Source organism: Streptomyces sp. NPDC030995, from assembly GCF_055571215.1.
In genome coordinates, this window is the sequence record NZ_JBVIFS010000007.1 from 175635 (window position 1) to 233305 (window position 57671).

Annotated in this window: 45 protein-coding genes, 2 tRNA genes and 1 riboswitch (2 of these 48 cut by a window edge); of the genes, 27 read left to right on the forward strand and 20 right to left on the reverse strand. The window is 72.3% G+C overall.

The features are described 5' to 3' along the window. On the reverse strand, window positions 1-1066 hold the 5' portion of the coding sequence (gene glmU / locus ACZ45T_RS14410) for a bifunctional UDP-N-acetylglucosamine diphosphorylase/glucosamine-1-phosphate N-acetyltransferase GlmU (protein WP_468440950.1). It extends 380 nt beyond the left edge of the window; the window shows 1066 of its 1446 coding nt (coding positions 1-1066); it begins with the start codon at window positions 1064-1066; its stop codon lies beyond the left edge, outside the window. Between the two features lie 109 nt (window positions 1067-1175). Further along, window positions 1176-1247: transfer RNA gene (locus tag ACZ45T_RS14415), tRNA-Gln, on the reverse strand. Window positions 1248-1410: 163 nt separating this feature from the next. On the opposite strand from ACZ45T_RS14415, the gene ACZ45T_RS14420 reads away from it, so the two are divergent. Continuing rightward, the gene (locus tag ACZ45T_RS14420) at window positions 1411-2697 is read left to right on the forward strand and encodes a sensor histidine kinase (protein ID WP_468440952.1); all 1287 of its coding nucleotides are present in this window, start codon (window positions 1411-1413) and stop codon (window positions 2695-2697) included. 103 nt (window positions 2698-2800) lie between these two features. Here the strand turns inward: ACZ45T_RS14420 and ACZ45T_RS14425 are convergent, their stop codons facing one another. Together ACZ45T_RS14425 and ACZ45T_RS14430 are read right to left on the reverse strand one after the other, a co-directional pair. Beyond that, window positions 2801-3310: an SUKH-3 domain-containing protein gene (locus tag ACZ45T_RS14425; protein ID WP_468440954.1), complete on the reverse strand. Its 510-nt coding sequence runs from the start codon at window positions 3308-3310 to the stop codon at window positions 2801-2803. 2 nt (window positions 3311-3312) lie between these two features. Next, on the reverse strand, window positions 3313-3921 hold the full coding sequence (locus tag ACZ45T_RS14430) for a YwqJ-related putative deaminase (protein WP_468440956.1): 609 nt from the start codon (window positions 3919-3921) through the stop codon (window positions 3313-3315). A 230-nt stretch (window positions 3922-4151) separates the two neighbouring features. Here ACZ45T_RS14430 and ACZ45T_RS14435 point away from each other — a divergent pair, with 230 nt between their 5' ends. From ACZ45T_RS14435 to ACZ45T_RS14445, 3 genes are all read left to right on the forward strand, one after another. Then, the gene (locus ACZ45T_RS14435) at window positions 4152-5147 is read left to right on the forward strand and encodes an SMI1/KNR4 family protein (RefSeq protein WP_468440958.1); all 996 of its coding nucleotides are present in this window, start codon (window positions 4152-4154) and stop codon (window positions 5145-5147) included. A 7-nt stretch (window positions 5148-5154) separates the two neighbouring features. Then, entirely contained in the window at window positions 5155-7725 is a 2571-nt protein-coding gene (locus ACZ45T_RS14440; RefSeq protein WP_468440960.1) for an SUKH-4 family immunity protein, read from the forward strand. Between the two features lie 134 nt (window positions 7726-7859). Then, window positions 7860-8735: a cellulose-binding protein gene (locus tag ACZ45T_RS14445; RefSeq protein ID WP_468440962.1), complete on the forward strand. Its 876-nt coding sequence runs from the start codon at window positions 7860-7862 to the stop codon at window positions 8733-8735. A 167-nt stretch (window positions 8736-8902) separates the two neighbouring features. Here ACZ45T_RS14445 and ACZ45T_RS14450 read toward each other — a convergent pair whose 3' ends face one another. Further along, the gene (locus tag ACZ45T_RS14450) at window positions 8903-9766 is read right to left on the reverse strand and encodes an alpha/beta fold hydrolase (protein WP_468440964.1); all 864 of its coding nucleotides are present in this window, start codon (window positions 9764-9766) and stop codon (window positions 8903-8905) included. 81 nt (window positions 9767-9847) lie between these two features. On the opposite strand from ACZ45T_RS14450, the gene ACZ45T_RS14455 reads away from it, so the two are divergent. Next, window positions 9848-10414 carry a CGNR zinc finger domain-containing protein gene (locus ACZ45T_RS14455; protein WP_468440966.1) on the forward strand — a complete coding sequence of 189 codons (567 nt, stop codon included), beginning with the start codon at window positions 9848-9850 and terminating at the stop codon, window positions 10412-10414. 312 nt (window positions 10415-10726) lie between these two features. Here ACZ45T_RS14455 and ACZ45T_RS14460 read toward each other — a convergent pair whose 3' ends face one another. Both ACZ45T_RS14460 and ACZ45T_RS14465 read right to left on the reverse strand, forming a co-directional pair. After that, window positions 10727-11614, reverse strand: a complete 888-nt coding sequence (locus ACZ45T_RS14460; RefSeq protein ID WP_468440968.1) for a hypothetical protein — start codon at window positions 11612-11614, stop codon at window positions 10727-10729. A gap of 101 nt (window positions 11615-11715) precedes the next feature. Then, complete coding sequence (locus tag ACZ45T_RS14465; RefSeq protein WP_468441137.1) at window positions 11716-13317, reverse strand: MFS transporter; 1602 nt, start codon at window positions 13315-13317, stop codon at window positions 11716-11718. A 333-nt stretch (window positions 13318-13650) separates the two neighbouring features. On the opposite strand from ACZ45T_RS14465, the gene ACZ45T_RS14470 reads away from it, so the two are divergent. Then, window positions 13651-14427: an ABC transporter ATP-binding protein gene (locus tag ACZ45T_RS14470; RefSeq protein ID WP_453496909.1), complete on the forward strand. Its 777-nt coding sequence runs from the start codon at window positions 13651-13653 to the stop codon at window positions 14425-14427. Further along, entirely contained in the window at window positions 14424-17009 is a 2586-nt protein-coding gene (locus ACZ45T_RS14475) for an ABC transporter permease (RefSeq protein ID WP_468440970.1), read from the forward strand. Before ACZ45T_RS14470 ends, ACZ45T_RS14475 begins: the two co-directional genes overlap by 4 nt. A 148-nt stretch (window positions 17010-17157) precedes the next feature. Here ACZ45T_RS14475 and ACZ45T_RS14480 read toward each other — a convergent pair whose 3' ends face one another. Then, window positions 17158-18549 carry a DUF2079 domain-containing protein gene (locus ACZ45T_RS14480; RefSeq protein ID WP_468441139.1) on the reverse strand — a complete coding sequence of 464 codons (1392 nt, stop codon included), beginning with the start codon at window positions 18547-18549 and terminating at the stop codon, window positions 17158-17160. A gap of 252 nt (window positions 18550-18801) precedes the next feature. Here ACZ45T_RS14480 and mfd point away from each other — a divergent pair, with 252 nt between their 5' ends. Further along, window positions 18802-22332 carry a transcription-repair coupling factor gene (gene mfd / locus ACZ45T_RS14485; RefSeq protein ID WP_468440972.1) on the forward strand — a complete coding sequence of 1177 codons (3531 nt, stop codon included), beginning with the start codon at window positions 18802-18804 and terminating at the stop codon, window positions 22330-22332. Window positions 22333-22394: 62 nt separating this feature from the next. Here the strand turns inward: mfd and ACZ45T_RS14490 are convergent, their stop codons facing one another. Beyond that, window positions 22395-22574, reverse strand: coding sequence for an Rv0909 family putative TA system antitoxin (locus ACZ45T_RS14490; protein WP_468440974.1), 180 nt, complete (start codon window positions 22572-22574; stop codon window positions 22395-22397). Between the two features lie 73 nt (window positions 22575-22647). Beyond that, window positions 22648-23361, reverse strand: coding sequence for a hypothetical protein (locus ACZ45T_RS14495; RefSeq protein WP_468440976.1), 714 nt, complete (start codon window positions 23359-23361; stop codon window positions 22648-22650). A gap of 249 nt (window positions 23362-23610) precedes the next feature. Here ACZ45T_RS14495 and ACZ45T_RS14500 point away from each other — a divergent pair, with 249 nt between their 5' ends. The 3 genes from ACZ45T_RS14500 (at window position 23611) to ACZ45T_RS14510 (ending at window position 27985) form a co-directional block, all read left to right on the forward strand. Next, window positions 23611-25716, forward strand: coding sequence for an N-6 DNA methylase (locus tag ACZ45T_RS14500; RefSeq protein WP_468440978.1), 2106 nt, complete (start codon window positions 23611-23613; stop codon window positions 25714-25716). Window positions 25717-25841: 125 nt separating this feature from the next. After that, window positions 25842-26471, forward strand: coding sequence for a hypothetical protein (locus ACZ45T_RS14505; protein WP_468440980.1), 630 nt, complete (start codon window positions 25842-25844; stop codon window positions 26469-26471). Next, on the forward strand, window positions 26468-27985 hold the full coding sequence (locus tag ACZ45T_RS14510) for a protein kinase domain-containing protein (RefSeq protein ID WP_468440982.1): 1518 nt from the start codon (window positions 26468-26470) through the stop codon (window positions 27983-27985). Before ACZ45T_RS14505 ends, ACZ45T_RS14510 begins: the two co-directional genes overlap by 4 nt. Here the strand turns inward: ACZ45T_RS14510 and ACZ45T_RS14515 are convergent. Beyond that, window positions 27973-30321 (reverse strand): YfhO family protein, encoded by a 2349-nt coding sequence (locus tag ACZ45T_RS14515; RefSeq protein ID WP_468440984.1) that lies wholly within the window; start codon window positions 30319-30321, stop codon window positions 27973-27975. The genes ACZ45T_RS14510 and ACZ45T_RS14515 overlap by 13 nt on opposite strands. A 177-nt stretch (window positions 30322-30498) precedes the next feature. Between ACZ45T_RS14515 and ACZ45T_RS14520 the strand changes: the two genes are divergently transcribed. Further along, complete coding sequence (locus ACZ45T_RS14520; protein WP_468440986.1) at window positions 30499-31122, forward strand: SurA N-terminal domain-containing protein; 624 nt, start codon at window positions 30499-30501, stop codon at window positions 31120-31122. Between the two features lie 28 nt (window positions 31123-31150). After that, on the forward strand, window positions 31151-32155 hold the full coding sequence (locus ACZ45T_RS14525; protein ID WP_468440988.1) for a nucleoside triphosphate pyrophosphohydrolase: 1005 nt from the start codon (window positions 31151-31153) through the stop codon (window positions 32153-32155). A gap of 9 nt (window positions 32156-32164) precedes the next feature. On the opposite strand, the gene ACZ45T_RS14530 is transcribed toward ACZ45T_RS14525, so the two are convergent. Beyond that, window positions 32165-33376: a globin domain-containing protein gene (locus tag ACZ45T_RS14530; protein WP_468440990.1), complete on the reverse strand. Its 1212-nt coding sequence runs from the start codon at window positions 33374-33376 to the stop codon at window positions 32165-32167. 122 nt (window positions 33377-33498) lie between these two features. Between ACZ45T_RS14530 and ACZ45T_RS14535 the strand changes: the two genes are divergently transcribed. The 9 genes from ACZ45T_RS14535 to ACZ45T_RS14575 all read left to right on the forward strand — a co-directional run bounded on the left by ACZ45T_RS14535 (window position 33499) and on the right by ACZ45T_RS14575 (window position 44141). Further along, complete coding sequence (locus ACZ45T_RS14535; protein WP_468440992.1) at window positions 33499-34773, forward strand: cytochrome P450 family protein; 1275 nt, start codon at window positions 33499-33501, stop codon at window positions 34771-34773. A gap of 103 nt (window positions 34774-34876) precedes the next feature. Next, a complete protein-coding gene (locus ACZ45T_RS14540; protein WP_468440994.1) occupies window positions 34877-35926 on the forward strand; it encodes a transglycosylase family protein in 1050 nt (349 codons plus the stop codon). 276 nt (window positions 35927-36202) lie between these two features. After that, window positions 36203-36375: riboswitch (cyclic di-AMP (ydaO/yuaA leader) on the forward strand. Window positions 36376-36378: 3 nt separating this feature from the next. Continuing rightward, a complete protein-coding gene (locus tag ACZ45T_RS14545; RefSeq protein WP_468440996.1) occupies window positions 36379-37080 on the forward strand; it encodes a transglycosylase family protein in 702 nt (233 codons plus the stop codon). A gap of 273 nt (window positions 37081-37353) precedes the next feature. Continuing rightward, complete coding sequence (eno, locus tag ACZ45T_RS14550) at window positions 37354-38640, forward strand: phosphopyruvate hydratase (protein ID WP_468440998.1); 1287 nt, start codon at window positions 37354-37356, stop codon at window positions 38638-38640. A 109-nt stretch (window positions 38641-38749) separates the two neighbouring features. Next, a complete protein-coding gene (locus ACZ45T_RS14555; protein ID WP_468441000.1) occupies window positions 38750-39238 on the forward strand; it encodes an FtsB family cell division protein in 489 nt (162 codons plus the stop codon). 56 nt (window positions 39239-39294) lie between these two features. After that, window positions 39295-39831 (forward strand): DUF501 domain-containing protein, encoded by a 537-nt coding sequence (locus tag ACZ45T_RS14560; RefSeq protein WP_468441002.1) that lies wholly within the window; start codon window positions 39295-39297, stop codon window positions 39829-39831. Continuing rightward, the gene (locus ACZ45T_RS14565; RefSeq protein ID WP_468441003.1) at window positions 39828-40769 is read left to right on the forward strand and encodes a Ppx/GppA phosphatase family protein; all 942 of its coding nucleotides are present in this window, start codon (window positions 39828-39830) and stop codon (window positions 40767-40769) included. The genes ACZ45T_RS14560 and ACZ45T_RS14565 overlap by 4 nt, the downstream gene beginning before the upstream one ends. A 402-nt stretch (window positions 40770-41171) precedes the next feature. Then, entirely contained in the window at window positions 41172-42548 is a 1377-nt protein-coding gene (locus ACZ45T_RS14570; protein WP_468441005.1) for an NAD(P)/FAD-dependent oxidoreductase, read from the forward strand. Between the two features lie 210 nt (window positions 42549-42758). Continuing rightward, window positions 42759-44141 (forward strand): class I SAM-dependent methyltransferase, encoded by a 1383-nt coding sequence (locus tag ACZ45T_RS14575; protein WP_468441007.1) that lies wholly within the window; start codon window positions 42759-42761, stop codon window positions 44139-44141. Window positions 44142-44217: 76 nt separating this feature from the next. Here ACZ45T_RS14575 and ACZ45T_RS14580 read toward each other — a convergent pair whose 3' ends face one another. Next, window positions 44218-46767 carry an ABC transporter permease gene (locus tag ACZ45T_RS14580; protein ID WP_468441009.1) on the reverse strand — a complete coding sequence of 850 codons (2550 nt, stop codon included), beginning with the start codon at window positions 46765-46767 and terminating at the stop codon, window positions 44218-44220. Window positions 46768-46829: 62 nt separating this feature from the next. After that, on the reverse strand, window positions 46830-47594 hold the full coding sequence (locus ACZ45T_RS14585) for an ABC transporter ATP-binding protein (protein WP_468441141.1): 765 nt from the start codon (window positions 47592-47594) through the stop codon (window positions 46830-46832). A gap of 405 nt (window positions 47595-47999) precedes the next feature. On the opposite strand from ACZ45T_RS14585, the gene ACZ45T_RS14590 reads away from it, so the two are divergent. After that, window positions 48000-48081, forward strand: a tRNA-Leu gene (locus ACZ45T_RS14590). A gap of 147 nt (window positions 48082-48228) precedes the next feature. Next, a complete protein-coding gene (locus ACZ45T_RS14595; protein WP_468441011.1) occupies window positions 48229-49083 on the forward strand; it encodes a Bax inhibitor-1/YccA family protein in 855 nt (284 codons plus the stop codon). A 120-nt stretch (window positions 49084-49203) separates the two neighbouring features. On the opposite strand, the gene ACZ45T_RS14600 is transcribed toward ACZ45T_RS14595, so the two are convergent. After that, a complete protein-coding gene (locus tag ACZ45T_RS14600; protein ID WP_398564625.1) occupies window positions 49204-49434 on the reverse strand; it encodes a DUF4287 domain-containing protein in 231 nt (76 codons plus the stop codon). Between the two features lie 101 nt (window positions 49435-49535). Here ACZ45T_RS14600 and ACZ45T_RS14605 point away from each other — a divergent pair, with 101 nt between their 5' ends. Further along, window positions 49536-49892, forward strand: a complete 357-nt coding sequence (locus ACZ45T_RS14605) for a hypothetical protein (RefSeq protein WP_468441013.1) — start codon at window positions 49536-49538, stop codon at window positions 49890-49892. A 1-nt stretch (window position 49893) separates the two neighbouring features. Here the strand turns inward: ACZ45T_RS14605 and ACZ45T_RS14610 are convergent, their stop codons facing one another. The 3 genes from ACZ45T_RS14610 to ACZ45T_RS14620 form a co-directional block, all read right to left on the reverse strand. Further along, window positions 49894-50736: a hypothetical protein gene (locus ACZ45T_RS14610; RefSeq protein WP_468441143.1), complete on the reverse strand. Its 843-nt coding sequence runs from the start codon at window positions 50734-50736 to the stop codon at window positions 49894-49896. A 315-nt stretch (window positions 50737-51051) separates the two neighbouring features. Next, entirely contained in the window at window positions 51052-52272 is a 1221-nt protein-coding gene (locus ACZ45T_RS14615) for an acetyl-CoA C-acetyltransferase (RefSeq protein WP_468441015.1), read from the reverse strand. 229 nt (window positions 52273-52501) lie between these two features. Next, on the reverse strand, window positions 52502-53539 hold the full coding sequence (locus ACZ45T_RS14620) for an SGNH/GDSL hydrolase family protein (RefSeq protein WP_468441017.1): 1038 nt from the start codon (window positions 53537-53539) through the stop codon (window positions 52502-52504). Between the two features lie 128 nt (window positions 53540-53667). Between ACZ45T_RS14620 and ACZ45T_RS14625 the strand changes: the two genes are divergently transcribed. Continuing rightward, the gene (locus ACZ45T_RS14625; RefSeq protein ID WP_468441145.1) at window positions 53668-55053 is read left to right on the forward strand and encodes a cystathionine beta-synthase; all 1386 of its coding nucleotides are present in this window, start codon (window positions 53668-53670) and stop codon (window positions 55051-55053) included. A 397-nt stretch (window positions 55054-55450) separates the two neighbouring features. Here ACZ45T_RS14625 and ACZ45T_RS14630 read toward each other — a convergent pair whose 3' ends face one another. After that, window positions 55451-55825, reverse strand: a complete 375-nt coding sequence (locus ACZ45T_RS14630; protein ID WP_468441019.1) for a hypothetical protein — start codon at window positions 55823-55825, stop codon at window positions 55451-55453. Between the two features lie 139 nt (window positions 55826-55964). On the opposite strand from ACZ45T_RS14630, the gene ACZ45T_RS14635 reads away from it, so the two are divergent. Next, a complete protein-coding gene (locus ACZ45T_RS14635; RefSeq protein ID WP_468441021.1) occupies window positions 55965-56807 on the forward strand; it encodes a MurR/RpiR family transcriptional regulator in 843 nt (280 codons plus the stop codon). A 70-nt stretch (window positions 56808-56877) separates the two neighbouring features. On the opposite strand, the gene ACZ45T_RS14640 is transcribed toward ACZ45T_RS14635, so the two are convergent. After that, window positions 56878-57671: the 3' portion of a type III PLP-dependent enzyme domain-containing protein gene (locus tag ACZ45T_RS14640; protein ID WP_468441023.1), read on the reverse strand. 550 nt of this gene lie beyond the right edge of the window; the window shows 794 of its 1344 coding nt (coding positions 551-1344); its start codon lies off the right edge, out of view; the stop codon is at window positions 56878-56880.

Here is a 57671-nt window from a genome sequence, read left to right on the forward strand (position 1 = left end):
CCACGTACGTGCCGGCCTTGGCCTTGGCGCCGAGGTTCGTGCCGGGGCGCAGGTACGCGAAGGGGCCCACGGTCGCGTGGTCGCCCACGACCGCGCTCTCCGCGACCGTGTTGTCCACGCGGGCGCCCGCGCCCACCCGGGTGTCCTTCAGGCGGGTGTTGGGGCCCACCTCGGCCCCTTCGGCGATGTGCGTGGCGCCGAGCAGCTGCGTGCCCGGGTGGATCAGCGAGTCCTGCCCGAAGGTGACGGTCACGTCCACGAAGGTGCTGGCGGGGTCGACGACCGTCACGCCCGCGAGCATGGCCTGTTCCAGCAGGCGGGCGTTCAGCAGGGCGCGGGCCTCGGCGAGCTGGACCCGGTTGTTGATGCCGAGGATCTGGCGGTGGTCGCTGCCGACGGCCGCGCCGACGCGGTGCCCGGCCTCGCGCAGGATGCCGAGGACGTCGGTGAGGTACTCCTCGCCCTGGCTGTTGTCGGTGCGGACCTTGCCGAGGGCGTCGGCGAGCAGGGCGCCGTCGAAGGCGAAGACGCCCGAGTTGATCTCGCGGATGGCGCGCTGGGCCTCGGTGGCGTCCTTGTGCTCGACGATGGCCGTCACGGCGCCCTCGGCGTCCCGCACGATCCGTCCGTAGCCGGTGGAGTCCGGCACCTCGGCGGTGAGCACGGTGACGGCGTTGCCGTCGGCCTCGTGCGTCCGCGCGAGCGCGCGCAGGGTCTCCCCGGTCAGCAGCGGGGTGTCGCCGCAGACGACGATCACGGTGCCGGTGAGCTGGCCGCCGAGCTCTTCGAGGGCCATGCGGACGGCGTGCCCGGTGCCGTTCTGCTCGTACTGGACGGCGGTGCGGACCTCGGCGTCGATGCCGGCCAGGTGCGCGGTGACCTGCTCCCGGGCGTGCCCGACGACCACGACGAGGTGGGCGGGGTCCAGCTCACGGGAGGCGGCGACGACGTGACCGACGAGCGAGCGCCCGCAGATCTCGTGCAGGACCTTGGGAGTGGCCGACTTCATGCGGGTGCCTTCACCCGCTGCGAGTACGACGACGGCTGCCGGGCGGTTGGCGCTCACGGGGATGCCCTTCGGCTTCGGGGGTGGACCCGTGCAGGATACCGGGGGTTGAAGGGGCCGAAACGAGCGCGGGTCCCGACCGTGAAGGTCAGGACCCGAACTTTCGACGCTCCCCCGCCAGGACTCGAACCCGGACATAAGGCACCAAAAGCCTCAGTGCTGCCAATTACACCACAGGGGATAGTAAACGTGGCCTAATCGGACATTTAGGAGTACCGATCAAGCTGGCGGTCCCTACTATGCCGTACCACCTGCCCTCACCGCGACGGTACCCGTCCCCCGCCGTTTCGGTGGCGGGTTAATTTCCCCGGGCCGTCGCGGAGGCCGCCCGTACGCTGGACGGCATGACCAGTACGGGGGAAGTGGAAGGCCGCGCTGGGCCACCCATGTGGTGGGCGCGGCGGCGGGATGCCGTGGTGGACGTGGGCCTCGCCGGGGTGTCCGCCGTCGAATGCGCGTGGGAGGGCGTGTCCTTCGCCGGTGAGGCGGGGGTGCCGACCGCGGTCGGAGTGCTGTTCGGGCTGGTGGTGGGGGCCACGCTCGTCCTGCGGCGGCGCTGGCCGATCGCCGTGGTGCTCGTGGGGATCGCCGTCGCGCCGGCCGCGATGGGGTTCCTCCTCGGGGTGGTGGGGCTGTACACGCTGGCCTCCTCCGAGGTGCCCCGGCGGATCACCGCCACCCTGTCGTCCATGTCGCTGGCCGCGACGTTCGTGGTGATGTACCTGCGGACCCGGGGCGACGTCGAGGCCGACCACACGCTCGTGATCTCGCTCTCCGGGTTCGTGGCGGTGGCGCTGACCGTGCCGCCGGTGCTGTTCGGGCTCTACATGGGGGCCTGGCGCCGGCTCATGGAGAGCCTGCGCGAGCGGGCGGACTCACTGGAGCGGGAGCTGTCGCTGCTGGCGGACCGGGCGGAGGAGCGGGCCGAGTGGGCCCGGACCGAGGAGCGGACCCGGATCGCGCGCGAGATGCACGACGTGGTCGCCCACCGGGTCTCGCTGATGGTGGTGCACGCGGCCGCGCTGGAGGCGGTGGCGGTCAAGGACCCGGCGCGGGCGGCGAAGAACGCCGCGCTCGTGGGGGACATGGGGCGCCAGGCCCTGACCGAGCTGCGGGAGATGCTCGGCGTGCTGAGGGCGGCCCCGAAACCGGCCGTCGTCACCGCCGCCACCGCCGCCGCGGCGGCGGCCCCGGCCCCCGCGCCCCCCGTGACCGTCGCGCTCGTGGGGACCTTCGACGACGGGCCCTCGCTCGGCGAGCTGGAGGCGCTGGTCGGGCAGTCGCGGGCGGCCGGGATGACCGTGGAGATGGTGGTGCAGGGCGAGGGCGAGGCGTACGCGGCGGAGGTCGAGCAGACGGCGTACCGCGTCGTGCAGGAGGCGCTCACCAACTGCCACAAGCACGCTCCGGGCGCGCGGGTCGTGGTGCGGCTCGCCCATCGGGACGGGGAAGTCGCGATGCAGGTGGAAAACGGGCCCTGCGAGGGGCAGGCGGACGGCGTCGGCCTGCCCAGCGGGGGGAACGGGCTGGTCGGGATGCGGGAGCGGGTGCTCGGGCTGGGCGGGGTGTTCGTGTCGGGGCCGACGGACGCGGGTGGGTTCAGGGTGTCCGCGGTGCTTCCGGTTCGGTAGCCGGTGCCGGTGCCGGGTGCGGCGCCGTTGCCGGGGGCGCTGCCCCCGGACCCCCGCGCCTCAAACGCCGGCGGGGCTGGATAGTGCGGCGGGGCCGGGTTCGTCAGCCTGTGGTGAGGCGGGTCGGCTGGAGGCCCGTCAGGAGGAGGGTCAGGGCCTCGTCGACGCTGGAGCCGAGGTACCAGTCCCCGGTGTGGTCGATGCCGTACACGCGGCCCTCGCGGTCGAGCGCGAGGTGGGAGCCCCCGTCGGCCTCGACGCCGAGCGGGCAGAGCTCGGTGGACAGGGCCCGGCCCAGGTCGGCGAAGGTGCGTGCGAGGTGGAGCCCGGTCAGCGGGTCGAGCCGCACCGGGGTGGGGGCGATCTGCCGGCCGGGTCCGGGGGCGGTGACCGTGAGGCCGCCGAACTCGGCCCAGGCCTCCACGGCGGCGGGGAACACGCTGTGCCGGTGTCCGGCCGGAGTGGTGTGGTCCCGCAGTGCGTCGGCCCAGTATTCGGCCTGCTTGATGTCCCAGCGGCCGGGTTCCCAGCCGGCGGTGCGCAGGGCGGAGTCCACGGCGACCGGGAAGCGGGCGGCCGAGGAGCGGTCGTAGGAGGCTGAGGTGGTGGTCATGGCTACTCGGCTGGGGTGAGGTCGACGGGGCGTACGCCGAAGTGGGCGAGGAGGGCTTCGCAGGAGCGGCAGGGGGGTGCGTAGCTGCCGTGGAGGGGGTCGCCGTCCTCGCGGATGCGGCGGGCGGTGATCTTCGCGTGCTTGAGGGAGCGGCGGGCTTCGCTCGGCGAGAGGGGCTTGCGCGAGGCGCGCCGGGAGCGGGCGCCCTCGACGGAGGTCAGGTGGCGGGAGAGCAGGATCGCCTCCGGACATCGGCCGGTGAAACGTTCGCGCTGACCGCTGGTGAGCGTGTCGAGGAAGTCCTGTACGAGGGGGTGGAGCACGGGCGGCTGGTCGGCCTTGCCCGCGGTGCCGGTGAGCGTTTCGCCGCGTACGGACAGGGCGGCCGCGACGGTGGGGAGGATGCCGTCCCGGCGGAAGCGCAGGACGGGCACGGCGGTGCGGCCGTCGCTGCTGCTCCAGCGCAGGCGTGGGTCACCGGCCGGGCCGGACGGTTCGACGGCCGCTCCTGCCGGGCCCGTTGTTCCCGGTGCGCCCGCTGCCGCCGCCGCGCCGGCGGCGGCTCCCGGGGTGGTCTCGCCCGGTTCTGTGCGTGTTGCCGTGTTCTGCATGGTCGTGCTTTCCCTCCCGTGGCGGCGGTACTGACCGCTGTCGCGCACGCCCCCGTGCCGCGGGGACAGCCTGCCAAATGTCATCTGTCATACGTAAGCGGGGTCGAATATTCGTATCAATTCGGATGTTCCTGGCCCTCGGGCGGGTGCAGCGGTCGTGCGCGGGTGACCCTCTTGCCCCAGCGCATAGGCTGTGGCGAACCAGCCAGATCCAGCAGGGGGCTACCGCCATGACGACAGGTCGGCTCGGGCAGCAGGCCGCGCCACCCAACGCCGCTTACTCGGGGCAGGTCGTGCATTTCCCGGACCCGGTCCGGGCCGCTCGGCATCCCCACGGGGTGCGGATGGACGGCAACGGGCATCCGGACTTCTCCGCCTACGCGCGTGCGGCGGTGGAGATCGCCGAACCGCCGGAGGGCTTCGGCGTGGACGAACTGCGGCTGACGGACTACGTGTCCGCGAACGCGGCCATGAAGGCCGCCGGGCACGAGCTGTGGGACACGATCGGTCCGGTGGCGACCCCGCACGGCTGGACCTGGCACCACGTGTCGGGTACACGGCGCATGGAACTGGTCCCCGTCGAGGTGAAGGCGCTGCTGCGGCATCACGCCGGCCTGGCGACGGCTCCGGTGGACCACGAGAAGCGCGGGACCCGGCCGTTGCAGGAGGTGCGCCCGGCGCACCTGGGGCTGCCGAAGTCCGTGGTGTCGGTCTCCGAGGAGCAGGTGCAGGGCGTCGAGGAGGACCTCGGCTACCGGCTGCCGGAGGCGTACCGCTCGTTCCTGAAGGCCGCGGGCGGCTGCGCGCCGGTGGGCGCGGGGCTGGACGTGGACCTCGGTCTGCTGGTTGACCAGCCGTTCTTCACGGTGCGTGAGGAGGCGGCGGTCAATGACCTCGTGTACGTCAACAAGTGTCTGCGCGACCACCTGACGAAGGACTACCTGTGCGTGGCCTTCGTACAGGGCGGGCTGCTCGCGCTGAAGGTCAAGGGCGAGGGCATCGGATCGGTGTGGTTCTCCCCGTACGACGACGCACGCGACCGCGACGGCTGGTCGGTGCAGGAGCGCGTGGAGCGGCTTTTGCTGCCGTGCGGCGGTGATTTCGATGCCTTCCTGGAGCGGCTGGCGGGTAATCCGCCGGAGCTGGAGACGGTGGCCGGTCTGATGGTGGACGGCGGATTCGCACGCTCGGTTCCCGTGGCGCGTTCCGGTTCGGATGAGGGGTGACGGCGCGGTGGTGACGTTTGCGCAGGCGCAGGAGCGCGCCGAGGAGTGGATCAACGGGGACGTGCCCGCGTACCAGCACCGGGAGGTGCGCGTACGGGAGTTCGGGCTCGGGTTCGTGGTGTGGGCGGAGGACCGCGCGGCCGGTCCGGTGTCCGGGGGCGGCCGGCAGCGGCTGGTCATCGCGCGGGACAGCGGGGAGGTCACGCTGTGGCCCGGGCTGCCGGTGGGCGAGGTGATCCGCCGGTACGAGGAGGAGTACGGGGCCGTGGCTGCGGCAGCGGCTTCGGAGGCCTCGGTTCCGCCGCCGCGGATCGACTCGGAGCAGACCTCGTTCATGCTGAGGGCGCCCGAGTGGCTCCAGGAGGCGGCGGACCGGGCGGGGATTCCGCCGGCCCCGGCTCCGGCTCCGGCTTCGGCTCGTGTGGAGCCGCCCGTCGACGCCGCGCCGGCCCCGGCCCCGGCGCCCGCTCCGGCTCCCTTCGACGCCGTGCCGCTGCGGCGTGGCGGCGAGATCCCGTACGAGCCGACGGCCAACGACGGGGTTCCGGCCGCACCCGCGCCCGCGGCCGCGCCGGCACCCGCCGCGGTACCGACCGGGTCCACGCCGTGGGCGGGGACCGATGTGAACTCCGGTGCGGACGACGCGTCCGTGCCGCTGCCCGCGACCGTGTTCGCGCCGCCGCTGTCCGGGTCGGACCTGGACGACGCGCCGTCGCCCGGGGTGGCCTCGGAGGCGAAGACAGCGCTGATTCCGGGCGGCAGCCAGCTGCCGAGGACCGCGATCGTGCCCGCGCTGGGACAGACGCCGGGCGACATCGCCGACGCGCCGACGAGCAAGGCCCAGATCTCCCGGCCGGGTGGTTCCGCCAGTGGCTCGAGGACCCCGGGTCCGGCGCAGCCGTCGACGCCTCCGGGCCCGCCCGGCGCACCCGGTGCTCCCGGCGTGCCCGGCCGTGGGCTCGACCACGCCGCGACGATGCTGGCCGGTCCGGCCGTGACCGGTCAGCCTCCGGCGCCTCCGGGTCCGCCCGGAGCTCCGGGTGCCGGTGCGCCCCAGCCTCCCGGTCCGCCCGGTCCTCCGGGTCCGCCCGGTGCCCCCGGTTCCCTCGGCCGTGGGCTCGACCACGCCGCGACGATGCTGGCGGGTCCGGCCGTGACGGGGCAGCCTCCGGCGCCTCCGGGTCCGCCCGGAGCTCCGGGTGCCGGTGCGCCCCAGCCTCCGGGTCCGCCCGGTCCTCCGGGTCCGCCCGGTGCCCCCGGCTCGCTCGGCCGTGGGCTCGACCACGCCGCGACGATGCTGGCCGGTCCGGCCGTGACGGGGCAGCCTCCCACGCCTCCCGGCCCGCCCGGTGCCCCTGGCGCCCCCGGTGGCGGGGCCCATCACGCCGCGACCATGCTCGCGGGTCCCGGCGTACCGCAGCCCCCCGGTCCGCCGGGGGCTCCCGGTGCTCCCGGCGTGCCCGGCGGCGGGCTCGACCATGCCGCGACGATGCTGGCCGGCCCCGCCATGGGGCAGCCGCCCGCGCCCCCCGGCCCGCCGCCGGGCGCCCCCGTCGGACCCGCGGCGCAGCAGCCCCCCGCGCCCGCGGCCCCGACCGGCGCGCCCACCGTGGGCCCCGGCTACCAGGCCGTGCTCCGCTACCGCGGCTCCGACGGCTCCGAGCAGCAGCTCATCCGCCGCTCGGCGCCCGGCACCCCGCACCCGGAGTGGCAGATCCTGCACGAGCTGCGCGCGATGAACGTGCCGCCGCAGCAGGTGCTGGAGCTGCACACCGAGCTGGAGTCCTGTGAGCTGCCCGGCGGTTACTGCGCCCGGATGATCCGGGAGACCTGGCCTCAGGTGCGGATCACCAGCGTGGCCCCGTACGGCAAGGACCACGCGGGCCGTCAGCAGGGCATGCGGCACCTGCTCACCCATCAGGGTGAGCTGCACCAGGTGGCGGACGGTCCGGCGCGCCCCGCGCCGGTACGGGCGCCCCTGCCGCAGGTCCCGCTCCAGCCGGCGATCCCGCTGGACGCGATCGCGCAGGAGCTGACGGCGGCGTTCGGCCCGCAGGGCGTGTTCCGCTTCGACCAGCGCGCGGTGTCCCGTCAGGGTGTGCCGGAGATCGTCGCGCAGACGCTGATGTGGTCGGGCCTGCCCGTCGATTTCGGGCCGTTCTTCTGGGCGCAGGCGGTGCCGGGCCAACCGGTGCCGACGCTGGCCGAGATGGCCGCGCAGCGACAGGTGCAGCCCGCCTCGGACGCGGGCTCGTACCTGGTCGTCGGCAGCGACTTCGGCAAGGCGCTCTGCGTGCAGTACGGGACCGCGCACATCGTGGCGGTCCCGGTGGAGGGCGGCCCGGGCGGCGCCCCGGTACCGCCGCAGTTCGTGAATTCGAGCCTGCCGCAGTTCGTACGGTCCCTCGCGATGCTGGGTCACATGTGGCGGCTGCGCCAGCATCTGACGCCGGAGCAGGCGGGCCGCTGGACCGTCGACTTCCAGGCGAATCTGGCGGGGCTCGACAGCGCGGCGCTGGCCTCGCCGGAGAGCTGGTGGTCGGTGCTGCTGGAGCAGATGTGGGACGGACTGCTCTGACGTCGGCCTGATCGGATGATCGGTTCAATGGCCGGGTCGGGACCCTCGAACGGGGTCCCGGCCCGGCCATTCGGGCTTCTGGGAGCAAATGACGCATCCTTGACAGGAATCCCCGCGAGAGAGGCGCTTCCCGGATGAGTGCACCCATTGCGACTGTGCGCGGTCGCGGCTACCGCATGGAAGAGGTCGACCGGTACCTCGCCCGGCTGTCCGGGAGCCGTGACGAGGCCTGGGAACGGGTGGCACGGCTGACGGTCCTGGCCAAGCAGATGTCGGCGGAGGCGGAGCGCCTGCGCGAGGTGGTGGCCGGGCTCGCCCCGCAGACGTACGACGAACTGGGCGCGCGGGCCCGCCGGATCCTGCTGCTGGCGGAGGAAGAGGCGGACGCCGTACGGCTGGACGCACGGGCGGACGCCTCCGAGACGCTGGGCGCGGCCGAGGCGCGGGCCGACCGGGCGGCGGAGCTGGCACGGGGCGACGCGGAGGCGGTGCGGGAGCAGACGGAGGTCCGGGCCCGGCAGGGGCTGCTGCGGGCCCAGCAGGAGGCCGACGACGTACGGGCGCAGGCGCGGGAGGACGCGGCGGCCTGGCGCGCGGAGGGCATGGCCGCGGTGACGGAGGCGCGGCGGCGGGCGGACGCGCTGCTCGCGGAGCGCGAGCAGGAACAGGTGGAGCGCTGGGACGCGGCGGAGCGGGGCCTGGCGGCGCGGGAGGCCGAGCTCGCGGCGCGGCACGCGGAGCTGGAGCGGTACGCCGAGTCCCGCCTGGCGGAGGCCCGCCGGGACTTCGCCGAGGCGGAGGAGTCGGCCCGGCACGGCCAGGAGGACGCGGAGGCGCGGGCGGCGGAGCTCTTGGCGGCGGCGCGGGTGCAGGAGGAGCGGGTGGGCCGGGAAACGGACCGCATCCTGCGGGAACACGCGGAGGCCCAGGAGGAAATGCGGGCCCACATGAACCACGTCCGCTCCAGCCTGTCCGCCCTGACGGGCCGATCCGCCCCCGCGGAGGGCTGACCGGCGCGTCCATGCCTGGGGCTCCGCCCCAGACCCCGCGCCTCAAACGCCGGCGAGGCTGGGTATTTCAGCCCTCCGGCGATTGAGGAGCGGGTCCGGGCAGAGCCCGGGAAACGGAGAAAGGGCGGGGCGGGGAGAGGCTCCGCGCAGCGGCGGCCGGCCACCCGTCAGTGGAGCCGGGTGAGGAAGTCCTCGATCAGCGGGGTGATTTCCGGGAGGTGGGTCTCCAGGGCGAAGTGGCCCGCGCCCTCGAAGACGTGGACGTCGGCGTCCGGGGCGTCCCGGAGGTAGGCCTTCGCGCCCGCCGGCGTGAAGAAGGGGTCGCCCGCGCCCCAGACGACCAGCACCGGCAGCCCCGCCGCCCGCAGCCACGCCTGCCAGGCGGGGTAGTGCGCGAAGTTCGAGGCGTAGTCGAAGGCGAGGTCGGCTTGGGCGTCGGCACGCCCCGGCAGCCCGAGGTAGTGGACGTCCAGCGTCCAGTTGTCCGGGGAGATCAGTGCGGGGTCCGCGACCCCGGTCTCGTACTGGAAGCGGGTGCCCTCCACCGTGAACAGGCCCCGGATCCGCTCCTCGTTGCCCGGCACCTCGCGCCGCAGCCCGGCGAACTCGCGGGCCGCCTCCGACAGGCCTTCCTCGTACGCGTTGCCGTTCTGGACGATCAGGCCGGTCACCCGCTCCGGGCGCCGCGCCGCGAGCCGCAGCCCGACCGGGGCGCCGAAGTCGAAGACGTACAGGGCGAAGCGGTCCAGCCCGAGGGCGTCGGTGAAGCCCTCCACGATGTCCGCGAGCCGGTCGAAGGTGTACGTGAACCCGGCCGGGGCCTCGGTGCGGCCGAAGCCGGGGTAGTCGGGGGCGATGAGGCGGTACGGGGTGTCGCCGAGGGCGTCCATCAGGCGGGCGAACTGGTGCGAGGCGGTGGGGAAGCCGTGCAGGAGGAGCAGTACGGGTCCGTCGGCGGGGCCGCTCTCGCGGTAGGCGACGCGGACTCCGTCGACGTCAACGGTGCGGTGCTGGTGCCGGACAACAGTCATCACATGCCTCCTGGGGCCTTGGTTCCATTAGTCTTGCCGATGATCACTAATGGGTCAAGTGCTTGCGGTAGCATTAGCTGCGTGACAGTGACCTTCCCGCTCACCGGGGAACCCCTCGCCCTGGACCTCCTCAACACCCGCTCCGCCGCGGGCGACCTCGTCGCCGACCCGGCGGGCCTCGCGGACTGGCTGGCCGAGCAGGCCGGACGGCTGACCCCGGTCGAGGCGGTGGGCACGGCCGAGGTGGCCGCCGTGAGGGCCGTACGGGAGGCCGCGCGGCCGGCGCTGGACGCCGCCCGGCGCGGGGAGCGGCCCCCGGCCGATGCGCTGCGCGCGCTGAACGAGGTGCTATCCGCGGCGCCGGCCCATCGCGAGCTGGCCTGGAGTACGGAGGCAGGCCTCACGGCCGCCCCGCACCGGACCGCCGCCCCCGCCGCGCGGCTCGCGGCCGAACTGGCCGAGGCGGTCGCGGAGCTGCTGACGGACCCCCGGGTGACGTCGGTCCGTTCCTGCGAGGCGCAGGACTGCGTCCTGCTCTTCCTCCCGGCGCACCCGCGCCGCCGCTGGTGCGTGGCGGCCGCTTGCGGCAACCGGGCGCGGGTCGCCCGTTACTACGCCCGGCACAAGGGCGAGACCGCTCCGCGGTAACGGGGCCGGTTGCCGGTGCCCTCCCGGGCCGGGTTGGGTTGGGCTTGCCGGGCTCTGCCCGGACCCGCGCCTCAAACGCCGGCGGGGCTGGATTTTGGCTGGTGCCGTCCGTCGGCGCGCGGGGGGCCGGTTGCGCCGGGGCCGGGCGCGCGCCGGGGCGTCTCCTCGGGCGCCGAACGTGGCGAGGGGTCGGGGAGTGCGGCGGCGGTGTGTTCGGCGCCCTGCGGGGACGCCCCGGCACACACCCGACCCCGTCACAACCGGCGGGGCCATTTCAGCCTCGCCGGCGTTTGAGGCGCGGGGGTTCGGACCCTAGCCGACCGGCCCCTGCTGCGCCGGCACGGCAGGCGGCGGCGTCGCCGGGGTCGCGTAGCGGTACGGGTCGCTGCGCAGGCCGCGGGCCGTGACCGTCACCGTGAACGGGGCCTTCGCGCCCGCCGGGAGGGGGGCCTTCAGCGTGCCCGTCGCGGGGTCGAAGGAGGTCTCGGCGGCCGTGCCGTCCACGGTGACCTGCGGCTGGGCGTGCGTCGCGGGCCCCGCCGGGTCGGGGGCGAAGCCGCCGCCCTCGACGGTCAGCAGGCCGTCGGAGACGGAGACGTTCGTGATCAGCGGGTTGGCCCGGACGGCCATCTTGTTCACCAGGTACGCCCCCGCCGGGGCGCCCGTCAGGGCCCAGATCTCGGCGGGCAGGTGGGGGAGTCCGGCGCCGACGTCCGAGAGGAAGAACAGGACGACGTAGAGCATCGTGACCGCGCTGAGCGCGACGTACTGGAGGTCGACCAGGTCGGTCCGTCCGCTGTCGTTCGCGATCAGCTCCCGCAGCGGCCGCCGTCCCGAATCCGTCGGCTTCGGGGCCGGCTTGGCCATGCTGCCCTTCTCCACGCGCATGCCGACGACCGTCTTCGCCGCGATCAGGGCCACGTAGGGGCCTCCGAGCAGCGGCAGGTACACCGTCGTCAGCGTGGACAGCGGGCCGTCGGAGCCCTGGAAGTACCGGACCCCGCCGCCCGCGGTGAGCCCGTAGGCGAGGATCGCGAGCAGCAGCCAGACCAGGATCACCGTCCAGGCGAGGGCCAGGGCCGTCGAGGTGGAGAGCCGGCCGTCGCGGCCGGTGATGAAGCCCGGGCTGCGGTACAGCCGCAGGCAGATCGGGCCGGCCAGGGCGGCCAGTAACGCCAGTGCGAAGAGTGCGGATGCCATGTCGTCGTCCCCCCGGAAACGGTCCTGTCACGAGGGTTACCCACTGGCCCGGGCCATGACAAGTCGGGGCCGGGGCGGGCTTGTTACCTGTGCCAGGCCTGTTACTCGTCCCCCGGTTCCGGCAGGACCGGGAACCGCCGCGGCGCCACCAGCAGCAGGACCAGCAGTGCGGCCACGGCGGCGGCCGTCGCGCCGAGGAAGATGTGGTCCACGGCGGCGGCCACGGCCCCGCGCAGGTGGTCGGCGGCGGCCCGGGGGAGCAGCTCCGGCCGGTCGAGCGCCTTCGCCACGTCGTCCAGGTCGTCCGGGAGCCCGGGCACCGGGGCGCCCGCCAGCCGGGCGGCGATGGTGGCGTTGGCCACGGCCGCGAGCAGGGCGGCCCCCACGCTCTGGCCGACCTGGCGGCAGAACAGCACCGAGGCCGTCGTGGTCCCCCGCTCGGCCCAGCCCACGGTGGACTGCACCCCGACGATCAGCGGGAGCTGGAAGAGGCCGAGGGCGCCGCCCAGCAGCAGCATGATCAGCGCGGGCTGCCACGGCCGGGCCGGATGGGGGAGCAGCGTGAAGGAGAAGAGGATCACCGCGGCCAGCGCGATCCCGACGACCGCGGTGTTGCGGAAGCCGATGCGCCGGTAGACGTGCTGGCTGAACGCGGCGGAGACGGGCCAGCTCAGGGTCATCACGGACATGACCAGCCCGGCGCCGACGGGCCCGAGGCCGAGCACGGACTGGGCGTACGTCGGCATGAACACCACGGGCGCGACCATCAGCAGGCCGAGCGCCGCCATGGCCAGGTTGACGGCGGCGATGGTGCGCCGGCGCCACACCCAGCCGGGCAGGATCGGTTCCCGGGCCCGGCGTTCCACCCGGACCACGACCGCGGCCAGCACCGCACTCGCGCCCAGCAGCCCGAGCGAGGGCGCGGACAGCCAGGGCCAGGCGACCCCGCCCTGGACGAGCGCGAACAGCAGCACTCCGCCGCAGGCGAAGGTGCCCAGCGCCCCCGCCCAGTCGACCGGGCCCCGGCGCCCGGGGGACCGTACGGGCTCGGTCAGGTGGCGGGCGATCATCCACAGGGCGAGGGCGGCCAGCGGCAGGTTGAGCAGGAAGATCCAGCGCCAGTGCGCGTACGAGGCGAGCAGCCCGCCGAGCGCGGGGCCGGCCACGGCCGAGGTGGCCCAGACGGTGGACATCCGGGCCTGGATCTTCGGGCGTTCCTTGAGCGGGTACAGGTCGGCGGCCAGGGTCTGGACCGTGCCCTGGAGGGCACCGCCGCCCAGGCCCTGGACGATCCGGAAGGCGATGAGGGCGGCCATGTTCCAGGCGAGCGCGCATAGTACCGAGCCGACGAGGAAGAGGCCGATGCCGAAGAGCAGGACGGGCTTGCGGCCGAAGGTGTCGCACAGCTTCCCGTAGACGGGGAGGGTGACGGTGACGGCCAGCATGTAGCCGGAGAAGAGCCAGGAGAACACGGAGAAGCCGCCGAGGTCGCCCACGATCTGCGGGACGGCGGTGGCGACGATGGTGCTGTCGAGCGCGACGAGCGCCATCGCGAGCATGAGCGAGGCGACGACGGCCCGGGTCGGGGTCGCACCGGCCGCTTCGGATTTGGCCGGAACCGGGCCGCCGGGTGGGATCCGCGTCCCGGTGGGTATGCCGTCCGGGCCTCCGGACTCCGTGCCCGCCCCTGAGTCCACCGAGATTCCTTCCCCCTGCACGTAACCGCGGGGAACACCTTCTCACCGGTGCCGCATCTCGCGGTATCCCCCAGGTCTCATCCCCCGAAGGGTGGAGAACCCCTAGGGGTCTCTCCGCACAACGGGCCAGGGGCTGTTCCTCCCGGCGGAGGATGAAGAAGAGTCCGGTGCGTCTTTAACTGGTTCATATGAGCGGGGGAGCTCGGGGGTGGGGATAACCCCCGGACGGATACGGCGATGGGCACCAGCGCGCCGGACCCCTCTTCCGCCGGAGACTTCGCTGAGACGCCGCGGGCAATCGCACGCAACCGAACGAGGGGAAACACCGTGACAACGGCTATGACCGAAACCAGGCACGGGGGTACTGGAGGGCATGCAGCCGTCGCGGCCCGGGCGCGGAAGGTCGTCAAGGCCTACGGCTCCGGTGAGACGCGCGTCGTGGCCCTCGACGACGTGGACGTGGACATCATGCGCGGCCAGTTCACCGCGATCATGGGCCCCTCGGGCTCCGGCAAGTCCACGCTGATGCACTGCCTCGCCGGTCTCGACACGGTGACCAGCGGCCAGATCCACCTGGACGACACCGAGATCACGGGGCTGAAGGACAAGAAGCTCACGCAGCTGCGCCGCGACCGGATCGGCTTCATCTTCCAGGCGTTCAACCTGCTGCCCACGCTGAACGCCCTGGAGAACATCACGCTCCCCATGGACATCGCGGGCCGCAAGCCCGACGCCGAGTGGCTGAACCGGGTCGTGGAGACCGTCGGCCTCGCCGGCCGCCTCAAGCACCGCCCGACCGAGCTCTCCGGCGGTCAGCAGCAGCGCGTGGCGGTCGCCCGCGCCCTCGCCGCCCGCCCGCAGATCATCTTCGGCGACGAGCCGACCGGAAACCTGGACTCCCGGGCGGGTGCGGAGGTACTGGGCTTCCTGCGCCGCTCGGTGGACGAGCTCGGCCAGACCATCGTCATGGTCACCCACGACCCGGTCGCCGCCTCCTACGCGGACCGCGTCATCTTCCTGGCCGACGGACGGATCGTCGACGAGATGTACGGGCCCTCCGCCGACCAGGTCCTCGACCGCATGAAGGACTTCGACGCGCGCGGGCGGACCTCATGAGCAACATGGTCCTGAAGACCTCGCGGCGCAACTTCGTCGCGCACAAGGGGCGGATGGCGCTCTCCGCCGTCGCCGTCATGCTCTCCGTCGCCTTCGTCTGCGGCACGCTGGTGTTCACCGACACCATGAACACCACCTTCGAGAAGCTGTTCGGCGTCACCAGCGCCGATGTGACCGTCAGCCCGAAGTCGGCGAAGTCCGCGGAGGAGAACCCGGAGCGCGGCAAGCCCGAGATGCTGGCCGGCTCGGTCGTCGAGGAGGTGAAGAAGGCCGAGGGCGTCAAGAACGCCGAGGGCGCCGTCATGTCGCTGTCCGTCACGGTCGTCAACTCCAAGAACGAGAACATGGGCTCGACCACCGGTGCCCCGACCATCGCGGGCAACTGGAACGACAACGAGCTCAAGTCGATGAAGATCACCGAGGGCAACGCGCCGCGCGGCCCCACCGAGGTGATGGTCGACGCCGACACCGCGGCCAAGCACCACCTGAAGATCGGTGACGAGCTGCGCACCATCGCCATCACCGGCGACATCCGCGCCAAGATCACCGGTATCACTGCCTTCACCGTGACCAACCCGGGTGCGGCCATCGTCTACTTCGACACCGCCACCGCGCAGCAGGCGCTGCTCGGTTCCCCCGGCTCCTTCACGCACATCAACGTCACCGCCAAGGACGGGGTGAGCGACGAGCAGCTCAAGCAGCGCATCGCGACCGCCGTCGGCGCGGACACGTACAAGCTCCAGACCGCCAAGGAAGCCGCGGACGCCAACCGCAAGGAGGTCGGCTCCTTCCTCAACGTCATGAAGTACGTGATGCTCGGCTTCGCCGGGATCGCCTTCCTCGTCGGCATCTTCCTGATCTTCAACACCTTCTCGATGCTGGTCGCCCAGCGCACCCGCGAGATCGGCCTGATGCGCGCCATCGGCGCCGACAGCGGACAGGTCCTCAAGTCCGTGGTCGTCGAGGCCTTCCTCCTCGGCGTCGTCGGCGCGGCCCTGGGCGTCGGCGCGGGCGTGGGCCTGGCCGTCGGCCTGATGAAGCTCATGGGCCAGCTGGGCATGCACCTGTCCACCGACGATCTGACCGTCGCCTGGACCACCCCGGTCATCGGCGTGTTCCTCGGCGTCGTCGTCACCGTCGTCGCCGCCTTCATCCCGGCCCGCCGGGCCGGCAAGGTCTCCCCGATGGCCGCCCTGCGCGAGTCCGGCACCCCGGGCGACAAGAAGGCCGGCGTGATCCGTGCCGTCCTCGGCCTGGTCCTCACCGGCATCGGCGGGGCGGGGCTCTTCCTGGCCGCGGCCGCCGACAAGGCCGCGCCCGGATCGGCCTGGCTGGGCCTGGGCATCGTCTTCACCCTCATCGGCTTCATCGTGATCGGCCCGCTGCTCGCCGCGGGCGTGGTGCGGGTGCTCTCCGGCGTGGTGCTGCGGCCCTTCGGGTCGGTGGGCCGGCTCGCCGAGCGCAACGCCCTGCGCAACCCGCGCCGCACCGGCGCAACCGCCGCCGCCCTGATGATCGGCCTCGCGCTGGTCGCCTGCCTGTCGGTGGTCGGATCCTCGATGGTGGCCTCCGCCACCGAGGAGCTCGACAGGTCGGTCGGCGCTGACTACATGGTCGGCTCCCAGACCGGGCAGCCGGTCATGCCGCAGGCCGAGCAGGCACTGAGGTCCGTCCCGGGCCTCGACCACGTCACCGCCTACCGGTTGGTGGAGGCGAAGCTCACCGCCCCCGACGGTTCCGCGGAGACGGAGGAACTCGGCGCCACCGAAGCGACGTACGCCAAGGACGTCCGCCGCAAGATGGTCGCCGGCGAGCACGCGGCGGCGTACGGCAAGGACTCCATGTCGGTCGGCTCGGAGTACGCCACCAAGCACGGCATCAAGCTCGGTGACGAGATGACGGTCGCCTTCACCGAAGGCAAGACCGTCAAGCTCAAGGTCGCGGCGATCACCAGCGACGAGGGCAACCTCGACAAGGGCATGAAGTTCGTCAGCACCGAGGTCGCCCGGGCGAACCTGCCGGCCGACCGGATGCCGCTTCCCTTCATGCTGCTGGCCAGCGCGAAGGACGGAGAGTCCGACGCCGCTGCGTACAAGGCGGTCAAGGCGTCGCTGGCGGAGTACCCGCAGTACGACGTGCGCAACCGGGCCGACTACAAGAAGACCCTGAAGGACCAGGTCGGCCAGCTGCTGAACATGGTCTACGGGCTCCTCGGCCTCGCCATCATCGTCGCGGTCCTGGGCGTCGTGAACACCCTCGCCCTGTCGGTGGTCGAGCGGACCCGCGAGATCGGCCTGATGCGCGCCATCGGCCTCTCCCGCCGCCAGCTGCGCCGCATGATCCGCCTGGAGTCGGTGGTCATCGCCCTCTTCGGCGCCCTGCTCGGCCTCGGGCTGGGCATGGGCTGGGGGGCCACCGCGCAGCAGTTGCTCGCGCTCCAGGGCCTGAAGGTGCTGGAGATCCCGTGGCCGACGATCCTCGGGGTGTTCTTCGCCTCGGCCTTCGTGGGCCTGTTCGCCGCACTGGTCCCGGCCTTCCGGGCAGGGCGGATGAACGTTCTGAACGCGATCGCGAGCGAGTAGGAACGCCGCGGTCGTTCGGGGGAGGGCGCCGGTCCGGGACCTTGGGTTCCGGGCCGGCGCCGCCGTTTCTCCCCGCCGACCGCTGCTCGGTCCCGCGCTCGGTCTCGGGCTCGGTCCCGCGCTCCGTCCGGCCGTTGCGTCCCGCCGCTCAGCTCCGCTGCATCAGGACGATTCCGGCGGCTTCGCCCACGAGGGTGTACCGCTCGCCGGGGTGCAGCTGGTGGGCGTAGTCGGTCGGGTCCTCGCCCGCCCACTTGGAGGAGTTGTCCAGGGTGATCCAGTCGGGGACCACGCCCTTGCTGCCCCCGATCCACAGCACGCGGCAGCGGGAGGTCAGCCGGGTCAGCGGGGTGGTGTCGGCCTCCACGGTGGCCCCGTCGGGGATCCGGTCGAGGAGCCGCTCGATGGCCGTGACCCGGGCGGGCTTCTCGTACGTACGCGCCTCCGCGAGTTTGGCGGTCGGCATGCTCGTCGCGCTGAGGGCGAGGGCGGAGGCGAGCACGGCCGTGGGCAGCTGGAGGGCGTACGCGCGCAGCCAGGGCCGCTCGCCGCGCCGGACGGTGTCGATGGCGTCGACGAGGGCGAGGGCCACCACCGGCATGAGTACGGCGCTGTAGTGCCAGTCGGTGGACCAGTAGTGGTCGTCCCCCGACAGGAACCGCCAGCCGAGGGTGGGGGCGGCGACCAGCAGCAGCGGCGAGCGCAGCGCGAGCAGCCCGGAGGTGGGGATGAGCACCCAGCCCAGGGTGGCGAGCTTGGTGCCGATGCCGGCGAGCGGACCCGCGCCGTCGATCTTGTCCCAGTAGCCGTAGCCCGCCGCGGCGAAGGCCGGTATGAAGACGGTGAACACGAGCACGGCGAAGACGGCGGCCAGGGCGGCGACGACGAGCGCGGTCCGGGCGCCCCGCCGGTCGGTGGTCCGGGCCCGCCAGGCCACCACCACGGCCAGGGCGGCGAGCGTGAAGCCGAGGTCCTCCTTGACGAAGACCAGCGGCAGCCCCCACAGCAGGGCGGCCCGCCAGCGCCGTGCGAGCACGGCCTCCAGGGAGAAGGCCAGCAGGGGCATCGCGAAGGCGATCTCGTGGAAGTCGAACTCCACGGCCCGCTGGATGCCCCAGGACAGCCCGTACGCGACCCCGATGGCGATCCCGCGGGCCCGGCCGAGGAGTCGCCCGGCCGCCCGGGTGACGGGGACGGCGGAGAGCGCGAACAGCGCGGCCTGTACGACCAGCAGGGTGACGGGGCCCGGGAAGACCCGGTAGACGGGGGCGGCGAGCGCGATGATCGGGCTGAAGTGGTCCCCGAGGATGTTGGCCCCGGGCCCCTTCAGATCGGCGACGGGCTCCCGCAGGTGCGCGTAGGCGCGGATCGCCTGCTCGAAGATCCCCAGGTCCCAGGAGGCCCAGTCCATCCGGCGGAAGCGCGTGACGGACAGCGCGAGGTACACCAGGAACAGCCCGGCGGCCACCACCCACGGTCCGGCCCACCGGCCCGTCCCCGGCTTCGCCGGAGCCTGCGGCACCTGCGCCGCACGGGCCATCGCATCGCTCGTCACGGACTCGTGCTCCCTAGGGCCGGTCGGGGGTGAACGCCTGCGGAAGCGACGCGGCGAGTTCAGACGCTCATTACGTGAACATCTTGACATCCCCGCCGTCCCGGCTCCCGTCACTCCCGTGGGCGACCGGAATCCCTCGCGCGACGGGGACGGCGTCGTCATAAGGTGGGAACCCCCGGCCCGTACGACGTGTCGGGTCCTTCGCGTTGCCCCCTCACCGGACGGAAAGCCTCCTTCATGAGCCTGCACGGACTGCTCGACGCCGTCACCCGGGACCCCGCCCTCGCCGAGGCGGTCACCGCGGCCGGGGACGGCAACCGCATGCATGTGGACCTGGTCGGCCCCGCCGCCGCGCGGCCCTTCGCGATCGCCGCGCTGGCCCGGCAGACCGGACGGACCGTGCTCGCGGTCACCGCCACCGGGCGCGAGGCCGAGGACCTGGCCGCTGCGCTGCGCTCCCTGCTGCCGCCCGACGAGGTGGTGGACTACCCGTCCTGGGAGACGCTCCCGCACGAACGGCTCAGCCCGCGCAGCGACACGATGGGCCGCCGGCTCGCCGTCCTGCGCCGGCTCGTGCACCCCAGCAAGGACGACCCGGCGGCGGGGCCGGTGAGCGTGATCGTCGCGCCCATCCGGTCCGTGCTCCAGCCGCAGGTCAAGGGACTCGGGGAGCTGGCCCCGGTCAGCCTGCGCCAGGGCGGGAGCGCCGACCTCGGGGAGATCACCGAGGCTCTGGCGGCGGCCGCGTACGCGCGCGTCGAGCTCGTCGAGAAGCGCGGCGAGTTCGCCGTGCGCGGCGGCATCCTCGACGTGTTCCCGCCCACCGAGGAACACCCGCTGCGCATCGAGTTCTGGGGCGACGAGGTCGAGGAGATCCGTTACTTCAAGGTCGCCGACCAGCGGTCGCTGGAGGTCGCCGAGCACGGGCTGTGGGCCCCGCCCTGCCGCGAGCTGCTGCTCACCGAGGAGGTACGGGAGCGGGCCGCGGCCCTCGCCGAGGCGCACCCGGAGCTCGGCGAGCTGCTGAACAAGATCGCCGAGGGGATCGCCGTAGAGGGCATGGAGTCCCTCGCTCCGGTCCTCGTCGACGACATGGAGCTGCTGGTCGACGTCCTGCCGGCCGGGGCGATGGCCGTCGTCTGCGATCCGGAGCGGGTACGGACCCGGGCCGCCGACCTGGTGGCCACCTCCCAGGAGTTCCTCATGGCCTCCTGGGCGGCCACCGCGGGCGGCGGCGTGGCCCCCATCGACGTCGGCGCGGCCTCGCTGCGCGGGATCGCGGACGTTCGCGACCGGGCCCGCGAGCTGAACATGATGTGGTGGTCGGTCTCCCCCTTCGCCGCCGATGAAGTGACGGGAGGGGACACCCTCAAGCTCGGCATGCACGCCCCCGAGGCCTACCGCGGCGACACCGCCCGGGCGCTGGCCGACACCAAGGGCTGGATCGCCGACGGCTGGCACACCGTCTACCTCACCGAGGGCCACGGCCCGGCCGCCCGTACCGTCGAGGTGCTCGGCGGCGAGGGCATCCCGGCCCGGCTGGAGCCGGAGCTGCGCGCCCTGGAGCCGAGCCTGGTCCACGTCGCCTGCGGCTCCATCGACAACGGCTTCGTCGACCCGGCGCTGAAGATCGCCGTCCTGACCGAGACGGACCTCACCGGGCAGCGCACCGCCACCAAGGACCTGGGCCGGATGCCGACCCGGCGCCGCAAGACCATCGACCCGCTGACCCTGGAGGCCGGGGACTACATCGTCCACGAGCAGCACGGCGTGGGCCGGTACGTCGAGATGGTCCAGCGGACGGTGCAGGGCGCCACCCGTGAATACCTCCTCGTCGAGTACGCGCCGGCCAAGCGCGGGCAGCCCGGCGACCGGCTCTACATCCCCACCGACCAGCTGGAGCAGGTCACCAAGTACGTCGGCGGCGAGGCCCCGACCCTGCACCGGCTCGGCGGCGCCGACTGGACGAAGACCAAGGCGCGCGCGAAGAAGGCGGTCAAGGAGATCGCCGCCGACCTGATCAAGCTGTACAGCGCGCGCATGGCCGCCCCCGGCCACACCTTCGGTCCGGACACCCCCTGGCAGCGCGAGCTGGAGGACGCCTTCCCGTACGCGGAGACGCCCGACCAGCTCACCACCATCGCCGAGGTCAAGGAGGACATGGAGAAGTCGGTCCCGATGGACCGGCTCGTCTGCGGCGACGTCGGCTACGGCAAGACCGAGATCGCCGTGCGCGCCGCCTTCAAGGCGGTCCAGGACGGCAAGCAGGTGGCCGTCCTCGTGCCGACGACCCTCCTCGTGCAGCAGCACTTCGGCACCTTCTCCGAGCGCTACAGCCAGTTCCCGGTCAACGTGAAGGCGCTGTCCCGCTTCCAGAGCGACACCGAGTCCAAGGCCACCCTGGAGGGCCTGAAGGAGGGCTCCGTGGACGTGGTCATCGGTACCCACCGGCTCTTCTCGCAGGAGACCAGGTTCAAGGACCTGGGCCTGGTCATCGTCGACGAGGAGCAGCGGTTCGGCGTGGAGCACAAGGAGCAGCTGAAGAAGCTCCGTGCCAACGTCGACGTGCTGACCATGTCCGCGACCCCGATCCCGCGCACCCTGGAGATGGCGGTGACCGGCATCCGCGAGATGTCGACGATCACCACCCCGCCGGAGGAGCGCCACCCGGTGCTGACCTTCGTCGGCCCGTACGAGGAGAAGCAGATCGGCGCGGCCATCCGCCGTGAACTCCTGCGCGAGGGCCAGTGCTTCTACATCCACAACCGGGTCGAGTCCATCGACCGGGCGGCCGCCAAGCTGCGCGAGATCGTGCCCGAGGCGCGGATCGCGACGGCGCACGGCCAGATGTCGGAGCAGGCCCTGGAACAGGTCGTCGTCGACTTCTGGGAGAAGAAGTTCGACGTGCTCGTCTCGACCACGATCGTCGAGTCCGGCATCGACATCTCCAACGCCAACACCCTGATCGTGGAGCGCGGCGACAACTTCGGCCTGTCCCAGCTGCACCAGCTGCGCGGCCGCGTGGGCCGGGGCCGCGAGCGCGGGTACGCGTACTTCCTCTACCCGCCGGAGAAGCCGCTGACCGAGACCGCGCACGAGCGGCTCGCGACGATCGCCCAGCACACCGAGATGGGCGCCGGCATGTACGTGGCCATGAAGGACCTGGAGATCCGCGGCGCGGGCAACCTGCTCGGCGGCGAGCAGTCCGGACATATCGCGGGCGTCGGCTTCGACCTCTACATCCGCATGGTCGGCGAGGCCGTGGCCGACTACCGGGCCGCGGTCGAGGGCGGGGTGGAGGAGGAGCCGCCGCTGGAGGTCAAGATCGAGCTGCCGGTCGACGCGCACGTCCCGCACGACTACGCGCCCGGCGAGCGGCTGCGCCTCCAGGCGTACCGCTCCATCGCGTCGGCCAACTCCGAGGCGGACATCAAGGCCGTACGGGAGGAGCTCACCGACCGCTACGGCAAGCTGCCGGAGCCGGTGGAGAACCTGCTGCTGGTGGCCGGGCTGCGGATGCTCGCCCGGGCCTGCGGCGTCGGCGACATCACCCTCCAGGGCAACAACATCCGCTTCGGGCCGGTGGAGTTGCGCGAGTCGCAGGAGCTGCGGCTCAAGCGGCTCTACCCGGGAGCGGTGCTGAAGCCCGCCACCGGGCAGGTGCTGATCCCGCGCCCGAAGGCGGGCAAGATCGGCGGCAAGCCGGTGGTCGGCCGCGAACTGCTGGCCTGGACCGGGGAGTTCCTCACCACGATCCTGGGGTCCTAAGCGGCCTCGGGCCGCTGAGACGGACGTGGAGGCCGGGCCTGTGCGGGCCCGGCCTCCACCGGCTACTTGTTCGGATCGTCGTCGACGCCCAGCTTCTCTTCCATGGTCTGCTGGCCCTTGTTGACCTGGTCGGTGTGCTTGTCGCCGGTCCGCGCGTTGGCCTCTTGCTCAAGCTTGTCGGACATTTCCTTGGCCTTCGCCTTGGCCTTGTCCGGGTCCTTGAACCTGTCGAAGATCCCCATGTCGCGGGCTCCTTCCGTATCCCCGTTGAGACGCTACGCGGGTTTCGGGTGATTCGCCCGCTGGGGGGTGTTTTCAGCCCAGCTTGTCTGCGTCGATGACGTCCTTGCCGGTCGGGGCGTCGGCCTGCACCGGCTTGTTGATGCCGCTGAACGTGACCTCCGCGGGCTCCTTGCCGGTGTTGCTGGCCTTGAGCAGGTACGGCTCGCCCTTGGTGGCCACCAGCAGGGTCTCGGTGCCGTCGGTGGTCTTCGTGGTCAGGGTGAGGGCCTCCTGGCCGTCGACCGTGGTGACCTCGCCCTTCTTCGCGCCCTTGCTCTCGTCGAACTCCTTGAGCAGCTCGTCCAGGTCGCACAGCGCGGACAGCTCCTTCGAGTCCGCGTCGTCGCTCTTCGACTTGAGCCAGTGGCCGGCCAGCTGCTTGACGGCCGCGTCCGCCTGCTCCTTGGGCAGGTCCTTCATCTGGGAGCGGTAGAAGGGCTCGTCGGCCTTGATGAACACGAACTGGGCGTTGCGGATCAGCTCGAAGGAGCCGTCCTCGCCGGAGATCGTGCCCTTGCAGTCGCCGGACTTGCTGACGGCCATGTTCAGCTGCATGGGCTTGCCGTCGTCCCAGACCTTGCCGCTGACGGTGAGGGAGTCGGCGCCGCGCAGGGCGGTCACGGACTTGTCGGCCACCTGGGAGCCGCTCAGGTCGGGAAACGGGCCGGAGGCGGCGCAGGCGGCGAGCCCGAGGGTGGCGGCGCAGGCGAGGGCGGTGGTGGCGGTCAGGCGGTGAAGGGTGCGCATGGGGACTCTTTCGGGCAGGAAAGGGGAGCGGGGGGAAGAGTGGAGCGGGGGAAGAGTAAGGGGAGCGGTCAGCTAAGCGGAATCCAGGGGTCCGGTTGGGTCAGCCGGACTTCTTCCAGTCCGCGCAGTGCTATTTGACGCGCCGATCACAGCAGATTTCTGTGAACCGAGTCAACATGGTTCGCAGATAATTTTGAGTTCACGCTGTGAAGCGGTCTCTTTCGCGCGCTCCGGGGTAAGCTCCGCGGCATGTCAGAGGAGAACGCCGTGGACAACGGCGGGGAGAACGCCGCAGAGGTCACCGCGGCCGAGGTCGCCCGCCTGGCCGGGGTCGGCCGCGCAGCCGTGAGCAACTGGCGGCGCCGCCACGCCGACTTCCCCAAACCCGTCGGCGGCACCGAGACCAGCCCCTCCTTCTCCCTGGCCGAGGTGGAGCACTGGCTGCGCGCCCAGGGCAAGCTCGCCGAGGTCCCGCTGCGCGAGCGCGTCTGGCAGCAGATCACCGCCCACCCCGGCGGAGCCGTCACCGCACTGGTCAAGGCCGGCAGCGCGCTGCTCGTCGTACAGGACCGGCCCGCCGACTGGCTGGAGGTGACCGCCGCCCCCGACGAGCGCATGGCCACCCTGCTGCGCCCCGTCCTCGACCGGGCGCTCGGCGCGCGCCTCGGGCCCGGCCACGCCCTCACCGAGGTCCCGCTGCGCCCGGCCACCATGCCGCTGCTGCGCGCCGCCGCCGAACTCGCCGCCGAACTCGGCGCCCGCGAGGCCTTCGAGTTCCTCCTCGGCCGCCACCTCGACGCCAACCCCCGCCAGTACACGCTCACCCCGGACGGCCTCGCCGAGCTCATGGCCGCGCTGATCGGACCCGCGGACCCGGCCGGGGCCCCCGGTGCAAGCACCGGCTCCACCGGAGCGGCCGGCGCCGCGCCCCTCAAGGTGCTCGACCCCGCCTGCGGCACCGGCACCCTGCTGCGGGCCGTCCCCGGAGCCACCGCCCTGCACGCGCAGGACTCCTCGCCCGAGCTCGCCGCCCTCGCCGCGCTGCGCCTCGCCCTGCACGGGCCCGCCGTGGTCCGCGCGGCCGCCGCCGACAGCCTGCGCGCCGACGCCTTCGCGCAGGACGCCGTCGACGCCGTGCTCTGCCACCCGCCGTTCAACGAACGCAACTGGGGCCACGAGGAACTGGCCTACGACCCGCGCTGGGAGTACGGCTTCCCGGCCCGTACCGAGTCCGAACTCGCCTGGGTCCAGCACGCCCTGGCCCACCTCCGCGAGGGCGGCACCGCCGTCCTGCTCATGCCCCCCGCCGTCGCCGCCCGCCGCTCCGGCCGCCGCATCCGCGCCGACCTGCTGCGCCGCGGCGCACTGCGGGCCGTCGTCGCGCTCCCGGCCGGCGCGGCGCCCCCGTACGGGATCCCCCTGCACCTGTGGGTGCTGTGCAGGCCCGCCCCGCACGCCGCGCCCCCGGCCGGACTCCTCCTCGTCGACACCGCGGCCCTCGCCGCCGACGGCCGACTCCGGGCCGCCTGGCCCGCCGTGCACAGCACGGTGGAGGACGCCTGGACCGCGTACGACCGCACCGGGACGGCGCCGGAGGTCCCGGGCGTCAGCCGCGTCGTGCCCGTCATCGAACTGCTCGACGACGACGTCGACCTCACCCCCGCCCGCCACCTGCCGCCGCCGGCCGCGGGCGGCGGACCGGCCGAACTGACCGCCGTACGGGAGCGCCTCGGCGAGACCCTCGGCCGGGCCGCGCGCCTCACCCCGCCGCCCGCCGCCCCGGCCGCCCCGGCCGCGGCCCGGCTCCCGCTGACCACCATCGGCGAACTCGTCCGCGCCGGAGCCCTGGAGCTGCACACCGGCACCGGCAGCGGGACCGGCACGGCCCCCGTCCTCACCGAGCAGGACGTGTACGCCGGGACCGGACCCTCCGGCGCCCTGGCGGCCACCGCCGACGAGCCCGTGCTCACCGCACCCGGCGACGTCCTCGTCCCCCTGGTCGGCGGCGCCGCCATCGCCCGGGTCGTCGACGGGGCCACCGCGGGCGCCGTACCCGGCCGCGGCCTCGCACTGCTGCGCCCCGACCCGGCCGCCCTCGACCCCTGGTTCCTGGCCGGATTCCTGCGCGGCACCGCCAACAACCGCCGCGCCAGCAGCCACGCCTCCACCGCCACCCGCCTCGACGTGCGCAGGCTCCGGCTGCCCCGGCTGCCCCTGGCGCAGCAGCAGCGCTACGGCGCCCGCTTCCGCGCGCTCGCCGAGTTCGAGGACGCGCTGCGGCTCGCGGGACGGCTCGGCGAGCAACTCGTACAAGGCTTCTACGACGGCCTGTCCGACGGCACGGTCACGCCATAGGGGGTGACGTGTGAACCGTCGTGCGGCGACCCTGCAACGGTTGCGCGCATCCCCTCACCGACGGCCGGAAACGCTGTATACCCTCAGTCCCGAAACCTCTTCCGCACGGCCTGTCAGGAGCAGCGATGCACGGCCCCGGCCTCCCGCCGCAGCACGGTCCCCGGCCCTCCTCGGGGGGCGTGGTGGTACTGCGCGTGCTGTTCACGCTGCTGCCCCTCCTGAGCTGCGGCTTCTTCGCCTGGGGCTCGATGCTGCGGCTCGCGCTGCTCACCCGCAAGACCCGCGACTGGGCGCTGATGGGCATCAGTTGCGTCCTCGCCGTCTTCTGGTTCGTGATGTTCGGCCTCGACCCGACGCCCGAGGTCACCGGCTGGCAGAGCAACGTCGGGGGCTTCGGCACGCTCATCACCGGCTTCGCGGTCTGCGTGTACTTCCTCGTCTGCGACATCCGCCACCACGAGCGGGCCGCGGCGGCCGCCGCGGCGCACTGGTACCCCGTGCAGCCCGCGCCGTACGCCCCGCCGCCGCAGGGCGCGCCCGCCTACGGGTACCCGCCCGCCCAGATGCCCGCCCCCACCCCGGTCCCGGCCCCCGCCCCGCCGCAGGTGCCACCGCAGACCACCCCGGCCCCGCGCATCGGGCAGGTCCGTGCCGAGCTCGACGAGCTCAGTGAACTGCTGCGCAAGCAGACCCCGCCGCCCGGCGGCCCCCGCCAGGACCCGAACCGGACCGCGATCCAGGACCCGAACCAGTGACCGACCGGCTCATCGGCGACCGCTACCAGCTCGCCACCATCCTGGGCCAGGGCGGCATGGGCCAGGTCTGGACGGCGTACGACCGGCGCCTGGACCGGCGGGTCGCCGTCAAGCTGCTGCGCCCCGACAAGGTGGCCGGCCCCGGCACGGTCGCCGAGGAGCTGCGCCGCCGCTTCGTGCGCGAGTGCCGGGTCACCGCACAGGTGGACCATCCCGGCCTGGTCACCGTGCACGACGCGGGCAGCGACGGCGACGAGCTCTTCCTCGTCATGGGATACGTCGAGGGCGCCGACCTCGCCGACCACCTCGCCGAACACGATCCCTACCCCTGGCCGTGGGCGGTCGCCGTCGTCGCGCAGCTGTGCTCGGTCCTGTCGGCCGTGCACGCGGTGCCGATCGTCCACCGCGACCTGAAGCCGCGCAACGTGATGGTGCGGCCCGACGGCACCGTCCTGGTCCTGGACCTCGGCGTGGCCTCGGTGATGGACACCGACACCACCCGCCTCACCAGCACCGGCTCGCCCATCGGCAGCCCCGCGTACATGGCGCCCGAGCAGGCCATGGGCGGCGCGGTGGGCCCGTACACCGACCTCTACGCACTCGGCGTGCTGCTCTACGAACTCCTCAGCGGCAACGTCCCCTTCGCCGGATCCACCGCGCTGGGCGTGCTGCACCGCCACCTGTACGAGCCCCCGCTCCCGGTCCGCCCGCTGCGCCCGGAGGTCCCGCCGGAGCTGGAGGCGCTCCTGCTGCGCCTCCTCGCCAAGGACCCGCAGGACCGGCCCGCCTCCGCGCAGGAGGTCTACGAGGCGCTCGCCCCGCTGCTGCCCGCCAGCGGCAGCGCCGCCCCGGCCGGCCCGCTCGACCCGACCCGGCCCTTCCTGCGCCCCCAGGCGCCCTGGCCGGACCGGGCCACCACCGTCGTCCCGCCGCGGCCGGCCGCCCCGCCGACGCCGGCCCCGCCGAAGCCGGACATCCCCGGGGCCGTGGACGAGGCCCGCAAGCTCCTGGACCAGGGGCGGCTCACCCAGGCCGTGGACATCCTCGGCGGCATCCTCCCGGCGGCGGCCGCCGAGCACGGGGAGCACTCCCCGGTGGTCCGCTCCCTGCGCAAGCAGTACGCGGCCACGCTGATGGACGACGGCCAGTACCGCCGCGCCCTGCCGGAACTGCGCCGCCTCGCCGACGAGTTCCCGGCCGGCGACGCCCAGGCGCTGCGCTTCCGCTACGACGCCGCCCAGTGCCTGGAGCAACTGGGCGAACCGGCCGCCGCCCTGGCGGAGTACCGCTCGCTGCTCCCGCTCTTCGAGAACCACTACGCCAACCCGGACCCGGGCCTGCCCCTGGAGGTCCGCCGCCGGATCGCGCACTTGCAGCTCTCCCTCGGCGACCGCCAGTCGGCCCACGAGACCCTGGCCCGGCTGCTGTTCGACGCGGAACGCCTGCACGGCCCGGCGCACCCCTTCCCCGCCGAGATACGCCGGACCCTGCACTGGCTCGGTCAGGTGCGCTGACGCCGCCTCCTCCCGAAGGCCAGGCCGAGCAGCACGGCCAGGGCCACGCCCGCCACCGCCGTGCCCGGGATCAGGCCCGGCGGGCGGAACGAGCAGTCGAGCGTGGTGGTGAGGCCGTCCAGGGGGAGGGCGACCAGGCCCAGGTGGGCCGCGGCCGGGCGGCCGTTGCAGGTCCAGCCCGCGATGGCCGGGACGGAGAGGACCGCCGTGCCCGTGGCGCCCTGCGGCAGGACGGCCCGGATCTCCGAGGAGCCGACGCTCAGGGAGGTCGCCGCCGTGGCGCGCAGCGAGGCGACCGCCGCGTCGAGCCGGACGCGGTCCAGGCACGACAGGGTCCACCGCGGGGGCGGGGCCGCGTCGAAGACCAGGGCCGAGGAGGTCCCGCGGGAGACGCCCATCGGCTGGAGGGCCGCCCGGTTGCGGGGGGCGCTGCCGTTCAGGCGGAAGGCGGGGCCGTCCGCGAGGCGGGCCGTCGCGTTGTACTCCGGGGCCCACAGGTAGGCCTCGGTGCCCGCGCGGCACACCCCGGGCGCGAGCGGGTCCTCGTACACCCGGGCGCCCAGCAGCAGTTCCTGGTTGGCGAAGGGGGACTCGCCGTAGGAGCCGGGTGCGCCGGGTGGGCGGGTCGTCACCAGCGGCGGGACCTGCGCGCGGCGGACCGTGCCGTCCGGCTGGAGGCGCGCGCCGACCGCGAAGAGGGCGTCCGTCACCGGGTTGTCGATGCTCTGGACGTTGCGTCCGCGCGAGGTCCAGCCGGCCCCGAGCGCGACCATCGTGTGCGTGAACACCTCCGGGGTGTGGCTGCTGTAGTACGAGCCGCCCTCCCCGCCCAGCAGCAGCGGGTCGTTGCCCGACAGGGCGGGCCGGCTCGGGTCGGTGCGGTACGCCGGCCAGCCCCCGGCCGCCGCCAGGGCCCCGGCGCGCGCGGTGTGGGCCCGCCCCCAGGACGGGTAGTCGTCGAGGCCGGCCAGCTTGCCCTTGTGGCCGTAGGCCGTCGTCGCGGCCGCCTGCGCCACCAGGACCAGCGCCAGCAGCCCGGCCGCCGGGAGCGCGAGCCGGCGGTGGCGCAGCGCCCACCAGGCCGCGGCCGCCAGGGCGAGCCCGCCCGCGAAGAGCACGTAACTCCAGTTCGTGGCCAGGGTGCTGCCGCGCGACCACAGCACGGCGGCCGTCAGCAGGCCCGCTCCGGCCGCCAGCGCCGGTGGGCGGGGCGGGCCCGCCGCCAGCCCGGTCCAGGCGGCGATCACGGCGATCCCGGCGAGCACGAAGGTCTGCCGGTACGGGCTTCCGTTCGGGGTGGCGAAGAGGTGCCAGGCCAGGTGGGTGGGCGCCCACTGGAGCGAGAGGGCCACGGCGACCGTCAGCCCGGTCCACCACAGCCGGGCGCGCGGCGGCGCCGCCCGGTGGAAGGGCAGCGCGGCCACCAGCAGCAGGGTGCCGGTGCCGACGAAGACGGCGGGGGAGGAGAAGGAGTACGTCCCCGGCAGCAGCCGCGCGAAGAGGTCCGCCCAGGTCACCGGCCGGAACTCCTTGACCCACCCCGGGTAGGCCCGCCCCGAGCTGAGGAAGAGGGGAGCGAGCACCGGGGCCGCGAGGGCGATCCCCAGCAGGGTGGTCCCTGCCGCCCGCGCGATCACCGCCAGCCGGGGTCGCACGCCCTCCCGGGTCAGCACCACCCGTACCACCAGCACCAGGGCGGCGCCGAGCGTCGCCATGTAGCCGGTGTAGAAGTTCGCCGTCCAGCAGGCGGCCACGACCAGCGGGGCGAGCACCGGCCGCCGCCCGCGCAGGGCCCATTCACCGGTCAGGCACAGCAGGGGGAAGGCGATGAGCCCGTCCAGCCACATCGGGTTGTAGGAGGCCTCGATCACCGACCAGCCGCACAGCGCGTACGAGGCCCCGAGCAGCCCCGCCGCCCACCACGGGCCGCGGCGCTGCGTGCGCAGCAGCCAGGCCATCGCCGCCGCCGCGGCCGCCATCTTGAGCACGGTGACCACGTACACCGCGAGGTCTATGTCCGCGCGCGGGAAGAGTCCGACGAGCACCGAGAACGGGCTGGTCAGATAGGTGCCCAGATCGGGCAGGAAGCTCGTGCCGTACCCGGACTGCCAGTTGAACAGCAGCCCGCCCTCCGCGCGGCCGTGCAGGAGGTCCCACAGGTGCGCGTGGAAGGGTACGAACTGATTGCCGAGGTCGTTGATGCTGCGGTGGCGCGATCCGTAGGGGAAGACGCGGGCGGCGGCGTCCCCGGCGCACACGGCCACCGCCGTGAGCAGGGCGGCGAGCGCCGAGCCGAACAGGCTCGGGCGTCGCGGCGAGCAGTGCGGTGTCGACATGGTGGGCCGACCTTGGCAGTGCCGGGAGGCCGAAGAATGGCCGCAGGGTTAACACGCACCCCAACACCCCCGGAATCGTTGGGCGAAGTAGTGGCTCGGATCACCGTGACCTCATACCATCGATCACCGCACGGCCCTTGTGCACCGACGCACAATCTCCCGGCCCTGGAGGCTCCTTTGCACCGTCGCACTGCGCTCTCCGTCTCCACCGCCCTGCTCCTGGCGGCGCCCCTGCTGTCCGCCTGCTCGGGCGAAACCCGCCCCGGCACCGCGGCCGTCGTCGGCGGCGAACGGATCACCACGTCCGCGCTCCAGGCCCAGGTGAAGGACGTCCGCGCCGCACAGAACCGGTCCGGGCAGAGCGCCGCCGAACTCATCGCGAGCACCCCCAACCTGGAGCGGCAGAAGCTCGACGCGATGCTCCAGAGCCGGATCATCGACAAGATGGCCCGCACCGCCGGGCTCACCGTCACCGAGAAGGACATCGAGGACGAGCGCAAGGCGTACGTCGACGAGAACGGCGGACAGGCACAGTTCGAGGCGCTGCTCCTGCAGAAGGGCGCCATGGCCCCCGGCCAGGTCGACCGCTTCCTCAGGGACCGGGTGCTCCTCACCAGGCTGGCCGGCAAGTACGGCAACGGGAAGCTCGAGGAGCCCGCCCGGGCCGCCGTCACGGCACTGCACATCGAGGTCAACCCGCGCTACGGCGCCTGGGACGCCAAGCAGATCAAGCTCGGCGTCGGGGAGACCACCTGGATCACCCAGCGGACCCGTCCCGAGCAGGCCCCCGCCGGAGCCTGACACCGCCGACCGGAGGTAGGTTCGGAGGGTGACCGACCACTCCGAGCCCACCGCCGCCGAGCCCACCGGCCGTATCGTCCTGCTGACCACCAGCCACCGGGTCGCCCCCGGCGTGCTGTCCTGGCCGGCGTGGCAGACCCTGCACGCCGCGGACCGGGTGCTGTGCGCCGACCCCGGCCACCCGCAGCTGCCCTACCTGCGGGAGGCGGGCATCGAGGTCGAGCACGAGGCCCCGGACGCGCACGCGCTGGTCGAGGCCTGCGCGGGCGGCCGCACCGTCGTGGTGCTCCCCGGCGGCGAGGGCGACCAGCGGCTCACCGACGGGCTGGCCCGGCTGGCCGGCTCGGGCCGCATCTCCATGCCCGACCTGGAACTGCTGCCCGGCTCGTACGACCTGCCGGGCGCGCGCCTGATCGATCTGGTCCAGGTGATGGACCGGGTCCGGCGCGAGTGCCCGTGGACCTCCCGGCAGACCCACCGGGGGCTGGCCAAGTACGCGATCGAGGAGGCGTACGAGCTCGTCGAGGCCATCGAGGACGGGGACCGGGAGGAGCTGCGCGAGGAGCTCGGTGACGTGCTGCTCCAGGTGGTCTTCCACGCGCGGATCGCGCAGGAGGGCACCGCAGACGGCGAGGACCCCGACGAGGCCTTCTCCATCGACGACGTGGCCGGGGCCCTGGTGGAGAAGCTGATCCACCGGCACCCGCACGTCTTCGGCGACGCGAAGGCGGAGACCCCGGAGGACGTGCACGCGCACTGGCAGCGCACCAAGGCGGTCGAGAAGCAGCGGGAGTCGGTCACCGACGGGATTCCCGTGGGCCAGCCGGGTCTCGCGCTCGCGGCCAAACTCGCGGGCCGGGTCCGTGCGGGCGGCCTGGCCGTGGAACTGCCCCGCGGCGAGGGCGTCGGGTACGAGCTGCTGGAGCTGGCGGCGCGCGCCGAGGCGGCGGGGATCGACCCCGAGACCGCGCTGCGCGCGGCGGCCCGCGTCTACCGGGACGCGATCCGGGCGGCCGAGGGCGTCGGCGACTGACGACACCTCTCAGGAGGGCCTCGGCGCCCGGCCCGAGGGGTTGTGCCAGTGCGGCGACGGACGGTTCAGGAACCACTCGCCGAAGCCCAGCGGGCGGCTGCCGGGCCCGTGGCCCGTGAAGCCGACGGACACCGAGTCGTGGAAGAGGCGGCCGGGGCGGGCGCCCAGCTCCTCCAGGAGGTACGCGGTCTCGTCGATGAACTGCGGCGGTCCGCTGAGGTAGACGTCCTGCTCCGGCCACATGCCGCGGTGGCCGAGCGCGGTCGCGAGCCGGCCGGTGGCCTGGTTGCGGTGCTGCCCGGGGGCGGGCGTGATGTAGGTGACGCCGAGCCAGGGGCACGCGGCGGCGTACGTGTCGATGAGCGGGCGGTCGTAGAGGTGCGCGCCGTCCCGGGCCACCAGGAAGAGCCGTACGTCCTGATCAGGAGGATGCTCCACGAGTTCCTCCAGCAGGGCGCGGATCGGCGCCCAGCCGGTGCCGGCGGCGATGAAGCTGACCGGGCGGTCCTCGCGGCGGAGGGTCAGCTGTCCGCCGGCCGCGCTCAGCCGCAGCATGTCCCCCGGCCCCGCCTCGCGCACGAGGGAGGTGCTGAGCCGCCCCCGGTCGATCCGGCTGACGTGCAGGTCGAGGGTGCCGTCGGCGCGGGGGGCGTTGCCGATGGAGTACGTACGCCAGGTGGTCGGGACCCGCTCGCTGCTCACGCTCGTGTACTGGCCCGGGAGATAGGGGAAGGGGGCGAGCGGCCTCAGCGTCAGGACGGCGATGTCCTGCCCGTACTGGAGGTGGCGTACGACCTCCGCGTCCCACCACGGCGGGTCCTCGGATGAGGCGGCGCCGCCCATCATGGCGTCGGCGATCACCTGGTAGGCCTCGGCCCAGGCCTTCTCCACGCGCGGGGTCCAGGCCTCGCCGGAGGTCTCGGCGAGTGCGGCGAGCAGGCTGGAGCCCACGGCCGCGTAGTGCTCGGGGCCGGCCAGGAACTTGCGGTGGTCGCGCCCCAGGTCGCGTAGATAGGGGACGACGGTCTCGTCGTCGAAGTGGGCGATCACGTGCGTGAGCGCGGCGAAGAGCCGGTCCCGCTGTCGCTCCATGTCCTCGTGTGAGGCGGGGAACAGGTCACGGATCCCGGGGTTGTGCCAGAAGAGGTGGGAGTAGAAGAACTTGACCGCGTGCTCGGCCCGTCTCTCCACCACCGCGAAACTGCTCTTCAAGATCCTCACATCCACAAAATCGAAAGTAGGAATGTCTGACAAGGTGAGGTCAAGTGATGGCCGATCTGCGGACAGCCGCGACGAACCGGGCCATATGGGGTGCCGGCTCGGCGCCGGGATACGGTCATCGGGTGCATGAGCAGATCCCCGCAAACCCAGCCGACACCCCTGCCACCGAGGGCCCGACCCTCTTCGACTGGGAGTTCGCAACCGACCCGTACCCGGCCTACGCATGGCTGCGCGAGCACTCCCCGGTGCACCGCACCAAGCTCCCCAGCGGGGTCGAGGCCTGGCTGGTCACCCGCTACGCCGACGCCCGCCAGGCCCTGGCCGACCAGCGGCTCAGCAAGAATCCGGCGCACCACGCGGAGCCCGCGCACGCCAAGGGCAAGACCGGGATCCCGGGGGAGCGCAAGGCGGAGCTGATGACGCATCTGCTCAACATCGACCCGCCGGACCACACCCGGCTGCGGAGGCTGGTGTCGAAGGCGTTCACCCCGCGCCGGGTCGCCGAGTTCACCCCGCGGGTGCAGGCGCTCACCGATCACCTCATCGAGCAGTTCGTCGAGAAGGGAGAGGCGGACCTCATCCACGAGTTCGCCTTCCCGCTCCCCATCTACGCCATCTGCGAGATGCTCGGCGTACCGCGCGAGGACCAGGACGACTTCCGCGACTGGGCGGGGATGATGATCCGCCACGGCGGTGGCCCGCGCGGCGGAGTCGCCCGTTCCGTGAAGCAGATGCGCACCTATCTCGGGGAGCTCATCCACCGCAAGCGGGACGATCTGGGCAATGACCTCATCTCCGACCTGATCCGGGCGAGCGACCACGGCGACCACCTGACGGAGGCGGAGGCCACGGCGATGGCTTTCATCCTCTTGTTCGCAGGTTTTGAAACCACGGTTAATTTGATTGGGAATGGACTGCATGCCCTTTTCGTGAACCCGGATCAGCGCGAGCGCCTCCAGCTCTCCCTCGCCGCGGGCGAGAGTGGACTGCTGGCCACCGGTGTCGAGGAGCTGCTCCGCTACGACGGCCCCGTGGAACTGGCGACCTGGCGGTTCGCCACCGAGCCGCTGACCCTCGGCGGCCGGGAGATCGCGGTCGGAGATCCGGTCCTGGTCGTCCTCGCGGCCGCCGACCGGGACCCCGCACGGTTCGCCGATCCGAACACCCTGGACCTCTCCAGGACCGACAACCAGCACCTCGGATACGGGCACGGCATCCACTACTGCCTGGGCGCCCCGCTCGCACGACTTGAAGGGCAGACCGCGCTCGCGACTTTGCTGACGCGTCTGCCAGATCTGGAACTGGCTGTTCCGCCTGAAGACCTGCGCTGGCGCGGCGGACTGATCATGCGTGGCCTGCGCACTCTTCCCGTCCGCTTCACACCTCGGAACGTTTGATAGCCGCCTGACCAGAAGTCAGTTCACGGCCGGAGTTGTGACAATCGTTCGAAGGCCGCTAGGTTCTGCCGTTACCCCGCCGTTATGCGAAAGGTGCACCTTCATGCGTTCCGGGAACGGCCGCCACAGACGACCCCGCCAGGTCCCCGCGCTGGTAGTCACAGCCGGAGTCACTGGCTCCGCGCTGGCCCTGCCGCTGCTAGCGGCCACCAGTGCCACCGCCGCCGACACGTCCACGTGGGACAAGGTCGCCGAATGCGAGAGCGGTGGCTCCTGGAGTGCCAACTTCGGCAGCGGCGCCTACGGCGGGCTCCAGTTCACCCAGGAGGAGTGGCAGAGCGCCGGCGGGCTCGACTTCGCCGAGCGGGCCGACCTCGCGAGCCGCTCCCAGCAGATCGCCGTGGCCGAGCGGGTGCTCGCCTCGCAGGGGCCGCAGGCGTGGCCGCTGTGCGCGACCTCCGCCGGGCTGGACCGGCAGGGTCCCGCCGCGGCGGTGGACCCCGGTCTGCCCGGTGCCTCCGGGACGATCGCGCCCTCCCCGTCCCGCCCGGACGACACCGTGCCCTCCCGCGCGGGCGAGCGGCCGGCCATCGACTTCGGGGCCCCGACCGCGTCGGGCCCGGTGATCCCGAGCCCGTCCGGCTCTCCCTCGTACCTGATTCCCGACGCGCCGTCCGTCGGACTGCCCGTCATGCCCGTGCCGGACGCCCCGTCGGCGCCGGTCGTCCCGGGCGACTCGACCACGCCCCCGGCGACCCCCGGAGGCCCGACGGCCCCGGCTGACCCGACGGCTCCGGCCGACCCGACGGCCCCGACCGTCCCGGCGGACCCGAGCGCGCCCGCGACCCCCGGCCGGCCCGCGGTGGACCCGACGGCTCCGGCGGCTCCGGCGGCCCCGGCGACTCCGGGCGCCACCCCCGCCGAGGGCAATGGCAAGCACCGCGGTGAGCCCGCCCCCGAGGCTCCCGCACCTTCTGACGCGCCGTCGGAGCCCACGTACACGGTGAAGGCGGGCGACAGCCTGGCCGCCATCGCGGATGCCAAGGGGGTCAAGGGCGGCTGGAACGAGCTCTACCAGGCCAATGAGCAGGTCATCGGCAATGACGCCAACCTGATCAAGCCCGGTCAGAACCTGGATCTAACCGTGCAATAAGGACACTTCGGCGGCCCGGAAAGGGATGGTTGTCGGTTTTCGGCAAGTGAGACATGCGTCTCTTCCGGTCAACTGGCGTGTCCCACCTCGGGGCTTCCGCAAACCCCGGCCTCACCTGCGCAAACACCCCGGCGGGGAGCGCAAGTAGGGGCCCTCTCTCCCCGATGTTCCTCGTTGAACATCGGGGAGAGACCTGTCTACCTTCTGAATCGCTCGCCACCGCGAGCTCCTTCGACCGCATCGCCGAATCCTGCCGGCGGACGGGGGGAACAGTCGTCGCGTCAAGCGCCGAAGGCAGGAGCGGGGGAACCAAGGTAGGTGCCGGGAGCGGCCGTTGAGAGACGGTCACGCCACCGGCTTGGGGTTAAGAGGTGCGACTGGGTCGCATCGCCGGGCACTCATCAGCCCGAACCCGACAGCTCACCTCGTAGGCGTCGGTGAGGAGAAACCTCATGCTGCTTTCCGGCAAGGGCAAGCACCGTCGCGGTACTGCTATTGAGCGGACTGCCCGCCTCGTAACGCTCGCCGGTGTCGCCGGTGTGGCCGTGGCCGCTCCGCTGATGGCCGCGGGCACCGCCTCCGCCGCGACCGCCTCCGAGTGGGACAAGGTCGCGCAGTGCGAGTCCGGTGGCAACTGGGCCATCAACACGGGCAACGGCTACTACGGCGGCCTGCAGTTCTCGTCCTCCACGTGGGCCGCGTACGGCGGCAAGTCGTACGCCGCGCAGGCCAACCAGGCCTCGAAGTCCCAGCAGATAGCCATCGCCGAGAAGGTCCTCAAGGGCCAGGGCAAGGGCGCCTGGCCGCACTGCGGCGTGGGCCTGTCGAACTCCTCGTACACCGGCGGCGGGTCCACCGAGACCCCGAAGAACACCAAGCCGAAGGCCGACACGAAGAAGACCGAGCAGAAGGCCGCGCCGAAGAAGGACACCAAGCGCGCCGAGACCCCGACCACCCGCTCCGAGCGCGCCGAGGCTCCGGCCGCGCCGAAGACCGGCAACGGCTCGTACGAGGTCAAGTCCGGTGACACCCTGGGCACCATCGCCGAGGCCAACGGCGTCCAGGGCGGCTGGGAGAAGCTGTTCGAGCTGAACAAGGACATCGTCTCGGACGCCGACCTGATCTACCCGGGTCAGAAGCTGAAGCTCAGCTGAACACTGCGGCAATAGCCGCAGGAGTCTGAACGACACAGACCGTTCCCACCGCCCGGCGCGTCTCCCCCCACGCGCCGGGCGGTGGCGTTCGCGCCGGCGCCACCGCGCGGATACCGGAGTCCTATGTCCCGGAAGAGGGGTATTCGGTCCCTTTTTCGTCCCAGGACCCGGGCGGTCGGCAGGTCGAGTCCCCGGATCCGGTTAGGCTCTAGTCGGCAAGGCCATCCCACGGCCTGACGCCACCGCACACCCAGCGTCACATCCCAGAAGGAGATGCTCGTGCCGTCCATCGACGTCGTCGTAGCCCGGGAAATCCTGGACTCCCGAGGCAACCCCACGGTCGAGGTCGAGGTGGGCCTCGACGATGGCAGCACCGGCCGTGCTGCAGTTCCGTCCGGCGCCTCCACCGGTGCCTTCGAGGCCATCGAGCTCCGTGACGGTGACCCCAACCGTTACTTCGGCAAGGGCGTGGAGAAGGCCGTCCTCGCCGTCATCGAGCAGATCGGCCCGGAGCTCGTCGGCTACGACGCCACCGAGCAGCGCCTGATCGACCAGGCCATGTTCGACCTGGACGCCACCGACAACAAGGGCTCGCTCGGCGCCAACGCCATCCTCGGCGTCTCCCTCGCCGTCGCGCACGCCGCGTCCGAGGCCTCGGACCTTCCGCTCTTCCGCTACCTCGGCGGTCCGAACGCGCACCTGCTGCCCGTTCCGATGATGAACATCCTCAACGGTGGGTCGCACGCCGACTCCAACGTGGACATCCAGGAGTTCATGATCGCCCCGATCGGCGCGGAGTCCTTCTCCGAGGCGCTGCGTTGGGGTGCCGAGGTCTACCACACCCTCAAGAAGGTCCTGCACACCAAGGGCCTCTCCACCGGTCTCGGTGACGAGGGCGGCTTCGCCCCGAACCTGGACTCCAACCGCGCCGCGCTCGACCTCATCGTCGAGGCCATCAAGCAGGCCGGCTACACCCCGGGCAAGGACATCGCGCTCGCGCTCGATGTCGCCGCGTCCGAGTTCTACAAGGACGGCAAGTACGAGTTCGAGGGCAACTCCCGCTCGGCCGCCGAGATGACCGACTACTACGCGGAGCTCGTCTCCGCGTACCCGCTCGTCTCCATCGAGGACCCGCTGTACGAGGACGACTGGGACGGCTGGAAGACCCTCACCGACCGTCTGGGCGCCAAGGTCCAGATCGTCGGCGACGACCTCTTCGTCACCAACCCGGAGCGTCTGGCCCGCGGCATCGAGGAGGGCTCCGCGAACGCCCTGCTCGTGAAGGTGAACCAGATCGGTTCGCTGACCGAGACCCTCGACGCCGTCGAGATGGCCCAGCGCAACGGCTTCAAGTGCATGATGTCGCACCGCTCCGGTGAGACCGAGGACGTCACCATCGCCGACCTCGCCGTCGCCGTGAACTGCGGTCAGATCAAGACCGGCGCCCCGGCCCGCTCGGACCGTGTCGCCAAGTACAACCAGCTGCTGCGCATCGAGGAGATCCTCGACGACGCCGCGGTGTACGCGGGCCGCTCCGCCTTCCCGCGCTTCAAGGGCTGATCACGGGCTGATGCCCGCGACGGGCCCCGGCCTCCGTACGTCCCCGCACTCGGTCCCGTACCGTGTGCGGGGACGTATTGCGTAGTGCGTACATAGGGGAGGCGGATCAATGGCCGGGAACCGGGATCGGTTCTCCACCTTCTCCACCGCGACCAGGCTCAAGCAGCTCGGCGAGCGGACCGCCGCCCACGTCTACCGCTCGCAGTCCCGCCGCCAGGTCCGCCGCAGCCGGCTCACCGGCCGCGCCGCGCTCCTGGTGCTCGTCCTCTGTACGCTGGTCGTCGCCCTCGCGTATCCGATGCGCCAGTACGTCTCCCAGCGCTCGGAGATCGCGGAGCAGCAGCGGTCCGCCGCCGCCGCGCGGGACCGCCTGGAGCGGCTGCGCGACGAGAAGGCCCGCTGGCAGGACGACGCGTACGCGGAGCAGCAGGCGCGCAAGCACCTGCACTTCCTGCGCCCGGGGGAGGTCGGCTACATCATGAGCGACCCCGGGTCCCAGCCGCCCGAACCGCACCGGACCGGCCAGGCCGGGTCCGACCGGCCCTGGTACTCGAACGTCTGGGACGGCGTCGACAAGGCCGACCGCCCGGGCGAGTGACCACCCGCACACCACCGCAGCACCCATCCACGAGAACGAAGAGACTTCCTCCAGGCATGCAGACGCCCCCGCCCCAGACCGACCGGACCGAGCCGACCGACGCGGACATCGAAGCGTTCCAGCAGCAGCTCGGCCGCCCGCCGCGCGGGCTGCGCGCCATCGCGCACCGCTGCCCCTGTGGACAGCCGGACGTGGTGGAGACCGCGCCGCGGCTCCCCGACGGCACCCCCTTCCCGACGCTGTACTACCTGACGTGCCCGCGCGCGGCCTCCGCGATCGGCACGCTGGAGGCCAACGGCGTGATGAAGGAGATGCAGGCCCGGCTCGCCGAGGACCCGGAGCTCGCCGCCGCCTACCGGGCCGCGCACGAGGACTACATCCAGCGCCGCGACGCCATCGAGGTGCTCCAGGGCTTCCCGAGCGCCGGCGGGATGCCGGACCGCGTGAAGTGCCTGCACGTGCTGGTCGGCCACTCCCTGGCCGCGGGCCCGGGCGTGAACCCGTTCGGCGACGAGGCCCTGGCGATGCTGCCGGAGTGGTGGGCCAAGGGCGCCTGCGTCACCCCGTGCGCGGACAAGAAGGACTCCGAGTGACCCGGGTCGCGGCCATCGACTGCGGTACGAACTCCATCCGGCTGCTGGTCGCGGACTGCGACCCGCAGACCGGTGACCTCGCCGAGCTGGACCGCCGGATGGTCATCGTCCGGCTCGGCCAGGGCGTGGACAGGACGGGGCGCCTCGCCCCGGAGGCGCTGGAGCGCACCTTCGCCGCCTGCCGCGAGTACGCCGAGGTCATCAAGGAGCACGGCGCGGAGAAGATCCGCTTCGTGGCCACCTCCGCCTCCCGGGACGCCGAGAACCGCGAGGACTTCGTCCGGGGCGTCATGGACATCCTGGGCGTCGAGCCCGAGGTGATCTCCGGCGAGCAGGAGGCGGAGTTCTCCTTCACCGGCGCCACCAAGGAGCTGACCGCCCACGAGCACCTGGAGCGGCCGTTCCTGGTGGTGGACATCGGCGGCGGCTCGACGGAGTTCGTGGTCGGCGAGGAACACGTACGGGCCGCGCGCTCCGTGAACGTGGGCTGCGTCCGGATGACCGAGCGCCACCTGGTGGTGGACGGGGTCGTCACCGACCCGCCGACCCGGGCGCAGATCGACGCCATACGGGCCGACATCGAGGCGGCCCTGGACCTGGCGGCCGAGACCGTCCCGCTGGGCGAGGCGCGCACCCTGGTGGGTCTGGCCGGCTCGGTGACCACGGTCGCCGGGATCGCGCTCGGCCTGCCGGAGTACCTCTCGTCGCAGATCCACCACTCCCGGATCTCCTACGAGCAGGTCCGCGAGATCAGCGAGCGGATGCTGGCCGCGACGCACGCCGAGCGCGCGGCGATCCCCGTGATGCACCCGGGCCGGGTGGACGTGATCGGCGCCGGCGCGCTGGTCCTGCTCGCGATCATGGAGCGCATCGGAGCATCCGAGGTCGTCGTCTCGGAGCACGACATCCTGGACGGAATCGCCTGGTCCATCGCCTGAACGGCGGTCGGACGGGGGTCCGACAGGGGTCCTGAGGGGTCGTTCGGCCCGTGATCCACATGAAGTTCGTGAAGTTCTTCACAAGGAAAAGGGGTCTGCTGGGTCAACGGAAGGGGTCTTTCAGCCCCTTCAGAGGCCCGCAGGCCCCTTTCTCCATGCATTCGTGCGATCGACGGACGCCACGGGTTTCGTATCAGAGGTATGGACGAACCCCAGTGGTCCAGTCCGGTTGAAGGCCTGGAGGCCAGTTCAGGACGGGTGAGCAACGATTCCCGTTACACCTTGGTTCCCGTTGCGCGCCATGACGTCCATCACGTGGGCGGCGGAGTGTAGCAGAGGGTCCTCCACTCCTTGTGAAGGGGCTCACGAGCGACACCCCTTTGGGTGCTGGATACTCGTTCCATGAGCACCACGGAGCGTCCCAGGATCCTCGTTGTAGGAGGTGGGTACGTAGGCCTGTACGCAGCCAAGCGCATCATGAAGAAGATGCGTTACGGCGAGGCGACTGTCACGGTCGTCGACCCGCGCTCGTACATGACCTACCAGCCCTTCCTCCCCGAAGTGGCCGCAGGCAGCATCTCGCCTCGGCACGTCGTCGTACCGCTGCGACGCGTGCTGCCCAAGGCTGAGGTTCTCACCGGCCGGGTCACCAGCATCGACCAGGACCGCAAGGTCGCCGTCGTCACGCCGCTGGTCGGCGAGGCGTACGAGCTGCCCTTCGACTACCTGGTGATCGCGCTCGGCGCCGTCTCCCGCACCTTCCCGATCCCCGGCCTCGCCGAACAGGGCATCGGTATGAAGGGCGTCGAAGAGGGCATCGGCCTGCGCAACCACGTCCTCGAGCAGCTCGACAAGGCCGAGTCCACGACGGACGAGGACGTCCGCCGCAAGGCCCTCACCTTCGTCTTCGTCGGCGGCGGCTTCGCCGGCGCGGAGACCATCGGCGAGGTCGAGGACATGGCCCGCGACGCCGCGAAGTACTACACCACCATCAAGCGCGAGGACATGCGCTTCATCCTGGTGGACGCGGCCGACAAGATCCTTCCCGAGGTCGGGCCCAAGCTCGGTACCTGGGGCAAGGAGCACCTCGAGTCCCGCGGCATCGAGATCTACCTCAACACCTCCATGGACTCCTGCGTGGACGGCCACGTGGTGCTGAAGAACGGCCTCGAGGTCGACTCCAACACCATCGTCTGGACCGCCGGCGTCAAGCCGAACCCGGTGCTGGCCCGCTACGGCCTGCCGCTCGGCCCGCGCGGCCACGTCGACGCCGAGCCGACCCTCCAGGTCAAGGGCACGGACTACATCTGGACCGCCGGCGACAACGCCCAGGTTCCGGACCTCGCCGCCCGCAAGGCCGGCGTGGAGAACGCCTGGTGCCCGCCGAACGCCCAGCACGCGCTGCGCCAGGCCAAGGTCCTCGGCGACAACGTCATCTCGGGCATGCGCGGCTTCCCGCAGACCGAGTACTCGCACTCCAACAAGGGTGCGGTGGCGGGCCTCGGCCTCCACAAGGGCGTGGCGATGATCGTCATGGGCAAGATGAAGATCAAGCTCAAGGGCCGGCTCGCCTGGTACATGCACCGTGGCTACCACGGCATGGCCATGCCGACCTGGAACCGCAAGATCCGCGTCTTCGCCGACTGGACCCTCGGCATGTTCCTCAAGCGCGAGGTCGTCTCCCTCGCCGCGCTGGAGACCCCGCGCGAGGAGTTCTACGAGGCCGCCAAGCCGGCGCCGGCTCCGGCCGCACCGGCCCAGAAGGCCAAGGCCTCCTGACCCGGGCCTGACAGCGACACCCTGCACGACCCCGAAGGGGCCGCCCGCCATCCGTGGTGCGGGCGGCCCCTTCGGCGTACCCGGGGCCCGGGCTGGGTAAAGGGATGGGGGTGTCCGGGGATCAGGGCCGGATCAGCCCCGGCGCCAGGCGGGCCGGGCCCGGCCCTGATCCCCGGACACCCCCATGGGTCGGAGATGTGGAGGTGCGCCATGACCGACGCCGCGCCGCGGCTGGCCGCTGTTGCCGAGACATTGCTGGGTGCCCCGCTGCCGGTGCGCGTCCGGGCCTGGGACGGCAGCGAGGCGGGCCCGTCCACCGGGCCCGTGCTCGTGATCCACGACCGCCGCGCCGTGCGCCGGATGCTGTGGAAGCCCGGCGAACTGGGCCTGGCCCGCGCGTGGGTGGCGGGCGAGCTGACCGTGGAGGGCGACCTGTTCGCCCTGCTGGGCCAGGTGGCGGGCCCGCTGTGGGAGCGGCCCCCGCAGACCGGACCGCTGCCGCCGGCCGCGCGGCCCGGGGCGTTCGCGGCCCTGGAGGGCCTCGCGCGCCGGGCGAAGCGGGCCCGGCCCACCGCCGTACCGGAGGCGGCCCGGCTGCTGCGCGACCCCGGCCACCGGGCCGCCGTACGCGAGCTGATCGCGCTGGGCGGCCCGCTGCCGCCGCCCCCGCCCCCCGCCGAGGAGGCGGTCCGGCGCGGCGGGCCACGGCACAGCAAGGGGCGCGACCGGCAGGCCATCAGCCACCACTACGACGTCGGCAACGAGTTCTACGGGCACGTGCTCGGCCCCTCGATGGTGTACTCCTGCGCCTACTGGAGCCCCGGAGCCACCCTGGAGGAGGCCCAGCGGGACAAGCTCGACCTGGTCTGCCGCAAGCTCGGCCTCAAGCCCGGTGACCGCCTCCTCGACGTCGGCTGCGGCTGGGGCTCCATGGCGCTGCACGCGGCCCGCGAGTACGGCGTCCGGGTCACCGGCATCACGCTCTCGCGCGAGCAGGCCGCCTACGCCCGCAAGCGCGTCGCGGAGGAGGGACTGGCCGACCTCGTCGAGATCCGGATCCAGGACTACCGGGACGTCAGGGACGGGCCGTACGACGCCCTTTCCTCCATCGGGATGGCCGAACACGTCGGAGCGGACCGCTACCGGGACTACGCCCGCACCCTGCACGCCCTGCTGCGCCCCGGCGGCCGGCTGCTCAACCACCAGATCGCCCGCCCGCCGGAGCCCGACGAAGAGGGGTACCGGATCGACGAGTTCATCGACGCCTACGTCTTCCCCGACGGGGAGCTCTCCCCGCTCGGCACCACCGTCGGCGAGTTGGAGCGGGCCGGCTTCGAAGTGCGCGACGTGGAGGCGCTGCGCGAGCACTACGCGCTGACCCTGCGGGCCTGGGTGGCGCGGCTGGAGGAGCACTGGGAGGAGGCCGTACGCCTCACCTCGCCCGGGCGGGCCCGGGTCTGGCGGCTCTACATGGCGGCCTCCGCGCTCGGCTTCGAGCGGGGCAGGCTCGGGGTCAACCAGGTGCTCGCGGTGAAGTCGGGGGCGGACGGCGACTCGGGGCTGCCGCTGCGGCTGCGGACCTGGGGCGCGTAGCTTTCCGTAGCCCTCGTACGAACGGCGAAGGGCCCCGGGGCGGTTGCCCCGGGGCCCTTCACCTGTCCCTGCGTTCCTACTCGGTCTTGATGGCCGTCAGCATGTTCAGGCGGGCGGCGCTGCGGGCCGGCCACATGGCGGCCAGGACGCCGACCACGGCGGCCAGCAGGAGGAAGATGCCGATCCGGTCGTACGGGATGACCAGGGCGTAGCCCGGGACCGACTTGCTGAAGGTGGTGCCGACGGCCCAGGCGAGGAAGACGCCGACGCCGATGCCGAGGATCGCGCCGAAGAGCGAGATGACCACGGCCTCCAGGCGGATCATGTTCTTGACCCGGCTGCGGTCGAGACCGATCGCCCGCAGCATGCCGATCTCCTGCTTGCGCTCGAAGACGGACATCGCGAGGGTGTTGACCACGCCGAGCACCGAGATGATCAGGGCCATGCCGAGCAGGCCGTACATGATGTTCAGCGCCAGGTTGACGATGCCGCCCATCTCGTTGCGCATGTCCTGCTGGGTGGCGATGCCGATCGCCGGGTTGTTGCCGAGCGCGTCCAGGACGGCCTTCTCACTGGCCTTGGACTCGCCGCCGGTGGCGTTGACGTACACCTCGGGGATGTAGGGGTCGTCGGAGTGCGCGCTGAGGACCTTGTCGTCGAGGACGTACGGGGAGAGCAGGCCGTCCAGCTCCTTGTAGACCGCGCCGACCTTGAGCGAGGCCTTCTGGCCGTCGTCGTACATGACCTCGAGCGTCGAGCCGACCGTGAGCTTGGCCTTCGCCGCGGTCTTGTCCGCGACGGCGACCTCGCCCTTGCCCAGGCTGCTCAGCGAACCGCTGACGACGTCGATGTTGAGCATCTCGCCGATGGCGGCCGGGTTGACGCCCGATGCCGCGTGGAAGTCGCCGCCGATCTGCAGCGAGCCGGCGGTCTGCGGGGAGACCGCCTTGATGCCGGGGGCCTTCGCCAGGGTCTCGGCGACCGACTTGTCCAGGCTGCCGATGCCGCCGTTCATGGAGACCTTGTAGTCGGCCTTGATCTTGTCCGTGCTCATCCGGTCCACGGCCTTGCCCATGGTGATGCCGATGACCGAGAGCGCGGTGACCAGGGTCAGGCCGATGGCCAGCGAGGCGGCGGTGACGGCCGTGCGGCGCGGGTTGCGCAGGGCGTTCTGCGCGGCCAGCTTGCCGGGCACCCCGAAGACCTTCTGCAGCGGCGGCCGCAGGGCCGAGATGACCGGCCGCGACAGCAGCGGCAGCAGCACGATCAGGCCGATGAGCATGAAGAACGCTCCGCCGCCGATGACCATCCGGCCGTCGCCGCCCATGGACACGCCGAGCATGACCAGGCCGATGCCGATCAGGCCGAGGACGCTGCCGAAGACGTTGCGCAGGACGAGCGACTTCGCGGTGGCCGGCAGGTGGGCGCTGCCCATGGCCGCGACCGGGGCGATCCGGCCGGTGCGCCAGGCGGGCAGCAGCGCGGCGAGCACGGTGACGAGGACGCCGATGACCAGGGCCGCGATGATCGTGCCCGGGGCGATCACCAGGTCGCCGGCCGGGATCTTGGCGCCGAGGGAGTCCATCAGGGAGCGCATGCCGACCGCGAGGCCGACACCGGTGGCGAGGCCGATCGCGGCGGAGACGAGGCCGACGACCAGGGCCTCGGCGAGCACCGAGCGCATGACCTGGCCGCGGTTGGCACCGACGGCGCGCAGCAGGGCCAGCTCCTTGGTGCGCTGGGTGACCAGCATGGTGAAGGTGTTGTAGATCAGGAAGACGCCGACGAAGAGCGCGATGAAGGCGAACATCAGCAGCATGGTGTTCATGCCGCTCATCCCCTTCTCGATCTCCTTGGCCTGCTCCTTGGCCAGTGCGGCGCCGGTCTGGGCCTTGGTGTTCTTGGTGTCGAGCAGCGGCTTGACCTCGGAGAGCAGCTGGTCGGCGGTGGTGCCGGCCTGCGCGCTGACGGAGAGCTCCTGGTAGAAGCCGGGCTTCAGGTACAGCTGCTGCGCGACGGCGGTGTCGAACAGCACCAGGCTGCCGCCCGCGTTGACCGAGCCGTCCTCGGTGGTGAAGACGCCGGTGAGGGCGTACTCCTTGACCGGGCCGTTGGTGGCGACGCGGACCTTGTCGCCGACCTTGTACGCGCCCTTGGAAGCGGTCTCCTTGTCGAGGGCGATCTGGTCGTCCTTCGCCGGGCCGGTGCCGTCGGTGAAGGTGTAGCGCGGGTCCTTGCCGTCCTTGACGGGGGCGTAGTTGGAGCCCCGGTTGGCCCAGCCCTGGCCGATCAGCTTGCCGTTCTCGTCGCCGACGCCGGCGAAGCCGGCGACCCGGCCGCTCACGGCGTCGACGCCCTTGATGGCCTTGACCTTGTCGAGGGTCTGCTGGCTGATGCCGGGCTCGCCCTGCTTCTGGCCGTCGTCGTCGCGGGTCTGGCCGTACGAGGTGACGGAGACGGCGACGCCTTCGTAGCTCTTCGCGGACTGGCTGCTGAGGGACTTGCCGAGGGTGTCGGTGAAGACGAGGGTGCCGGAGACGAAGGCGACGCCGAGGACGACGGCGAGCACCGTCATCAGCAGTCGGGCCTTGTGCGCGAGGACGTTGCGCAGGGCGGTACGGAACATGGGGGTCTCAGTCCTGGGGGGCTGGCTGGAGGTCGGGGGAACGTGGCGGGGGAGACCCCGGGTCAGCTGGTGCGGCCCTTGGCGTCGAAGTCCTTCATCCGGTCGAGCACGCCGTCGGCGGTGGGGCTGAGCATCTCGTCGACGATGCGGCCGTCGGCGAGGAAGATGACGCGGTCCGCGTAGGAGGCGGCGACGGGGTCGTGGGTGACCATGACGACGGTCTGGCCGAGCTCGCGGACCGAGTTGCGCAGGAAGCCGAGGACTTCGGCGCCGGAGCGGGAGTCGAGGTTGCCGGTGGGCTCGTCGCCGAAGATGATCTCGGGCCGGGAGGCCAGGGCGCGGGCGACGGCCACGCGCTGCTGCTGGCCGCCGGAGAGCTGGGTGGGCCGGTGGGAGAGGCGCTCGGAGAGGCCGACCATGCCGATCACGTTGTCCAGCCACTGCTTGTCGGGCTTGCGGCCGGCGATGTCCATGGGGAGCGTGATGTTCTCCAGGGCCGTCAGGGTCGGCAGCAGGTTGAAGGCCTGGAAGATGAAGCCGATCTTGTCCCGGCGCAGCTGGGTGAGCTGCTTGTCCTTCAGGGTGCCCAGCTCGGTCTCGCCGATGCGCACGGAGCCGGCGGAGAAGGTGTCCAGGCCCGCGACGCAGTGCATCAGCGTGGACTTTCCGGAGCCCGAGGGGCCCATGATCGCGGTGAACTGCCCCTGGGCGAAGTCCACGGAGACGTTGTCGAGGGCGACCACCTGGGTCTCGCCCTGGCCGTACACCTTGGAGAGGCCGGTGGCGCGGGCGGCCACGGCCTGGGCGGTGTGCGGGGCGTAGTTCATGGTGGTCACGGGACGGCTCCTACGTCTGCGGGGTGGGACTCACCCATCCTCGCCGCGCGGACCCCGCTCCGGATCAGCCGCCGAGCTCGTTCCCTGGCCCACTGGAGTCTGACGGCCGGGGTACGCGCCTCCTCCTTTGGTATGACAGCGGCCCTGACCGACGTGCGGTGGCCCGGGGTGGCGGAGGGGTGGCGCGCGGGGTGGCGCGGGCCATCGAAATCCCGTCATTCCCACACAGTGGTGATCGCCCATCAGAACGGGCCGACCGTGCGTTCTTGTCTCTGACGGACCCTCAAGCGCCAATAAAATAAGACAACATCGGATAGACGGCCGGTTGGCACCAAGGTCGATCCGGATAGGCTCGGCGCAGCGTTCAAGGCTTTTCTACGGGGGCCGCCACGCACTGCCCGGATGGTGGAATGCAGACACGGCGAGCTTAAACCTCGCTGGCCTTCGGGCCGTGCCGGTTCAAGTCCGGCTCCGGGCACTCCGCAGGCCTCGCGAGGTGCCCCTTCCCCTCTCCTGCGCTTCGCCATGCCTTCTTCTAAGATCCTCCTCCAGCAGTAGGGTGCTTTCTTTGCGAGCGCATTACTCTTGAGGCTGAGGCCGCGCTCGGTGGCCACGGAGGAGTGAGATGAGGAGCAGTAACCCGGTCTTCTCGCGACGGGGGTTCAGCCGCGACAACGGTGGCTACGCGGGATTCGACGCGCAGCAGCAGCACCAGCAGGCCGGGACCAACCCGTACGCGACGAACCCGTACGCCACCGACCCGACCACGGGCATGCCCCAGGCACCGGCGCGCGCCAACGTGATGACCATGGACGACGTCGTGAGCCGTACGGCCATGACGCTCGGCACGCTCATCGTGACGGCCACCCTGTCCTGGATCTTCCTGCCCGTCGACAAGGCGAACCTCGGCACGTCGTACGCCATCGCCTTCGGTGCGGGCCTCGTCGCCTTCGTGCTGGCGATGGTGCAGTCGTTCAAGCGCAAGGCCTCCCCGGCCCTGATCCTGGGGTACGCGGCATTCGAGGGTGTCCTCCTCGGCATGATCAGCGCGGCCACCAGCACCTACCTGGGCCCCGGCGTGGTCATCCAGGCCGTGATGGGCACGATGTGCGTCTTCGCCGCCGTGCTCCTCGCCTACAAGATGGGCTGGATCCGCGTCACCCGCCGTTTCTACGGCTTCGTGATGGCCGCGGCCCTGGGCTTCGTCCTGCTCATGGTCGTGAACTCGCTGTTCGCCGTCTTCGGCGGCGGTGACGGCCTCGGCTTCCGCAGCGGCGGCCTCGGCCTCCTGTTCGGCGCCATCGGCGTCATCCTCGGCGCGTGCTTCCTCGCTCTGGACTTCAAGCAGGTCGAGGACGGCATCACCTACGGTGCCCCGCGCGAGGAGGCCTGGCTGGCGGCCTTCGCCCTCACCATGACCCTGGTGTGGATCTACGTCGAGATGCTGCGCATCTTCCAGATCCTCTCGGGCGACGACTAGCAGGACCGGCGGCCCTCGCGGCTGCCCTCCGTCCACAGCATGGGGAAGGCCCCGCGAGCACAGCGCTCGCGGGGCCTTCCCGCGTGTGGAACACGAGGGGGTCGGAGTCGGGGACGGGGGTCAGCCGAACCGGCGCGCTGCTCTGCGCAGGTCGTACTCGTGGATGATCGCCTTGGCCTGGCCGTACGACAGCTCGTGCGCGCCGCGGAGCCAGCTGACCTTCTCCTCGAACCGGACGAGGGAGGGGCCTTCGTCGACGGTGCGGAGCCAGTCGGAGAGCTCACGACCGGTGGTCTGGGGGATTCTGTCGATCATGTTGCGGTGTGTCTGCTCGGAGAACTCTACGGACATGGGCGCCTCCGGAGGTATTGCCGTGCTGTTCTCTTCACGCCACCGTGCCGGAGAGTTCGCCCGTTGGCAATGGCGCCCGGACGGCGCGTAAGGTCGGCCGGGTGCTTGATACTTCGCCCCTGACCGCCGTCGTGGAACGTTTCGCCGACCGGCTGCGGGCCGCACCGCAGAGCCGCCTCCAGCAGGGAGCCGCCGCCGTGGCCCTGGAGCTGGCCCGTGAGCTCTCCGTACGGGCGCAGCTGCTGGAGGGGCCCGCGGGGACGCCCGAGGGGGCGCCGCGGGAGATGCCGGACGCGGGGATCTTCGTCGTCGGCGACCAGGTGGCGGTGGCCGGGCTGGACCTCGCCGAGGCGCTGCGCGCCGCCGCGGCCGCCCCGGACAGCGCGAAGGCCCCGTCCGGGATGCTGGACGAGGCCGTGCGGCTGGTGGAGCAGGCGGAAGCCAGGGCGCTGCGATGAATCAGAGCGAGGCGATGACCCGGTCCGCGAGGATGTAGACGTTGCTCTCGGGGTCCTCGGCGTCACCGCAGGAGAAGGTCAGCGCGTAGGCGCCGGAGATGCCCGAGCCGCCCAGCAGGACCGGCGCGGTGCCCGAGCGCAGGGCCGCGGCGAGGCGCTCCGCGGTCTCCCGGTGCCCGGGGGTCATGCACAGCGTGGTGCCGTCGGTGAAGACGTACACGTCGAGCGTGCCCAGCGGGCCGGGGCGGACGTCCGCGAGGGCCGTACGGGCCTCCGCGAGCTCCTCCAGGCGGTTGACGGTGCGCTCGTGGTCGGCGCCGGGGTGGTGCGCCTGGGCCGGTACGAAGTCGGGGTGCGAGGGGTGGCGCCGGCGGGCGGCGGCCAGCTCGGCCGAATCCTCGGGGTAGCCGGGGAAGTCGTCGAGGGAGTCCTCGCCGAGCACGGGCTCCAGACCCACCAGGTCGGCCTGCCGGGGCAGGAAGACCGGGCCGTCCTCTCCGAGGCCGGGCAGGCCGCCCAGCAGCGAGGTGGGGGTCTCCCCGGCGAAGCGCGGGGAAGCGTCGGCGGCGTCACGGGCCTCCTGCGCGGCCCAGAAGGCGCGCGCCTCGGCCAGCTCGCGCTCGCGCTCCTCGGCGAGGGCCTCGGCCACGGCGGCTCGTATCTCGGCGGCGGGGGACTCCACGGCGCTGCGGGCGTGCGGGACGGTCGCACCGCGAGGGTGGACCGGCACCGCCAGCTCGCCCCGCAGCGCGGTGACCTGCTTGCGCAGGGCGTGGACGGCGTGCAGCGCAGCAGCGCCCACGGCCGTGGCAGCGGCCGTGGTCAGCAGCAGGGCAAGAGACATGGCGCTCACTGACTAACTCCTGAGGTGATTCGATCCCCCGACTTCCTACATCAGAGTGTCCCGACCTGGGAATGGCGTGCAGTGCATTACGTCACGAATTGGACAGGGCTTTGGTCACACCCGTACCCCCTGTACCTCCGTTGACCTGCATAAATGCCAATCCCCCAGGACATAGGTCACATCCTGGGGGAGATTCGGTCACAGGTCGGCCGCGAAGGGATTAGATCCCGTGTCAGTACGCCGCAAGGGATCCGCCCGGATCCCTTGCGGCGACTGGGGCCGTCCTTGATCAGACGGAGCCGGGACGGGCGCCGATCAGCTCAGGCGCTCGATGACCATGGCCATGCCCTGGCCGCCGCCGACGCACATGGTTTCGAGACCGAACTGCTTGTCGTGGAACTGCAGGCTGTTGATCAGCGTGCCGGTGATGCGGGCACCCGTCATCCCGAAGGGGTGACCGACGGCGATGGCCCCGCCGTTGACGTTCAGCTTGTCGAGCGGGATCTCCAGGTCCCGGTACGACGGGATGACCTGGGCCGCGAAGGCCTCGTTGATCTCGAAGAGGTCGATGTCGCCGACCGTCAGGCCGGCCCGCTTCAGGGCCTGCTTGGACGCCTCGACCGGGCCCAGGCCCATGATCTCGGGGGAGAGGCCGGTGACACCGGTGGAGACGATCCGGGCCAGCGGGGTCAGGCCCAGCTCGCGGGCCTTGGTGTCGCTCATGATGACCAGGGCCGCGGCGCCGTCGTTGAGCGGGCAGCAGTTGGCGGCCGTGACCAGTCCGTCGGGGCGGAAGACGGGCTTGAGGCCCTGTACGCCCTCCAGGGTCACGCCGGCGCGCGGGCCGTCGTCGGTGGCGACGACCGTGCCGTCCGGGGTGGTCACCGGGGTGATCTCGCGGGCCCAGAAGCCGTTCTTGATGGCCTCTTCGGCGAGGTTCTGCGAGCGGACGCCGAACTCGTCCATGTCCTGGCGGGTCACGCCCTTGAGGCGGGCCAGGTTCTCGGCGGTCTGGCCCATCGCGATGTACGCGTCGGGGATCAGGCCGTCCTCGCGCGGGTCGTGCCAGGACGCGCCCTCGCTCTGCGCGACGGCGGCCGTACGGGCCTCCGCGTCGCCGAAGAGCGGGTTGTGGGTGTCCGGCAGGCCGTCGGAGGAGCCCTTCACCGACCGGGAGACCATCTCGACGCCCGCGGAGATGAAGACGTCGCCCTCGCCCGCCTTGATGGCGTGCAGGGCCATGCGGGAGGTCTGGAGCGAGGAGGAGCAGTACCGGGTGATGGTGGCGCCCGGCAGGTAGTCCATGCCCATCTGGACCGCGACGATGCGGGCGAGGTTGTGGCCCTGCTCGCCGCCGGGGAGGCCGCAGCCGAGCATCAGGTCGTCGATGTTGCGCGGGTCCAGCCCGGGGACCTTGGCGAGGGCGGCCTGGATGATCGTCGCGGTCAGGTCGTCCGGGCGGACGTCCTTGAGGGACCCCTTGAAGGCCCGCCCGATGGGGGAGCGGGCGGTGGAAACGATGACGGCTTCGGGCATCGGGGCTCCAAGGGTGTGTTGCGGCTCTAAGCGGGACCGCAAGCGAAGTTACCGCCCCGTACGGTCCAGGTCACCGGCCTTGCGGTGTGATGCCGGTCGCTCCCGCGGGGTGTGCGGTCACCCGCGGGGCGCTGCGCATCGCCTGGCGCGGCGCCGCTGCTGGGGCCCTGCCCCAGACCCCGCTCCTCAAACGCCGGAGGGGCTGGATGTGGCGGGCTCCGCGCAGCGGTCAGGCCGGGCCGGAGACGCCCGCGGCCGGGGTGCCCGTGCCGGGGCCGGCCGGGGACGTCAGGTCCTCGCCCGGGACCCGGCGCCGGCGGCGGTGCTTGAGCAGGACCCACGGGCCGCGGGCCGCCGTGACCTCCGTGCCCGCCTGGCCCGCGGCGGCCGACGCGGCCTTGGCCACCGGCAGCATGTCCTCGTCGCGGGACACGTCCAGCCGGTCGGACTCCGGCCACAGGCCGAGCGCAGCGCACAGCGTGGGCAGCACGGCCATGGCGGCGGTCGCGTACCCCTCCGCCGACGGGTGGTAGGAGTCCGGGCCGAACATCTCGCGCGGGTTCGCGGCGAACTCCGGGCCCAGCAGATCCCCCATCGAGACCGTACGGGCGCCCAGCGCGACCACTCCTATGGTCTGGGCGGCGGCCAGCTGGCGCGAGACCCGGCGCGCCAGCCAGCGCAGCGGCTGGTACACCGGCTCGATCGTGCCCAGGTCCGGGCAGGTGCCCACGACGACCTCGGAGCCGGCCAGCCGCAGCCGCCGTACGGCCGAGGTCAGCAGCCGCACCGAATGGGTCGGCGGCATCCGGCGCGTCACGTCGTTCGCGCCGATCATGATCACGCACACGTCCGGGGGCGGTGCGCCGTCATCCAGCAGCAGCCCCACCTGCCGGTCGAGATCGTCCGACATGGCTCCCGACAGGGCCACGTTGTGCAGTTGCACCGGCCGCTCGGCCACCGCCGCCAGCCCGGAGGCCAGCAGGGCCGCCGGAGTCTGCCGGGCCCGCCGCACGCCGAGCCCCGCGGCCGTGGAGTCGCCCAGCATGCCCAGGCGCAGCGGGCCCGGGCTCTGCTCCGGCCCGCCGAACTCGCTCCCGTACAGCCCGTCCGCGCGCGGCGGGTCCGGCAGCCCGGTCCCCACCGTCCGCTTGGCGAACTGCATCTCCGCCAGCACCAGCCCCACCGTGGCGGCCCCGACCAGTCCGAGTCCGCCCCCGCCGTACGCTGCCCCCGCCGCGATCCGGCGGGCCGTTCTCGCCCTGGACACCCTTCAGGCCACCTCCTCGGTCCTCATTGACCCCTACCTGCCCCGTACGCACGGTCGGCCAATCCCTTTCCGCATACTCTGGCCGGACCTCCCGGAGAACCCGTGGAGTCCCCTCCTTGGAGAACATGGTGCAATTCCACGACTCGATGATCAGCCTCGTCGGCAACACCCCGCTGGTGAAGCTCAACCGTGTGACCGAAGGCCTGCAGGCCACCGTCCTTGCGAAGGTCGAGTACTTCAATCCCGGTGGATCCGTGAAGGACCGGATCGCCGTACGGATGATCGAGGCCGCCGAGCAGAGCGGAGCCCTCAAGCCCGGTGGCACCATCGTGGAGCCGACCAGCGGCAACACGGGTGTAGGACTCGCCATCGTGGCCCAGCAGAAGGGCTACAAGTGCATCTTCGTCTGCCCTGACAAGGTGTCCATGGACAAGATCAACGTGATGCGCGCGTACGGCGCCGACGTCGTGGTCTGCCCGACCGCCGTCGACCCGGAGCACCCGGACTCGTACTACAACGTGTCCGACCGCCTCGTGCGCGAGACGCCGGGCGCCTGGAAGCCCGACCAGTACAGCAACCCGAACAACCCCCGTTCGCACTACGAGACCACCGGCCCCGAGCTCTGGGAGCAGACGGACGGGAAGATCACCCACTTCGTCGCGGGCGTGGGCACGGGCGGCACGATTTCCGGTACCGGCAACTACCTCAAGGAGGTCAGCGGCGGGAAAGTCAAGGTCATCGGCGCCGACCCGGAGGGCTCGGTCTACTCGGGCGGCTCGGGCCGTCCGTACCTCGTCGAGGGTGTCGGCGAGGACTTCTGGCCGACCGCTTACGACCCGAACGTCACGGACGAGATCATCGCGGTGTCCGACAAGGACTCCTTCCAGATGACGCGCCGGCTGGCGAAGGAGGAGGGCCTGCTCGTCGGCGGGTCCTGCGGCATGGCGGTCGTGGCCGCCCTGCGCGCGGCCGAGGGCCTCGGCCCGGACGACGTGGTCGTCGTCCTGCTGCCGGACAGCGGCCGCGGCTACCTCAGCAAGATCTTCAGCGACGAGTGGATGGCGGGCCACGGCTTCCTGGAGGAGGCCGGACCGTCCGCGCGCATCGGCGACGTGCTCGCCGACAAGGAGGGCGGCATCCCCTCCCTCGTCCACATGCACCCCGAGGAGACGGTGGGCGAGGCGATCGAGGTCCTGCGGGAGTACGGCGTCTCGCAGATGCCGATCGTCAAGCCGGGCGCCGGTCACCCCGACGTGATGGCGGCCGAGGTCATCGGCTCGGTGGTCGAGAAGGAGCTGCTGTCGGCGCTGTTCGCGCAGCAGGCCTCGCTGAACGACCCGCTGGAGAAGCACATGAGCTCGCCGCTGCCGCAGGTCGGCTCCGGCGAGCCGGTGTCCGAGCTGATGGCGGTGCTCGGCGAGGCGGACGCGGCGATCGTGCTGGTCGAGGGCAAGCCCACCGGTGTGGTGAGCCGTCAGGACCTGCTGGCGTTCCTGGCGAAGACGGCCAAGTAGCCCGTACGGGGCCGCGCGTGGCCGTCGCGCAATCGGTACGGGCCCGTCACGTGACGGCAGCACCCGCTTAACACGGCTCCGGCACAGTGGTGGTTGTCGGCAGGGAAGCCCGGGAGACCGGAACCCGGCCGACACCACCGAACGGCGTTCGTGCACCTCCGGAGCGGCTCCCGGACCGTGCGGACGCCACGGACGCGGACGGCCCTGACCCGGCCGTGTCCTTCGCGGGGACCGCCGTCGTCCCGCCCCTCGGGCAACCGAGGGTGCGGCGGTCCCCGCGCAATCTTCTTCAGCCCCGCCGGCGTTTGAGGCGTGGGGGTACCCCCGGACGGAGTCTGGGGGAGGGGCCGGGGCGGAGCCCCAGCAGCGGCGCCGCACCCGGACACGCACCCCGGACTCAGCCCAGCGGTTCCCGCCGACCGCGCCGGAGGCGACCGGCGTGGATGAAGTTCACGCCCACGATCCCGGCCCAGGCCACCACCAGACCCTCCAGCTGAGCCTGCGCGGCAGCGATCGCCGACAGCGGGATCGCCAGCACCAGGGTGATGATCGCGAAGCCGAAGCGTTCGCCGAAGTTCCCCTCCGCCGTGCCGGCACCGGCGGAGCCGCGCGCCGCGGACAGGCGTTGCTCCGCGAGCCGGCGCCGCACCTGCGTGTCGACCTTCTCGACGAACGAGTCCACCAGCGCGGCCTCGTACTCCGGCCCCAGCTCCCGCCGGGCGTCCATCGTGGCGTCGAGTTCCTTCTTCAGCTCTCGGGCGTGGGCGTCCATGCCCTCACGGTAGGAACGGCCGCGGGCCCCGGCACTGGGGCTAGCCCCCGTATCCGGATCGCGGGCACGGCTTGCCCCGCTGCATAACCGCATGCAGAGTGCTCCGTGACTGAATATCTCACCGGGACGGAGGGGCGCCATGAGTGACAGCCCGGCAGCGCGGCTGCAGAAGCTGTTCGAGGGGCACCGGCTGACGCCGACCCAGCGGCGGATCGCCCACTGCATGGTGCGCGGGGCGGCGGACGTGCCCTTCCTGTCGAGCGTGGAGCTCGCCGAACTGGCCGGGGTGAGCCAGCCCTCCGTGACCCGGTTCGCCGTGGCCCTGGGCTTCGACGGATATCCCGCGCTGCGCCGCCACCTGCGCGAGGTGGCTCCCGCCGAGCGGGCCGGGGCCGAGCACGAGGACGCGTACAACGAGTACCAGCAGGCGGTCCAGGGCGAGATCGAGAACCTGCGCCGGCTGTCGGTGATGCTCGCCGATCCCGCGCCGGTCCAGGAGGCGGGGCGGCTGCTCGCGGCATCGAGCCCGCTGCCGGTGCTGGGGCTGCGGGCGGCGTCCTCGCAGGCGCGCGGCTTCGCGTACTTCGCCGCCAAGGTGCATCCGGACGTACGCCTCCTCGACGAGGGCGGCTCGATGATGGAGGACCGGATCGACGGCGCCCTCTACGAGGGGGCCACGGCGCTGCTCTGCTTCGCCCTGCCGCGCTACCCCCGGGAGCTCGTGGACACCCTGGAACGCTCCCGGCGGGCCGGCCTGACCGTGGTGACGGTCGCGGACTCGGCCTTCGCCCCGGTGGCCCGCCACTCGGACCTGCTGATTCCGGCGCCGGTCGGGACCGGGCTGGCCTTCGACACGGCGTGCGCGCCGATGCTGCTGGGCCGGGTGCTGCTGGAGGCGATGGCGGACGCGCTGCCGGACGCGCAGGCCCGGCTGGAAGCCTTCGACGCCCGGGCCGCCGCGCGGAGCCTGTTCGTGGACTAGCCGCCACTGCCGGGGGCGCCGCCCCCGGACCCCCAGCGCCTCAAACGCCGGCGGGGCTATATCTCAGCGGCTACAGCAAGGCGTCGGGCAGCGAGCCGCCTGCCTCCGCCACGATCGCGGACATCGACTGTGCGGGCCGCGCCAGCGTGAAGCGGACCCCGCCCGCCGCCGTCACCGCGAAGCCGTGCACCGCCGGCCGCGGCAGGCTGTTGTAGCCGTAGTGGGCCGTGAAGAAGTACGCCCCGGTGTCCGGGACGCCGATCACGTCGCCCGGAGCCAGCTGCGGCAGCCCCCGCGCCGTGGCCAGGAGGTCCCCCGCGAAGCAGGCCGGCCCCGCGATGTCCTGCGCCACCGGGTCGCCGGTCTTCGGGGCACCCTTCGCGTCGTAGGGCAGGATCCGCACCGGCCACGCCGCCGGCGCGTACGCGGTGCGCGTCGCCAGCTGGACCCCGGCGTGGGTGAGGGCGATCGCGCGGCCCCCGCTGGTCTTGGTGTACTCGACCCGCGCCAGGACCAGGCCGTTCTTGGCGAGCAGGGACCGGCCGAACTCCGTGACGATCCCGTACGAGCCGTCGAAGAGCGCGGGAGCCGCCTCGCGCAGGGCGGACACGTACTCCGCGTACGTCGGCACCGGTTCGTCCGACGCGAAGTTCACCGGCAGGCCGCCGCCGATGTCGAGGGTGTCGACCTGGCGGCGCCCGGCCGCCGCGTTGATCTCCTCGGCCAGTGCGTGCAGTTCCCGTACGCCTTCCGCGATCAGGGGCAGCGCCAGGCCCTGTGAGCCCGAGTGGACGTGCAGGCGGGTGAGCCACGGCCGGTCCAGATAGGCCCGTACGAGCCACTCGCGCGCGCCCGGATCACGCA

Coding starts and splice junctions, on each gene's coding strand:
- ACZ45T_RS14425 (WP_468440954.1), bottom strand. CDS start 3,310: ATGACCACCACCTCAGCCTCCTACGACCGCTCCTCGGCCGCCCGCTTC.
- ACZ45T_RS14575 (WP_468441007.1), top strand. CDS start 42,759: ATGACCGACGCCGCGCCGCGGCTGGCCGCTGTTGCCGAGACATTGCTG.
- ACZ45T_RS14420 (WP_468440952.1), top strand. CDS start 1,411: ATGACCAGTACGGGGGAAGTGGAAGGCCGCGCTGGGCCACCCATGTGG.
- ACZ45T_RS14515 (WP_468440984.1), bottom strand. CDS start 30,321: ATGTCGACACCGCACTGCTCGCCGCGACGCCCGAGCCTGTTCGGCTCG.
- eno (WP_468440998.1), top strand. CDS start 37,354: ATGCTCGTGCCGTCCATCGACGTCGTCGTAGCCCGGGAAATCCTGGAC.
- ACZ45T_RS14545 (WP_468440996.1), top strand. CDS start 36,379: ATGCTGCTTTCCGGCAAGGGCAAGCACCGTCGCGGTACTGCTATTGAG.
- ACZ45T_RS14435 (WP_468440958.1), top strand. CDS start 4,152: ATGACGACAGGTCGGCTCGGGCAGCAGGCCGCGCCACCCAACGCCGCT.
- ACZ45T_RS14580 (WP_468441009.1), bottom strand. CDS start 46,767: ATGTTCCGTACCGCCCTGCGCAACGTCCTCGCGCACAAGGCCCGACTG.
- ACZ45T_RS14430 (WP_468440956.1), bottom strand. CDS start 3,921: ATGCAGAACACGGCAACACGCACAGAACCGGGCGAGACCACCCCGGGA.
- ACZ45T_RS14460 (WP_468440968.1), bottom strand. CDS start 11,614: ATGGCATCCGCACTCTTCGCACTGGCGTTACTGGCCGCCCTGGCCGGC.
- ACZ45T_RS14585 (WP_468441141.1), bottom strand. CDS start 47,594: ATGAACTACGCCCCGCACACCGCCCAGGCCGTGGCCGCCCGCGCCACC.
- ACZ45T_RS14480 (WP_468441139.1), bottom strand. CDS start 18,549: ATGGCCCGTGCGGCGCAGGTGCCGCAGGCTCCGGCGAAGCCGGGGACG.
- ACZ45T_RS14595 (WP_468441011.1), top strand. CDS start 48,229: ATGAGGAGCAGTAACCCGGTCTTCTCGCGACGGGGGTTCAGCCGCGAC.
- mfd (WP_468440972.1), top strand. CDS start 18,802: ATGAGCCTGCACGGACTGCTCGACGCCGTCACCCGGGACCCCGCCCTC.
- ACZ45T_RS14570 (WP_468441005.1), top strand. CDS start 41,172: ATGAGCACCACGGAGCGTCCCAGGATCCTCGTTGTAGGAGGTGGGTAC.
- ACZ45T_RS14445 (WP_468440962.1), top strand. CDS start 7,860: ATGAGTGCACCCATTGCGACTGTGCGCGGTCGCGGCTACCGCATGGAA.
- ACZ45T_RS14470 (WP_453496909.1), top strand. CDS start 13,651: ATGACCGAAACCAGGCACGGGGGTACTGGAGGGCATGCAGCCGTCGCG.
- ACZ45T_RS14615 (WP_468441015.1), bottom strand. CDS start 52,272: ATGCCCGAAGCCGTCATCGTTTCCACCGCCCGCTCCCCCATCGGGCGG.
- ACZ45T_RS14450 (WP_468440964.1), bottom strand. CDS start 9,766: ATGACTGTTGTCCGGCACCAGCACCGCACCGTTGACGTCGACGGAGTC.
- ACZ45T_RS14635 (WP_468441021.1), top strand. CDS start 55,965: ATGAGTGACAGCCCGGCAGCGCGGCTGCAGAAGCTGTTCGAGGGGCAC.
- ACZ45T_RS14600 (WP_398564625.1), bottom strand. CDS start 49,434: ATGTCCGTAGAGTTCTCCGAGCAGACACACCGCAACATGATCGACAGA.
- ACZ45T_RS14500 (WP_468440978.1), top strand. CDS start 23,611: ATGTCAGAGGAGAACGCCGTGGACAACGGCGGGGAGAACGCCGCAGAG.
- ACZ45T_RS14610 (WP_468441143.1), bottom strand. CDS start 50,736: ATGTCTCTTGCCCTGCTGCTGACCACGGCCGCTGCCACGGCCGTGGGC.
- ACZ45T_RS14475 (WP_468440970.1), top strand. CDS start 14,424: ATGAGCAACATGGTCCTGAAGACCTCGCGGCGCAACTTCGTCGCGCAC.
- ACZ45T_RS14505 (WP_468440980.1), top strand. CDS start 25,842: ATGCACGGCCCCGGCCTCCCGCCGCAGCACGGTCCCCGGCCCTCCTCG.
- ACZ45T_RS14490 (WP_468440974.1), bottom strand. CDS start 22,574: ATGGGGATCTTCGACAGGTTCAAGGACCCGGACAAGGCCAAGGCGAAG.
- ACZ45T_RS14630 (WP_468441019.1), bottom strand. CDS start 55,825: ATGGACGCCCACGCCCGAGAGCTGAAGAAGGAACTCGACGCCACGATG.
- ACZ45T_RS14560 (WP_468441002.1), top strand. CDS start 39,295: ATGCAGACGCCCCCGCCCCAGACCGACCGGACCGAGCCGACCGACGCG.
- ACZ45T_RS14495 (WP_468440976.1), bottom strand. CDS start 23,361: ATGCGCACCCTTCACCGCCTGACCGCCACCACCGCCCTCGCCTGCGCC.
- ACZ45T_RS14555 (WP_468441000.1), top strand. CDS start 38,750: ATGGCCGGGAACCGGGATCGGTTCTCCACCTTCTCCACCGCGACCAGG.
- ACZ45T_RS14540 (WP_468440994.1), top strand. CDS start 34,877: ATGCGTTCCGGGAACGGCCGCCACAGACGACCCCGCCAGGTCCCCGCG.